Origin of the sequence: Janibacter hoylei PVAS-1, assembly GCF_004025845.1 — a bacterium.
Classification (GTDB): Bacteria; Actinomycetota; Actinomycetes; order Actinomycetales; family Dermatophilaceae; genus Janibacter; species Janibacter hoylei.
Map to the genome: position 1 here is coordinate 277,929 of NZ_PIPF01000007.1, position 57,671 is coordinate 335,599.

The window sequence follows — 57,671 nt, forward strand, 5'->3', positions numbered from 1 at the left end:
GCGGCGGCTGCTGCGAGGGCGCACCGAGCGGTCGTCGGACACCGGCACCTTCGCGTCGCTCGCGGGGGGCGTGCAGCGCGCGCCGTGGCTCGTCGTCGGGCTCGTCCTCGCCGCGCTCGTCGCTATGGCGCTGCCCGCCACCCGCATGGAGGTCACCTCCTCGGGGATCGAGCTGCTCCCTGCGGACAACGAGCAGCGCACCTTCTTCGAGGACCTCGGGCGCGACTACCCCCTCCTCGCGTCGTCAGACCTGCGCGTGGTGACGACGGCGGACGCGGACGAAGTCCGGGCCTGGGCGAAGGGCGGTGCCCGAGACCTCCCCGGCGTCGAGTCAGCGGAGGTGGTCACCGTGGGCAAGATCGACGGTCAGACCGTCCGCAGCATCGACCTGCGGACGCAAGACGGTCCGCTCGGGCCGGGGACGCGCGACCTCGTGACCCACCTACAGCAGGAGCGTCCCCCCTTCGACGCCCGGGTCGGTGGGCAGGCGGCCGACCTCGCCGACTTCACCGGCACGATCGCCGACTCGGCGCCCTTGGCCATCGGCACCGTCGTGCTGGCGACCTTCGTCCTGCTCTTCCTCATGACCGGGTCGGTCGTCGTCCCGATCAAGGCCCTCCTGATGAACATCGTCTCGCTCGGGGCCTCGCTCGGGGTGCTCGTCTGGGTCTTCCAGGACGGGCACCTCGAGGGCCTGCTCGGCTTCGACTCGGTCGGGGCGGTCGAGGTCTCGATCCCCGTCCTCGTCCTTGCCTTCGGCTTCGGGCTGTCGATGGACTACGAGGTCTTCCTGCTCTCGCGCATCGTCGAGCTGCACGAGCGCGGCTACCCGACCAACGAGGCCGTCCGGCTCGGCCTGCAGCGCTCAGGGAAGATCATCACGAGCGCGGCCCTGCTCATGTGCATCGTCTTCGCCGGCTTCGTGCTCGCGCGGGTGCTGGCGGTCAAGGAGACCGGTGTCGCGCTCGTGCTGGCGATCGTCATCGACGCGACCCTCGTGCGCATGCTGCTCGTCCCGGCGACCATGTCGGTCCTCGGCGAGTGGAACTGGTGGGCGCCGCGGTGGATGAAGCGCCTGCACGCGAGGTTCGGGATCACCGAGTAGCGCGTTGCGCCGGCGGCGTCAGCCGGTCAGCGTCGGCGGGGCTCCGTGGGCGGCCACTCGCCGTCGTCGCTGCCGTCATCGGCGGCGAAGAGCAGGTTCTGCAGCTCGACCTGGACGTCCTCGACCCGCGGCACGTCGTGCAGCTCCATCCCAGCCTTGTCGGTCGCATCGGAGATGACGAGCGTGCCGCAGCCGAGGACGCGGTCGAGCGGCCCCTTCTCGATGGCCACGTCGTTGATCCGGTAGAGCGGGATGTCGCGGCCCTTCTTCATCAGCAGGCCGTAGCGGTTGCTCACCCGGCGGTTGGTGAAGACGTAGCGCGTCGAGTTCCACCGCCACGCGGGCAGCAGGACACCGGGGACGGCGAGCACGAGGGCGATCACGGCGACGGCGAGCAGGATCCACGTGCTCTGGTCGCTGTCCCGGGTGAGCACCGCGACGGCGACGACCGCGGCGACGAGGACGACCAGGAGCAGGAGCGGCCCCGCGAGGGCCTTCCAGTGGGTGCGCAGGTCGAGCCGGATCTCCTCGCCGTCGGCGAGGTGCTTGTCCTTGAGGGCCATGCCTGCATCCTGCCACCGTGGCGGGGCGGGGCCGCCCCAGCGGACCGGGCATGCTTCGGGAAAACACGAAGTCCCTGGCCGCGCCAGCGGGCAGGGACACTCGGTGGGCGATACTGGGTTTGAACCAGTGACCTCTTCCGTGTCAAGGAAGCGCGCTACCGCTGCGCCAATCGCCCGGGTGCATGCAGGTGACTGCATGGTCGAGGTGGAGACGGGATTTGAACCCGTGTAGACGGCTTTGCAGGCCGTTGCCTCGCCTCTCGGCCACTCCACCACCGAAGGTGGCTTTCAACCTTCTGAGCGGATGACCGGGCTCGAACCGGCGACCTCAACCTTGGCAAGGTTGCGCTCTACCAACTGAGCTACATCCGCACGCCCCGCCAGGTCGCGTTGTAACGCGGGGCACGAGGAGAAACATTAACCCATGGACGCCCAACTCTCCCAACCGGCTCACCCCGGCGTGCCGTGTCGCGGGTTGCCGGGCGCGAAGGGGGCGCCCGCCCGCCTCGGCGAGCGGGCAGGACACGTCCGAGGACGTGGAAGGCCCCGATCCGCTTGAGCAGATCGGGGCCTGTCCCGTGGGCGATACTGGGTTTGAACCAGTGACCTCTTCCGTGTCAAGGAAGCGCGCTACCGCTGCGCCAATCGCCCGTGGACGGCGCCACCGGGGTGGCGCTGTCAGAGCGGATGACCGGGCTCGAACCGGCGACCTCAACCTTGGCAAGGTTGCGCTCTACCAACTGAGCTACATCCGCACTCGCGGTCGGCATCGCTGCTGACCGCGCTGAGCGAGAGTAGCCCAGAGCGTGGCCAGATTCCAAACCGAAGGTGAAGGCTGCTGTCACCCCGTCCGCGGCTGGCCGTATCGTGCGGACATGCCGACGCACGAGGTCACCAACCAGGTCCCGCCCTACGGGGGTCACGACGTCTTCACGAGCGATCCGGTTGTCGCACAAGGTGTCGAGCGCTGGGTCCCCTCGGAGCACCTCGCCGGTGCCACGAGCGACCTGGCCGCGCTGGGCCGGCTCGCCGGGTCGGCGGGGGCCGCCGAACTGGCTGACCGCGCACATCGCAACACCCCCCGCCTCGTGACGCACGACCGCTGGGGCCACCGCATCGACGAGGTCGAGTTCGACCCCGCCTGGCACGACCTCATGGGGCACGCGACGTCGGCCGGCCTCACGGCCGTGCCGTGGACGCGGCCGCAGGGCAGCGGCGCGCACGTCACCCGCGCCGCGGGCTTCCTCACGTGGAGCCAGGTCGAGCCGGGGCACATCTGCCCGATCACCATGACCAACGCGGCGGTCCCCGCCCTTCGCCACTCGCCCGAGCTCGCCGAACGCTGGACCCCCAAGCTCGCCTCCCGCGACTACGACTTCGGGCTGCGCGAGGTCGGGACCAAGGCCGGGGCGATCGCCGGCATGGGGATGACGGAGAAGCAGGGCGGGTCGGACGTGCGGGCCAACTCCACGCTTGCCGTCCGCACCCCCGGCGGTCCGCTCACCGGCGACACCTACCGGCTCACCGGGCACAAGTGGTTTTGCTCCGCCCCGATGAGCGATGTCTTCCTCGTCCTGGCCAAGACCGCCGAGGACGCGCCGCCGAGCTGCTTCCTGGTCCCGCGGGTCCTCGAGGACGGGACGCGCAACCCCTTCGCCCTGCAGCGGCTCAAGGACAAGCTCGGCGATCGCTCCAATGCCTCCTCCGAGATCGAGCTCGACGGGACGTGGGGGTCGCTCGTCGGCGAGGAGGGTCGCGGGGTCCGCACGATCATCGACATGGTCTCGGCCACCCGGCTCGACTGCGTGCTCGGGTCGGCCGGCACGATGCGGGCGGCGCTGACGCGAGCGGTCCACCACACGCGCCACCGTCGTGCCTTCGGCGCGCTGCTCGTCGACCAGCCGCTCATGCGCAATGTCCTCACCGACCTGGCGCTCGAGTCGGAGGCGGCGTCCCTGCTCGGGATGCGCCTGGCCCACGCCGTCGACGAGGGCGAGACCGAGCTGACCCGCCTCGGCGTGGCCGTCGGCAAGTACTGGGTCTGCAAACGGACCTCTCCCTTCGTCGCGGAGGCGCTGGAGTGCCTCGGGGGCAATGGCTACGTCGAGGAGAACGGCATGGCCCGGCTCTACCGGCAGGCGCCGCTCAACTCGATCTGGGAGGGCTCGGGCAATGTCAACGCGCTCGACGTGCTCCGCGCGATCGGTCGCGAGCCGGCGTCGCTCATGGCGCTGCTCAAGGAGGCCTCCGTCGCCCGCGGCCGGCTGACGACCCTCGACACGGCGCTCGACGAGGTGGAGCGCGACTGCGCCGGGCTCGGCGCACTCGACGGCGTCGAGGTCGCCACCGGCGCCCGCCGGCTCGTCGAGCGACTGGCCCTGACCCTCCAGGGCAGCCTCATGGTGCTGCACTCCCCCGCCGACCTGGCCGAGGCCTTCGTCGAGTCCCGGCTCGGCCGGGCGAAGGGAGAGAGCTTCGGCACCCTCGACACCGGCCTCGTGACGCTGGCCGGCGCCACCGCCGTCGACCGGGCCACGGCCACCGCCTGACCCGCACCTGCGCATTTCCCTAGGCAAATGTCAGCTCAGGCGGTCATTTCCCTAGGGAAATACGCACCCCCTCCGTATTTCCCTAGGGAAATACGGAGGGGGGCGGTCAGGACTTCTTGAGCCGGGCCAGCTCGGCGGCGACGTCGAAGTCGGCCTTCGGCCACTGCGGGTCGAGCTGCACGAGGTGCTCCTTGAGCAGCTGCATCACGGCCAGGCGGGCAAACCACTTGCGGTCGGCCGGCACGACGTACCAGGGCGCGACATCGGTCGAGCACTTGTCGATGACGGCTTGGTAGGCCTCCTGGTAGGCGTCCCAGTGCTCGCGCTCGTCGATGTCACCGGGGTTGAACTTCCAGTGCTTGTCGGGGCGCTCGAGCCGCTCGGTGAGCCGCTCCTTCTGCTCGTCCTTGCTGATGTGCAGCATGACCTTGATGATCGTCGTCTCCTTGTCGGCGACGCTCTCCTCGAAGGTGTTGATCTGCCCGTAGCGGCGGCTCCACTGGGCGCGTGGGACGAGGTCGTGGACGCGCACGATGAGCACGTCCTCGTAGTGGCTGCGGTCGAAGACGCCGATCATCCCCGGCTCGGGCAGCGCCTTGCGGATGCGCCAGAGGAAGGGGTGCTTCTTTTCCTCAGCCGTCGGCGCCTTGAAGCTCGTGATGTCGACACCCTGAGGGTCGACCGCGCCCACGACATGGCGCATGATGCCGCCCTTGCCCGCCGTGTCCATGCCCTGCACGACGAGCAGCACGCTGCGCTGACCGCCGGCGCGCGACTCGGCGAAGAGTCGCTCCTGCAGGTCCGACACCTCGCCGGCCAGGGCCGAGAGGGCCTCCTGACTGGCGGCCTTGTCCCCGTTGAAGCCCGGGGTGCTCCGCGTGTCGATCGACGCCAGGTCCGTCCCCGGCCCGGCGCGCAGCGCGTCGCCGAAAGGGGTCGCCGACCCCGAGGTCGCCTTCTTGCCCGACTTCTTGTCCTTGGCCATGCTGCGCATCATGTCAGCCGGGCGGGTCGTGCGGCAGACTCGAGCGCATGCGGGTTCTCATGGCCGACGACGCCCCCTTCGACGTGGTGCCGGGTGAGGAGCTCGACGAGTCGGGTACCGATCGGCTCTACGCCACGAGCGACCCGGTGCTCCGGCTCAACTTCGTGGCCACGCTCGATGGTGCGGCGACGGGCGCCGACGGCCTCTCCGGGTCGATCAACTCGGCCGCCGACCACCGTGGCTTCGCGGCCATGCGCCGGGCGGCCGATGTCCTGCTCGTCGGCGCGGGCACGGTCCGCGCGGAGGAGTACGGGCCGGCACGCACGCCGATGGTCGTCGTCTCCAGGAGCGGCCGTCGGCCGGAGACCGTCCGTGGCACGGACTCCGTGGTCCTCGCGACGACCCGGTCGTCGGGGGCCACCGAGGACGAGACCACCTGGGTCTGCGGCGACGCGGAGGTCGACCTGGGTGCGGTCGTCGAGCGGGCTCGCACCGCCTTCGGTCCGCACGTGCTCTGCGAAGGGGGACCCTCTCTCGCCGCAGACCTGGTCACGGCGGGCCTCGTCGACGAGCTCGCCCTGTCGTGGACGCCGCACCTCGTCGGTGGGCTCCGCACCGACCACCCGCGCATCCTCGACGGTGCCGCCGTCGACCGCACCCTGCGGTGCCGCCACCTGCTCGAGGAGGACGGCACCCTGCTCGGGCTGTGGCGCCTGGTCTGAGCGGCAGCTACCGGACGAAGTCCGCGACAGCCGCGTCCCACCGCCTCGGGTCGACATTCCACTCCTTGCAGTGGCGCGCCAACGACCAGGGCTCGAAGGTCACGAGGTCGGGCCGGGCCGCGGCCAGGGCCTCGCTCGGGCCAACGGGGACGAACTCGTCGTCGCGCGAGTGGATGAGCAGCATCGGGTGGGAGAGCTCGTCGGCCCGCTTGACCCAGTTGGTCCGGGCGACGTCGACGCTCTCGGAAACCCCGACGAGGCGCTTGGCCCAGTGCTGTCCCATGAGGGCGCTCCCCAGGTGGCCGACGGGCGCGGGGACGCGGTGCAGGGCCGCGTGGTGGCGCAGCACGTCGCCCCAGTCGACGACCGGCCCGTCGAGCACCGCGCGGGAGACCTCGGCGGCAAGCGGTGACCGGTCGAGGAACTGCAGGACGATCGCCCCACCCATCGACCAGCCGACGAGGACGATCTCCTGGGCGCCGCGGGCCAGCGCGAGGGCGATCGCGTCCTCGATGTCGCGCCACTCCGACAGACCGAGGTTGTAGCGGCCGTCGGGGCCGCGCGGGGCGTCTCCGTCGTTGCGATAGCTCGGGACGAGGCAGGTCAGGCCGGCGGCGTGCAGCGCCGGGATGGCACGCAGCGTCTCGTGCCGGCGCGCACCGCGCCCGTGGACGAGGACGGCCCAGCGCTCGCCGCTGCCACCGGGCACGACCCACGCGGGCATCGGCCCGAGCTCCGCGGGCACGACGACGTCCTGGGTCTCGAGGCCGAGGTCGGCCTGAGGGTCGCGGCCGTAGTAGTAGCCGTTGAAGCGGGCCGTCCCGGGTTGCAGCACGCCTTCGTCGACGCCGAGGAGCTCGCGACGCACCCGCTGCCGGCGGTGGTCGACCTCGAGGACCCCACCGATGCGGGCGTGGCCGCGACCGCCGTCCAGCCACAGTCCGTAGCGGCCGGGGACGAGCAGGTCGGGGGTGCCGGAGAGGGTCACGCTGTCGGAGTGGATGACGTGGATCCGGGTGTCGTCGGGGCGGACGAGGTCCGGGGTGAGCACCTTGCGCGCGAAGTACGTGCCCGCCCCGACCCACACGGAACCGGCGCCCATGAGGGCGGATCCCGCGGCGACCGCGCCGTAGGTCAGGGCCCGCTCGGCCACCGTCCGTTGAGTCACGGCGTCATCGTCTCAAATGTCGTGGCTCGCGGGCAGAATGTGGTGAGTGACACCACTTCCCGCTGACCTCGTGCTCGACCCGATGCTCGCCAAGGCCGTCACGGATGTGCCTGCGCCGGATGCCGTGGAGGGTGGCTACTCCTACGAGCCCAAGTGGGACGGCTTCCGGTGCATCGTGCGCAAGGAGGGCGACGACGTCGAGCTCGTCAGCCGCGGCAAGAAGCCGCTGACCCGCTACTTCCCAGAGCTCGTGGCAGCGATCGTCGAGCATCTGCCGGGCAGCGCCGTCGTCGACGGCGAGGTGGTCGTGCGCAGTGGCGAGCCGGGCGCCCAGCGCCTCGACTGGGAGGCCCTCGGGCAGCGCATCCATCCCGCCGAGTCGCGGATCACCAAGCTCTCGCAGGAGACGCCGGCCGAGTTCATCGCCTTCGACCTGCTCGCCGTCGGCGACGAGGACGTGACGGGCGCTCCCTTCGTCGAGCGGAGGGAGCGGCTCGAGACGCTCTTCGAGGGCATGGCGAAGGGAGCACCGCTGCACCTCACGCGGGTGACCCGCGACGCCGCCGAGGCGACCGACTGGTTCACCCGCTTCGAGGGGGCCGGGCTCGACGGGGTCGTCGCGAAGGCCCTCGCCTCGCCCTACTCCCCCGGCAAGCGCACGATGCTCAAGATCAAGCACAAGCGAACCGCCGAGGCCGTCGTCACCGGATATCGCGTGCACAAGTCCGGTCAGGGTGTCGGCTCGCTCCTGCTCGGGCTGTACCAGGACGGGCAACTCTTCAACGTCGGGGGCATCGCCGCCTTCACCGCGAAGCGTCGCCTCGAGCTCGTCGACGAGCTCGAGCCGCTCGTGCGTCGCGACGCCGACGGCAACGTCGAGCACGCCGAGACCGACCGGTCGCGCTTCAGCTCGAGCAAGGACGTGAGCTTCGTGCCCCTGCGGCCGGAGCGGGTCGTCGAGGTCGCCTTCGACCAGCTCGAGGGCTGGCGCTTCCGGCACACGGTGCAGTTCCTGCGCTGGCGCCCCGACCGTGACCCGGAGTCGTGCACGCTCGACCAGATCGACCGCGCCGCGGCCTACGACCTCGGTGAGGTGCTCGACTAGCCGTCGACGCGGTTGCCCTCCTCGTCCCAGTGCTCGGCGACCTTCTTGCTCGGCTGCACGCGGGGCGGCTCGCCCGGCATCTTCGGGTAGTCGGGCGGGAAGTTCAGCTCGCCGCCGGGCAGGGTCTCCCACAGCTCCAGGAGCGGCTCGAGGGAGTGGGCCGTCTCGTCCATGTCGGCCCACGGGTCGCCGTCGGCGAGGTGGTCGGTCACCGTCGTGAGGTTGTACTCGGCCGGGTCGGTGACCTGCGCGAGCTGCTCCCACGTCATCGGCGTGCTCACCGGTGCACCCGGGCGGGCGCGCAGGCTCCACGCACCGGCGATGGTGCGGTCGCGGTTGTTCTGGTTGAAGTCGACGAAGATCCGCTCGCCGCGCTCCTCCTTCCACCAGGCCGTCGTCACCCCGTCGTCACGCCGCTCGAGCTCGCGACCGAAGCCGATCGCCGCGTGCCGCAGTTCCTCGAAGGACCAGCGCGGCTCGATGCGCACGTAGACGTGGATGCCGCGGTTGCCGCTCGTCTTCGGGTAGCCCCGCATGCCGAGGTCCTCGAGGAGCTCGCGCGCGACTCCGGCGACGCGCTGCGCGTCGGCGAAGCTCGTGCCCGGCTGCGGGTCGAGGTCGATGCGCAGCTCGTCGGGGTGGTCGACGTCCGGTCGGCGCACCGGCCACGGGTGGAAGGTCAGCGTGCCCATCTGCGCCGCCCAGACCAGGGCCGCCGGCTCGGTCGGGCACAGCTCCTCGGCACCGCGCCCGCTCGGGAAGGTGATGCCCACGGTCTCGACCCAGTCGGGTGCGCCCCGGGGCAGCCGCTTCTGGTAGAAGCCGTCGGCGTCCTTGTCACGCGGGCCGACCGCCAGCCGCATCCCCTCGCGCCAGCCGTCGGGCCAGCGCTCCATCGCCGTGGGCCGCCCGCCGATCTGCCGCATCATCGCCTCGCCGACCGCGGCGTAGTACTCGCACACCTGCAGCTTGGTGATCACCGGGGCGCGCTCGGTCGCCTCGTAGATGACCCGGTCGGGGCTGGAGACGCGGACCTCGCGGTCACCGGCGGGCACCATCACGGCGGGGGTCTTGGCCATGCGGTCAGCGTATGGGCTGCCATCGACGAAGGGGGGCGGCTCGGCTCCCTTCGTCCCGTCGGGTGATCGTCACGCGACGTTCACCGGCTCGCGCTGCGCGCGGTGCCGAGGCGACCTAGGTTGCTGGGAGCCACGCCCGTCCCTCCCAGGAGCCACCCATGCCCTCTCGTGCCCGCCGCGCCCTCGCGGCACTGACCGCCGCGCCTCTCGCCGTCGCCGGCCTCGCCGTCACCGCCCCGAGCGCCTCCGCCGCATCGCCAGACCTCGTCATCGCCGAGGCCTACGGAGGCGGCGGCAACTCCCGCGCCGTCTACCGCAGCGACTTCGTCGAGCTCGCCAACCGCGCGCAGGAGGACGTCGACCTCACCGGCTGGACCCTGCGCTACTACTCGGCGAGCGGCACCACGCCGCAGACGACTCCCCTGTCGGGCACGGTCGTCGCCGGCGGGCGCTACCTCGTCCAGCAGGCCGACGGCGCCAACTCCTCCCTGCCCGCGCTGCCGGCGCCCGACGCGACGGGCAGGGTCCCGATGTCCTCCTCCGGCGCCCGCGTCGAGGTCGTGCGCCCCGATGGTCAGGTCGCCGACCGGCTCGGCTGGGGCTCCGCCACGACGGCCGAAGGGGGCCCCGCCGACGCCACCGACAACGCCACCTCGGTGGCCCGCACGGACGTGTGCGTAGACACCGACAACAACGCCGCGGACTTCACGGTGGGCGCCCCGACCCCGCAGAACTCGTCGACCACCCCGGTCGTCTGCGACCCCGACGACGGCGAGGAGCCGCCCGTCGACGAGCCCGAGACCATCGCCCAGATCCAGGGGCGCCACCACCTCTCCCCCTTCGACGGGTCCAAGGTCAACGACGTCGAGGGCGTCGTCACGGCCGTCTCGTCCTCCGGCTTCTGGCTGCAGAGCACGACGCCGGACGACGACGACGCGACCTCCGAGGCGGTCCTCGTCTACACGCGCTCGACGCCGACCGTCGCCGTCGGTGACACCGTGAGCGTCGACGGGGTCGTCGACGAGTTCCGCCCGGGCGGCTCCGGCGGGTGGGACAACCTCACGACGACCGAGATCGTCTCCCCCGTGGTCACCCAGACCGGCACCGGCGCTGTGCCGGAGGCGGTCGTCCTCGGTGAGGACCGCACCGCTCCCCAGCAGACGGTCGACGCCGAGGACCCCAAGAGCGTCGAGTACGCCGACGCGGCCTTCCGCCCCGACAGGGACGCCATCGACTTCTACGAGTCGATGGAGGGCATGCGGGTCGGCGTGCGCGACGCCCAGGTCGTCGGACCGACCGGCTACGAGATCCCCGTCGTCCCCGGGACCGGCGTCGAGGCGACCCGGTCGTCCGCCGGTGGTGTCGTCTACGGCGGCTACGACCAGCCCAATGCGATGCGAGTCCTCGTCGACGACGTGCTCCTGCCGAGCGGCTCGCTCCCCGACGCCGACGTCCGCGACCGGCTGCCGGGGCTCGTCGCCGGGCCGCTCGACTACTCCTTCGCCAACTTCAAGCTGCTCGCGACGCATGTCCCGACCGTCGAGGACGGCGGTCTCGAGCGCGAGGTGACGGGACGGCAGCACCCGCGCGAGCTGTCCGTGGCCTCCTTCAACGTCGAAAACCTGTCGCCGAGCAATGAGCAGAGCAAGTTCGACCGGCTCGCCGGCCAGATCGTCACCAACCTGCGCAGCCCCGACGTCATCGCCGTCGAGGAGGTCCAGGACAACAGCGGCCCGACCGACGACGGCACCGTCGACTCCTCGGCGACGACCGACCGGCTCATCGCCGCCATCGAGGCGCAGGGCGGCCCCCGCTACGAGGCCAACTGGGTCGACCCGCAGGACAAGGCCGACGGTGGTCAGCCGGGCGGCAACATCCGCAACGTGCTGCTCCACCGCACGGATCGCGACATCGACTTCATCGAGCGCAGCAGCGGCGCGGCCGACCGGGCGACCGCGGTCGTCAAGGACAGGAAGGGCGCCCACCTCACCGAGTCGCCCGGCCGGATCGCGCCCGCTTCGCAGGCCTTCACCGACTCGCGCAAGCCTCTCATCGGTGAGTACCGCTTCCGCGGCGAGCGGGTCTTCGTCGCCGCGGTCCACTTCAGCTCGAAGGGGGGCGACGACCCGCTCTTCGGCCGCTGGCAGCAGCCGGTCCGCTCGAGCGAGGACGCCCGCCACGCCCAGGCACGAGAGGTTCGCGACCTGGCCGACGACCTGCTGGCCGCTGACCCCGAGGCCAAGCTCGTCGTCGCCGGTGACGTCAACGACTTCGAGTTCAGCCAGACGACGGACGTCCTCACCGACATCCTCGAGGGGTCCGGCACCCAGGCCCTCACCGACCTGCCGCGCACCCTGCCGGAGTCGGAGCGCTGGACCTACGTCTACGACGGCAACAGCCAGGTGCTCGACCACATCCTGCTCTCGCCCTCGCTCGCCACCCTCGAGGGCAAGGTCAACGGGCCGTGGCGCCCCGGGCACCCCGGCAAGGGCAGGCGGCCGGCCTTCACCTACGACATCGTCCACACCAACTCCCCCTTCGCCGACCAGGACAGCGACCACGACCCGCAGGTCGTCCACCTCGACCTGAAGAAGTGAGCTGACCTCCCTTCGCCCACCGCGGCGTGCGACGGCCCCCGGATGATCTCCGGGGGCCGTTGCGTTGCATGATGAGCACACCGATCGACGAGGAGCCTGACGATGATGGAGTCCACCGGCCGCGACTACGCGGTGACCAAGAGCGACGAGCAGTGGCGCGAGGAGCTCTCGCCCGACGAGTTCTCCGTGCTGCGGGCCGCCGGGACCGAGCGGCCCTTCACCGGCGAGTACACCGACACCACGACCGAGGGCGTCTACGCCTGCCGCGCCTGCGGGTCCGAGCTCTTCACCTCCGAGACGAAGTTCGAGAGCCACTGCGGCTGGCCGAGCTTCTACACCCCGCTCGCCGAGGACCGGGTCGAGTACGTGCAGGACGACTCCCTGCCCGGCCGCCCGCGCGTCGAGGTCCGCTGCGCCAACTGCGGCAGCCACATGGGTCACGTCTTCGAGGGCGAGGGCTACGAGACCCCGACCGACCAGCGCTACTGCATCAACTCGATCTCGATGACCCTGCGTCCCGCCCAGGGCTGAGGGGTTGGTACCTCACCCGCCCCACGATTTCCGGGTCACCCGATAATCCCCGGCTTCGCAAGAGTCTCGAACCCTTGCGAAGCCGGGGTTTGTCTTGCTCAGTGGTCACGCAGCGTTCGCGAGGGCCTCCGTGACGGCTCGCACGATTCGCTCGGGGTGGAAGAGATCCGCCCACACGACCCTGATGACGACATAGCCGCGTCGTCGGATCCGGTCCTCGCGCTTCTTTTCTCGGAAGAGCGCTTCCGGCCCGCCGTCGGTGTACTTCACCTTGCCGTCGAACTCGAGCAGGACGTTGGTGCCCTCGATGCCGAGGTCGGCCCTGGCGATGAAGTCTCCGTCGGCTTCCTCGATCCGCACTTGCGAGGTCACCGCGAACCCTGCGCCCAGCAAGATCACGCGAGTCACGCTCTCGCCCAACGACTCGGCGTCTTCGTCCGCCCACGCCAGGGCGCACCGCGCTCGCGAGCTGTGTGGCCACCGGGCGACGCGGGCAAAGGCCCGGTCGAGGTCGGCCCGCGTCACGGACTCTGCGTGCAGCGCGGCGTCGATGGAGGCAACTCCTGCGACGACTCCATGGTCCATGGTCAGCTGCACGAGCGCGTCGGGTAGTGGCTGTCCCGGCCCCCACGGGGTCTTGACCGGGGGGACGTGGGTAGGACGGAACCGCAGATGCCGTGTGCCGGCCTCTCGCTTGATCGGACGGGCCCCGTCCACCGGTAGGAGCGGGACCTCGAACAACGAGATCCCGTGCGCGGCGACCGCCGTCGCCCCGCAGAGCATGGCGTCCGGGTAGAGGCGCAGTGCCGCCCTCGCGATGAGGCGGCGGTCCTCCCCCTTCGTCCGTGGGCCAGGGACCGTGTAGGCGCCTCGGCACAGTCTCGCGATGACGCCTCGGCGAACTGCGGCGGTCAGGACCTCGTCCGTCACCCCGTGGCGCAACGCGTCCTGTCGCGTGAAGATGCCGTCGGGCATGGCGACGAGCTGCGCGAAGGGAGCGCCGCTGACTTCTCTCATGCCACCAGCGTTGGCCGGCAGCCGCCGTAGCCCCGGCGGACGCTCGAACTTGTGGACCCCACCCCTCCAGGGAGCGAGGTTGTGGACGGAGCCACTCGACAAGACAAACCCCGGCTTCGCAAGGGTTTGGGACTCTTGCGAAGCCGGGGATTATCGGGTGACCCGGAAATCGTGGGGCAGGTGGGACCTCGCCCCGCGCCCAGGTCAGCGCAGGCCGGCGACGAGCGCCTCGACGCTCACCCGCGGGCCGGTGAAGAAGGGGATCTCCTCGCGCACGTGCAGGCGGGCCTTGGAGGCGCGCAGCTCACGCATGAGGTCGACGATGCGGTGCAGCTCGTCGGCCTCGAAGGCGAGGATCCACTCGTAGTCGCCGAGAGCGAAGGCCGGGATGGTGTTGGCCCGCACGTCCGGGTAGTCCTTGGCCATGGCGCCGTGCTCGGCGAGCATGAAGCGGCGGTCCTTGTCATCGAGGACGTACCAGTCGTAGGACCGCACGAAGGGGTAGACGCACACGTAGTCGCGCGGTTCCTCCCCCGCCATGAAGGCCGGCACGTGGCTCCGGTTGAACTCCGCCTGCCGGTGCACCGCCGCGTTGGACCACACCGGCTCGAGGTGGGCGCCGAGCTCGGTGCGCAGCAGTCGCTTGTAGGCGTCCTGGAGCAGCTCGATGTCGTCGGCGTGCCACCACACGAGGATGTCGGCGTCGGCGCGCAAGCCGGCGACGTCGTAGACGCCGCGGATGCGCACGCCGCCCTCGGTGAGCTCGGCGAAGAGCGCCTCGACCTCCTGCGCGATCGCGTCGCGGTCGTCGTCGCCCACGGGCGTCACGAGCGCAAAGGCGGAAAACATCGCGTAGTGGACGCTGCTGTTGATCGCCTCGAGCTGCTCGCGCGTGGGCTTGACGGGGGCGGGCCGGGTGGTCATCGGGGCTCCATTTCAGTGGTGGACGAAGGGGGCAGTGCGTCGAGGATCGTCGTGGCGGTCGTGGCCGCGCCGGTGAGCACCGCGCCGATGCCCACACCGTCGTAGGCGGCGCCGGTCACCTCGAGACCGGGCAGCTGCGCGACCGCGGAGCGCACCGCGGCGACCCGCCCAGTGTGCCCGAGGTCGTACTGCGGCAGACCGCCGCCCCACCGCTGCACGTGCTGGTCAACGGGTGCGGGCAGCGGCGCGCCGACGGCGCTCGAGATCTCGGCGAGGGCGCCCCGGACGAGGTCGTCGTCGTCACGCTGGAGCGAGGCGACCTCGCCGGCACGGCCAGCCGAGGCCCGCAGCAGCACGACATCGGTGCTCGCCTCCCGGACCCAGGCCCACTTCGACGCCGAAAAGGTGCTCGCCTTGATCGGTCGCCCGTCGACCGCCGGCACGAGGAAGCCGCTGCCCGGCAGGTCGGGCGTCTGGTCTGCCGGCAGCGCGACCGTCATCACCGCCATGGAGGCGTAGTCGATGCCGGCGAGCGCTGTGGCAGCCGTCGAGGCGTGCCCGGCCAGCAGGCGGGAGGTCGGCGTGGCCGGGGTCGCGAGCACGACGACGTCGGCCTCGTGTGCGACCTCGGCGTTCGTCGCCCCGGCGATGACCCGCCACCCGGTCGGCGTGCGCTCCAGGCGCCGCACCATCGTCGAGTCGAGCAGCCGCGCCCCCGCGCCGGCGAGCGCGTGGCGCAGTGCCTCGACGAGCGTGCCGATGCCCCCGACCAGCCCCATGACCCGCGGCCGCGGGGCCGTCGTGGGCGGCGGCAGCAGCCCCGCCACGGCACGGTCCGCGGGCCCGCCCGCGGCCAGGGCCGCCCACAGCGCCGGCATCGTCGAGCGCAGCGAGAGCCGCTCCACCCGACCGGCGTAGACGCCACCGAGCAGCGGCTCGACGACCCGGTCGACGACAGCGCGGCCCCACACCCGGCCGACCGCGTCGGCGACCGTCAGGTCCCCCTCGTCGAGGACGAAGGGGGCCGGCTGCGCGGCTCGGGCGGCCTCCCCTTCGTCGAGCAGGCCGGTGAGGTCGCTGCCCGGGCCTGGCACCCCCATGAAGGTGCGGCCGGGGACCGGCCAGCGCCGGCCGCGGGACCAGATGGCGGCGGGGACCGGCTCGGGGTGCACCACCTGCTCTGCCAGCCCGAGGTCGGTGAAGAGGTCACGGGCGGCGACGCTGCTGGCGACGACGGACTCCGCGCCGACGTCGACCCTCACCCCACCGACGTCGTGCTGGCGCACCTTGCCGCCGAAGCGGTCGCCCCCGTCGAGCACGGTGATCTCGAGCCCGGGGTGACCCTGCAGCAGGTGGTGGGCGGTGGCGAGGCCGGCGAGCCCTCCCCCGACGACGACGACCCGGTGACCCATGGACCCAATTCTCCCACGAGGGAACCGATCGCCTCCCGCCGCCGTCAGACCCTTCGACGACGCCGGGAGGGGCCCGGCGCAGAGCAGGGAGTAAGGACCATGACCAGGACGCACATGAGGTGGGCGGCACTGCTCGCGGCCAGCGGGGTGGCCCTCGCCGGGTGCAGCGGCGGGGACCGCACGAGCAGCGACCACGCGCCGCAGACGCAGTCGACGACCGCTGCCTCCGAGCAGTCCGCCGGGGGCAGCGCCGAGCCGGGCTCGGCCCGGCAGGACTCCGACGACAGCAGCACGGACTCGAGCGGCAGCCAGGCGCCCACCGATGCCAAGGTCGCCCGGACCGTCAACCTCTCCATCACCGTCGACGACATCGACAAGGCCTCCGCCCAGGTGCGCTCGGCGGCACGCACGGCCGACGGCTACGTCTCCTCCGAGGACTCCCGCACCGCCACCTACCCCGGCGGTCGCGCGTGGGCCGAGATCACCGTGACGGTCCCCGTGACGAAGCTGGACTCCACGACCACCGACCTGTCGGAGATCGGGGAGGTCACCAAGCGCAGCAGCAGCGCCGAGGACCTCACGGCCCAGTACACCGACACCGCCGCGCGGGTGAAGACCAAGACCAAGGCCGTCGAGCGCCTGCGCAAGCTCATCGACAGCACCGAGGACCTCGACCAGATCGTCACCCTCGAGGACGAGCTCGCGACCCGCGAGGCCGATCTGGAGTCGATGACGAGTCAGCAGAAGGCCCTCGAGAAGCGCACGGCCACCGCCCCCATCACGGTCAGCCTGTCGACCGAGCGCCCCGAGGCCGACGACGAGCCCGAGGACGCGACCGGTTTCGTGGCCGGGCTCAAGGCGGGCTGGGGTGCCTTCACCGACTCGATGACGGTGGCGCTGACGGTGCTGGGCGCGGTCACTCCCTTCGCCGTCGTGCTCGCCGTGGTGCTGGCACCGCTCGGCTGGTGGCTGCGCCGCCGGCGCCGGACCGCGAGGGCGGCTACCGGGAGCTGACCTCGTGGACCAGCTCGACGACGCGGGTCAGGACGACCGGGTCCGTGTCGGGCAGGACCCCGTGGCCGAGGTTGAAGATGTGGCCGGGTGCGGCGCGTCCCTCGTCGAGGATGCGCCGCACCTCGCGCTCGACGACCTCCCACGGGGCGAAGAGCAACGCCGGGTCGAGGTTGCCCTGGACGGGCTGGTCGCCACCGACACGGGCGATGGCGTCACCGAGGTTGACGCGGTAGTCGACGCCGATGACCTCGGTGCCCGCACCGGCCATGTCGGTGAGCAGCTCGCCCGTACCGACCCCGAAGTGGATGCGCGGGACCCCGGCGTCGGCGAGCGCGCCGAGCGTCGCGCGGCTGTGCGGCAGGACGTACTCGCGGTAGTCGGCGCGCGAGAGGAAGCCGGCCCAGCTGTCGAAGAGCTGGATCGCGCTCGCCCCCGCCTCCACCTGCACCTTGAGGAAGGCCGCGGAGATCTGCGACAGGCGGGTGCACAGGTCGTGCCACAGCTCGGGGTCGCCGTGCATGAGCGACTTGGTGAGCTCGTGGTTGCGGCTGGGACCCCCTTCGATGAGGTAGGACGCGAGGGTGAAGGGGGCACCGGCGAAGCCGATGAGGGGCGTGCCCCCGAGCTCGAGGACGATCCGCCGGACCGACTCGGCGATGTCGGGGATCATGTCTGGCGTCAGCACGGGGATGCGCTCGAGGTCCTCGCGGGAGGCGAAGGACTCGTCGAGCACCGGGCCCACCCCAGGCTCGATGTCGATGTCGACCCCGGCCGCCTGGAGCGGCACGACGATGTCGGAGAAGAAGATGGCGCCGTCGACGCGGTGACGACGCACCGGCTGCAGGGTGATCTCGGTGACGAGGTCCGGCGTGCGACAGGCCTCGAGCATGTCCGTGCCACGACGGATCTCGCGGTACTCAGGGAGGGAGCGGCCGGCCTGCCGCATGAACCACACGGGGGTGTGCGGCACGGACTCACCGCGCGCGGCGCGGACGAGAGGACTGTGGGAGGGGTCGGCGGAGTTCGTCACGGCCGCATCCTCCCACGGGAGCATCGGCCGGCTTCGGCGTGCCCTCCCGCGCATATCACCCGCACGCACCTACTCTCGCTGGGTGGCCACCCGAGAGTTCTCCGAGGCGCAGTCTGCGGACTTCGCGCACGCCCTGCGCAGCCTGCACGAGGCGCGCCTGCGCCCCGAGGTGCGGCTGACCGAGGTCCCCGCTCCCTCCCGACTCGCCCCGCACTCCGTCGCGATGACGGCCGACATCGTCGACCCGAGCGACGACGAGGACATCGCCACGGGTCGCTTCGTCCTGCTGCACGACCCCTCGGAGCCCGAGCCGTGGTCCGGCGCCTGGCGGGTCGTGACCTTCGCCCGCGCCGAGCTCGAGGCCGAGGTGGCGAGCGACCCGATGCTCGGTGCCGTCGGCTGGTCGTGGCTGACCGATGCGCTCGAGTCGCACGGCATCGAGCCGATCAACCTCGCCGGGACGGTCACGCGCGTGGTGTCGGAGTCCTTCGGCGACCTCGACGACCGTGAGCCGGACGTCGACATGGAGATCCGCGCGTCGTGGACGCCCGCCGGCCCGGCCGTCGGGGTCCACCTCGAGGCCTGGGTCGACATGCTCGGCACCGTGGGTGGTCTGCCGCCCCTCCCCTCGGGGGTCGTGGCCCTGCCGGGGCGGCGCCGTTGAGCAGCACACCACCGGACGACACCGAGAGCGCACCGACCGCGGAGGAGCCCGCTCCCCTGCCCGTCCTGCGCGAGCCCGCGGACGGCGTGCCCGCCGTCATCACCGAGGAGTCCGAGCTCGACGCCTGCGCGGCAGCCATCGCCGAGGGGTACGGCCCGGTGGCGCTCGACGCCGAACGGGCCTCGGGCTACCGCTACGGCCAGGCCGCCTACCTCGTGCAGGTGCGCCGCGAGGGCGCGGGCACGTGGCTCATCGACCCCGTGGGCCTGCCCGACCTCACCCCCCTCGACCGGGCCATCGGCACCGGCGAGTGGATCCTCCACGCCGCGACGCAGGACCTGCCCTGCCTCGGCGACCTCGGGCTGCGACCCCGGCAGATCTTCGACACCGAGCTCGCGGCACGGCTGCTCGGCCTGCCTCGCGTCGGCCTCGCCGCCGTGATCGAGCACTACCTCGGCATCAGCCTGGCCAAGGAGCACTCGGCCGTCGACTGGTCCACCCGGCCGCTGCCCGAGCCGTGGCTGCGCTACGCCGCGCTCGACGTGGAGGTGCTCACCGAGGTGCGCAACCTCATGGGCATCGACCTGGCCGCGCAGGACAAGAGCGAGTGGGCTCGGCAGGAGTTCGAGGCGCTGCTGTCGTGGCGCCCCGCGGTCAAGGAGGACCCGTGGCGACGCACCTCCGGCCTGCACAAGATCCGCCAGCCGCGGGTCCTCGCGACGGTGCGTGAGCTCTGGTACGAGCGGGACCGGATCGCTCGCGACCGCGACACCTCGCCCGGCCGGGTCATCCCCGACACCGCACTCGTCGAGATCGCCCAGGCCAACCCGAGCGGACCGGGTGACCTGCCCCGCGGCCACCGGGCGATCCAGCGCAACCAGCGCGCCTGGCTCGACGCGGTCGCCCGCGCCCGCACGCTCCCCGACGCGGAGCTGCCGCCTGCGTCGGTCCGCTCGGACGGTCCCCCGCCCCAGCGGTCCTGGGCCAACCGTGACCCCCTCGCGGCCGAGCGGCTGACGCAGACCCGGGAGGCCCTCGGCGACTTCGCCGCCGAGCACACCATCCCCATCGAAAACGTCTGCTCCCCCGACCCCCTGCGCCGGGCCGTGTGGTCCCCGCCCGCCGAGCGCACCCCCGAGGCCTTCGCCGCGGCCCTCGCCGAGCACGGCGTGCGCCCCTGGCAGCGCGAGATCGTCGCCCCGATGCTCGCCGACGCCTTCGCCGCCCACCCCGACGCCTGACCTCCCTTCGAGACGGCCGCAGGCGGCCTCCTCAGAGAGCGGATGGGCGAGACGGCCGCAGGCGGCCTCCTCAGGGAGCGGGCCGGACGGGGAACGTGGGCGGGGTCACGCGAGGCGCATCTGTCGCAGGTGAGCAAGCGCTTAGTAGCCTCAGAGGTGTCGGGTGGAACCACCCGGCTGCTCCTGCACCACGACAGAGAGGCCCACCGTGCCCCGCACTTCACGTGAGGTCGTCTTCGTCGACGGCGTTCGCACGCCGTTCGGCAAGGCCGGGGAGAAGGGCATGTACGCCCAGACCCGCGCCGACGACCTGGTCATCAACTGCATCCGCGAGCTCATGCGCCGCCACCCCGAGCTGCCGCCGGAGCGGGTCGAAGAGGTCGCCATCGCCGCGACGACCCAGATCGGCGACCAGGGACTGACCCTGGGCCGCATGGCCTCGCTCCTCTCGGGCCTGCCCAACACCACCCCCGGCTACTCCGTCGACCGCATGTGCGCCGGCGCGATGACCGCGGTCACCAACATCGCCGGCGCCATCTCCTTCGGCTCCATCGACGTCGCCGTCGCCGGTGGCGTCGAGCACATGGGCCGTCACCCCATGGGTGAGGGCGTCGACCCCAACCCGCGCGTCGTCGCCGAAAAGCTCGTCGACCCCTCCGCGCTCGTCATGGGCAAGACGGCCGAAAACCTGCACGACCGCTACCCGACGCTCACCAAGGAGCGCTCGGACGAGTTCGCGGTCAACAGCCAGCGCAAGCTCGCCCAGGCCTACGAGGACGGCAAGATCCAGCCCGACCTCGTCCCGACCGCCACCCGTCACGCCGACAAGGGCTGGGGGCTGGCCACCGCCGACGAGCCGCCGCGCCCGCAGACGACGCTCGAGTCCCTCAAGGGCCTGAAGACCCCCTTCCGCCCGCACGGCAACGTCACCGCCGGCAATGCGGCCGGCCTCAACGACGGCGCGACGGCCTGCATCCTCGCGGCCGAGGAGACCGCGCACGAGCTCGGTCTGCCCGTCGGCATGCGCCTGGTCGAGTTCGCCTTCGTCGGCGTCGAGCCGGAGGTCATGGGTTACGGCCCGGTCCCCGCCGCCGAGAAGGCCCTGGCCAAGGCCGGCCTGACCATCGACGACATCGACCTCTTCGAGCTCAACGAGGCCTTCGCCGTGCAGGTGCTCGCCTTCCTCGAGCACTTCGGCATCGCCGACGACTCCGACAAGGTCAACCGCTACGGCGGTGCCATCGCGACCGGCCACCCGCTGGCCTCCTCCGGCGTGCGTCTGATGACCCAGCTGGCCCGCCAGTTCGCCGAGGACCCGAGCGTCCGCTACGGCATGACCGCCATGTGCATCGGCATCGGCATGGGTGGCGCCGTCATCTGGGAAAACCCGCACCACGCCGACTACGGCAAGGAGAACTGAGCATGAGCGAGCCCAAGCCCGAGGTCGTCACCCGCGCCCTCGTCCAGGACGTCCAGCTCCCCGCCGACGGCGGCACGCTGGCCCTCATCACGCTGGACAACGGCCACGACCACACCAAGCCCAACACCTTCGGCCTCGAGGGCATGGCCGGTCTGAGCGCCGCCGTCGAGACGCTGCAGCAGCGCGCGGAGGCCGGCGAGATCGTCGCCGTCGCCGTCACGGGCAAGCCCTTCATCTTCGCCGTCGGCGCCGACCTCTCCGGCGTCCCGGGCGTCGCCTCCCGTGAGCAGGCCCTCGAGATCGCCCGCGCCGGCCACGCCGCCTACGCGGCGGTCATGGACCTGCCGGTGCCGACCTTCGCCTTCGTCAACGGCGCGGCGATGGGCGGCGGCGTCGAGCTGTCGCTGGCCTGCGACTACCGCACGATGAGCAAGGCCGTGCCGGCCATCGCGCTGCCCGAGGTCTTCCTCGGTCTCGTGCCCGGCTGGGGCGGCTGCTACCTGCTCCCCCGCCTCGTCGGCCCGGAGAAGGCCCTCAAGGTCATCGTCGAGAACCCGCTCAACACCAACCGGATGCTGAACGGCCCGGCCGCGGCGAAGCTCGGCCTCGCCGACGCGCTCCTCGACGGGGCCGACTTCCTCGAGCAGTCGATCATCTGGGCGGCTGGAGTCCTCACCGGCGAGACGAAGGTCGAGCGCGAGCCGGTGAGCGACGACGCCGCCGTCTGGGAGGCCGCCGCCGCGGCCGCCACGCAGCTGGCCGACGCGAAGACCGCGGGGAAGTCCCCTTCGCCCTACCGGGCCATCGAGCTCGTCACGGCCGCGCGCACCGCTGAGCGCGACGCCGCCTTCGCCGCCGAGGACGAGGCCTTGGCTGACCTCCTCATGGGTGACGAGCTGCGCGCCGGCCTGTACTCCTTCGACCTCGTGCAGAAGCGCGCGAAGCGACCGGCGGGTGCCCCCGACAAGTCGCTGGCCCGCCCGGTCGGCAAGGTCGGCATCGTCGGCGCCGGTCTCATGGCCAGCCAGCTGGCGATGCTCTTCATCCGCTCGCTCAAGGTGCCGGTCATCATGACCGACCTCGACCAGGAGCGCGTGGACAAGGGCGTCGCCTACGTCCACGGCGAGATCGACAAGTCCCTCGCCAAGGGCAAGATCACGCAGGACAAGGCCAACCAGCTCAAGGCCCTCATCACCGGCTCCACGAGCAAGGAGGGCTTCGCCGACGCGGACTTCGTCATCGAGGCCGTCTTCGAGGAGCTGGGCGTCAAGAAGAAGGTCTGGGCCGAGGTCGAGCAGGTCGTCACGCCCGAGTGCGTGCTCGCCTCCAACACCTCGTCGCTGTCGATCACCGAGATGGCGTCAGACCTGGAGCACCCGGAGCGGGTCGTGGGCTTCCACTTCTTCAACCCGGTGGCCGTCATGCCGCTGCTCGAGATCATCCCGGGCGAGCGGACGGACGACGCGGCGCTCGCGACGGCCTTCGCCACCGGCAAGGGCCTGAAGAAGACCTGCATCCTCGTCAAGGACAGCCCCTCCTTCATCGCCAACCGACTGCTCGGCCGCTTCATGGGCGAGTTCTCCAAGATCGTCGACGAGGGCACTCCGGTCGAGGTCGCAAACGAGGGCATCGCGGGCCTGGCCCCGATGCCGCCGCTGGTCCTCGTCGGGCTCGTCGGCCCGGCGATCGCGCTGCACAACAGCGAGACGCTGCACCGTGAGCTCGGCGAGCGCTTCTACGTCTCGCCCAACCTCAAGGCGCTCGTCGAGGCCGGCAAGCGCTCCTACGACGACGAGGGTGTGGCCGAACTGCTCACCGCCCCCGAGTCGCCGGTCGAGCTCACCGCCCAGCAGGTCCGCGAGCGGGTCCTCGGCGTCCTCGCCGAGGAGGTGCGCACGATGCTCGACGACGGTGTCGCACAAGCCCCGATGGACATCGACCTCGCGATGATCACCGGCGCCGGCTTCCAGTTCTGGAACGGTGGCCTCACGCCGCTCCTGGACCGTGAGGGCGTCTCGGAGAAGGTCACCGGGCAGCGCTTCCTGCCGAAGGGTGTGGCCAGCGTCCCGGCCTGATGCGTTGGCAGCATGACGAGGCCTGACCGGCTTCCGGCATGTCGAAGGGGAGGTCCCGACGACGACCTTCGCTTCTCGTGGTCCTCGCAACTCCTGCGTCTAAGGAGTTGCGAGGACCACGGTCGTTCGACGTGACGAAGGGCCGAGGGGCCTGACGGTGACCAGCGACGCCGCGCCGTCCGGGTCGAGGGGTTGCTGCACGCGGTGAACGACCAGGCCGACCCCCGACGCGGTCCAGGCACAGTTCAAGCCGTGCGATGCTTACGCTGTCATGGGATGTGGTGATGAGGTCCAGATGGGCATCTCGACCTAGACGCTGTCACGAGGGGACGTCATGAGATGAGTGCGGATCCGGGTATGTCGAGCGTCGTCCCCCTCTCCCGCATCCCGAAGATCGTCGGGGTCGTCCAGGCGGGCGGTCAGGGCTCCCGGATGGACGTCCTCACGCGTGAGCGCGCCAAGCCCGCCCTCCCCTTCGCCGGCAGCTACCAGCTCGTCGACTTCGCACTGAGCAACTTCGGCAACAGCGGCATCCCTGACGTGTGGGTCTCGGTGCAGTACGAGGCGTCCTCGCTCGACCGCCACCTCGCCGGTGGGCGGCCCTGGGACCTCGACCGCACCCGCGGCGGCTACCGGCGGCTCGTGCCGGAGGAAGGGCAGGCCAGCGGGTCCGAGGGCTTCAGCACCGGCAACGCCGACGACCTGCTGAAGATCGGTGCCCAGCTGCGTGAGGCGGGCGCCGAGGTCGTCGTCGTGACGAGCGCCGACCAGGTCTACCGCCTCGACATGCGGGCCGTCGTCGCCCAGCACCTCGAGCGCGGGTCCGAGGCCACGATCGTCACCGTGGAGGTGCCGCTCGCGCAGGCCAAGCACAAGACGGTCGTCGACGTCGGCCGGGACGGCGTCGTGCAGGGGCTGACCGACAAGCCCACGGCCCCGCCACACGGGACGATCGCCGCCGAGATCTTCGTCTACGACGTCCAGGTGTTGCTGCGCACGCTCGACGCGATCCGGCACGAACGGGCGCAGGCCGACCCCGGGCTCACGGAGGGGATCGGCGACTTCCCCGACCGCCTGCTCCCGCGGCTTGTGGAGGGAGGGAAGACCCACGCGTACGCGCTCACGGGCTACTGGCGCGACCTCGGCCGCCCCTCCGCCTACCTCGCCGCGCACCGCGAGCTGCTGCGCGCACGAGTCGACGTCTTCGACGACCCGGCGTGGCCGATCCTCACCCGGTCGCCGGAGATGCCGCCGCCGATGATCCACGCGGGCAGCGTCGTCGAGGACTCGATGATCAGCCCCGGGTCGCACGTGCACGGCACCGTGCGCCGCAGCGTCGTCGGACCGGGCTGCGTCGTCGAGGCGGGTGCGGTCGTCGAGGACTCGGTGCTCATGCACCGGGTGCGGGTCGCGTCCGGTGCACAGGTCTTCGCCTCGGTCGTCGACGACTCGTGCCGGGTCGGCGAGGACGCGCAGGTCGGGGCCCAGCCGAAGCGCTGGCCGCCCTCGGACTCCGCCGTCGTGCTCGTCGGTCGTGAGTCGCACGTGGCGAAGGGGGTCGTCCTCGAGCCTGGAGCCCGCCTCGAGCCCGGCACCACTGCGAGCTGAACGAGCCCCCACTCCTTCGGCGTTCCTGAGTCGTGGACTCAGCCGTAGGGCAGGTGTCGTCACTGGCCCGTGCGCGGACCCTGGGACTCTTCGTGAAGCCTGTGCTCACGCGAGCAGTGAAGGGTTCACGGGGCGGCTCTAGGTAGACTCCCCGGATGCAAAAACCGGCAGCAGGTCGCCTAGGTCCCGGTCACATTGCACGCACTTTACGGACGGAGTCCGGATCGGCGATGTTTCTGGCGCTCGTGACCGTCATGGCGCTCGTCTGGGCGAACTCGCCGTTGTCTGAAAGCTATTTCGAACTGTGGCATCAGGAAGTCGGTTTCGATGTCGGTCCCGCCGGCATGCATATGAATCTGCACCATTGGATCAACGACGGCCTGATGGTGATCTTCTTTTTTGTTGTCGGATTGGAGGTTCGACAGGAGTTCGCGCACGGGTCTTTACGGGATCGCAGCCGTGCTGAACTCGCTGTGATGGCTGGAGTTGCAGGTGTCGCTCTTCCGGCTCTGGTCTACGTGCTTGTCGTCAGCGTGTCCGGCGGTAGCGGACTTGGCGGATGGGGTGCTGTCGTCGGCACCGATACAGCATTCATGCTGGGCGCACTCGCCATAGTGGGTCCACGGCTGTCTGGCCAGTTGCGTGTTTTTCTCCTCACCCTGACAGTGGTCGATGACTTCCTAGCGGTATCGATCATTGGAATTGTCTATAGCGATCAGATCAAGCTTGTCCCCTTGTCGATCGCTCTCGCCTGCCTCATAGGCTTGTGGGGACTCGGCCGCTCACGGCAGTGGAATGCCGCACCTTATGTGATCCTTGTGATTGTCATGTGGTTCGCCACCGTCTCTTCTGGGGTGCACGCCTCACTCGCCGGCATGCTCGCCGGTCTACTGATCCCCGCTTACCCCACGCGGCGCCACGAGGTAGTTGCCGCCCGCCAGTTCTTCCGTGACTTCTGGCAGTCGCCCAGCGCCGCGTCGGCGCGCAGTGTCAGCCGTGGCCTGGCGCGGGGGATCTCGGTGAACGAGAGAATGCATGAAGTCCTTCGCCGCCCCACTGCACTGCTTGTCGTGCCGATCTTCGCTCTCGCCAATGCCGGCGTCGACCTCAGGGGTGGACTCCTGGCAGATTCCTTCGGATCATCCGTGACCTGGGGGTCATTGCTGGCCTCGTAATCGGCAAGCTTGTCGGAATTGGCGTTGCCACTCTCCTCGCGGTCAGGATGGGCCTTGGTCGACTCCCGGAAGGAGTGGGTATGGGCAGCGTCTTCGGCGGTGCAGCACTTTCAGGCATCGGGTTCACCGTCTCTCTGCTCATCATCGGACTTGCTTTCGGCTCGACAACCGACCTCGGGCGACAGGCGACGCTTGGGGTGCTGGTGTCCCTGGTGCTCGCCGTCGCCCTGGGCTGGTTGATATTCAAGATCGCCGCTCAGCGGTGGGGCGAGGAAAGTGCAGATCTCCCCATGGTGCTCGACCCCGCAGTCGACCCCGAAGTTGACCACATCCGCGGCCCGGAGGACGCCAAGCTGACGCTGGTCGAATACATCGACTTCGAGTGCGAGTACTGTGCACACGCCACTGGCTCCTGGGAAGATCTGAGGGGGCAGTTCGGTGACGATCTTCGTTACGTCGTGCGGCATCTTCCCCACCACCCACATGGGCCGCTGGCTGCAAAAGCATCTGAAGCAGCCGCGAACCAGGGCGAGTTCTGGCGGTGGCTCGACTTCGTATTCACCCATCAGGACGCGCTCGAGCGAGAGCACCTTATTGGTTACGCGGACGAACTCGGACTGGACGTCGATCGCTTCGTACAGGACATGGACAGCGAGGCTGTCGCAGAACGAGTCAACCGCGATCTCGTGAGCGCCCAGGACAGCGGAGCCCACGCCACTCCAACCTTCTTCGTCGAAGGTCGCCGCTTGCTGGGCGACTATGACGCCCGGACGTTGACTGCGGCACTCGAGTCCAGCAGGCGCGGCACACGAACCCAGGTGGCCTCTGTCTGAGATGGATCGGGACGACACCGCTGACTCGCTCTCTCGCGACCTCGGCGGCCGCGACGTGGTTGCCAGAGGTCAGTCGGAAGGCGTCGCAGGTACGACGCTGGCCCGGCTGCCAGTCTGCGGTTTCCGGTCGTGACGTGCCTGCAGTCGGGATAGCGTTGGTTCATGACCCCGCCCTCCACGCAGACTGATGAAAACTCAGCCTTCATTCAACCGGACGTTCGAGTGCGCGGCGCCCGCGAGCACAACCTCAAAAACATCGACCTGTCAATACCGCGTGACGCCATGGTGGTGTTCACTGGCGTCTCTGGCTCGGGCAAGTCCTCGCTGGCTTTCGGCACGCTATATGCGGAGTCCCAGCGACGTTATCTGGAATCGGTTGCACCGTATGCCAGGCGCCTCATCGACCAGGCGGGAGTCCCCGAGGTGGACTCCATCACCGGAATGCCGCCCGCCGTGGCATTGCAGCAACAACACGGCGGGCGCAGCACCCGGTCAACGGTCGGAAGCATCACGACACTCTCCAGCCTGGTTCGCATGCTGTACTCCCGCGCGGGTACATATCCGGATGGGCAGCCGATGCTCTATGCAGAGGACTTTTCGACCAATACTGTCGAGGGTGCTTGCCCGGAATGCCACGGAATCGGTCGGGTCTACGACGTGCCAGAGGACACGATGGTCCCCGATCCGACCCTGACGATCCGAGAGCGCGCCATCGCCTCGTACCCCACGGCGTGGCATGGGCACCAACTGAGAGACGTCCTCGTCGGGCTTGGTTACGACGTCGACGTGCCATGGAAGGACCTCCCGAAGAAAGACCGCGACTGGATCCTCTACACGGATGAAACGCCTTACGTTCCCGTCCACTCACGACTCACCCTTGCTGAAGCGCGTGAAGCCATGGACGCCGGAATCGAGCCCAGCTATTCCGGAACCTTCGTAGGAGCGCGTCGCTATGTGCTTGACACATTCGCGAATACGAAGAGCACGTCGATGAAACGCCGTGTTGCTCAGTTCCTCACATCGGTCCCGTGCCCCGCATGCCATGGCAAACGTTTGAAGCCGGAAGCGCTATCGGTGACATTTGAGCAGCTCGACATCGCCCAGTTCTCACAGCTGCCCTTGCATGAACTCTTGTCTGTCATCGAAGCCGCAGTCGTCGCGGCAGAAAGCGCAACTGACGGTGCCGGTGACGAGTCTCGCTCGTCGGGTGGGGCGGTCGAAAAACTGGCCGCAACCGTCCGCTTGGGGACCGGACTCGTCGATCGGATCCTTCCGATCATTGATCTCGGCCTGGGCTACCTGTCGTTGGATCGCACGTCCCCGACCCTCTCAGGCGGAGAACTTCAGCGTCTGCGACTGGCAACCCAGCTGACTTCCGAACTTTTCGGCGTCGTCTACGTGTTGGACGAACCTTCCGCCGGGCTCCATCCGCAAGATGTCAGTGCGCTGTTGGACGTCCTTCAGGGGCTCAAGAAGCGCGGTAACAGCCTCTTCATCGTCGAGCACTCCGTCGACGTGATGCGGCGTGCGGATTGGCTTGTGGACATCGGGCCCGCCGCAGGTGAACGAGGAGGGCGTGTCATCTACAGCGGCCCGACCGAAGGACTGGCTGACGTCGAGGAATCCGCCACCCGAGACTACCTCTTCGGCGGCAACGGGCTCCCCCTGCATGAGCCAAGGAAGCCACACGGGTGGTTGCGTCTCGAGAAGATCTCGCGCAACAACCTGCGGAGCATCTCCGTCAAGATCCCGTTGGGTGCACTCACAGCAGTCACAGGTGTGTCGGGGTCAGGCAAATCCAGTCTCGTCAGCCAAGTTCTCCCGACCCTGGTCAGCGAGCATCTCGGACGCCCCGTCACAACTGATGAGCCAGTGCCCGACGGCGATGACATGCTGCTTTCCGATGGCCCCCAGGAGCTCGAGGGTTCTGTCGCGGGTGACCTCACTGGAGTGCGCCGGGTGGTAACCATCGACCAGAAACCGATCGGGCGCACACCTCGGTCGAACGTCGCAACCTACACCGGCCTGTTTGACCACGTACGACGCCGATTCGCCGAGACCCCGGAATCTCGTGCACGCGGCTACAAACCCGGGAGATTCTCATTCAACGTCGCCGGCGGCCGTTGCCCCACCTGCGAGGGAGAGGGATCAGTCATGGTTGAGTTGCTCTTTCTCCCTTCCGTGTACACGGAATGCCCGGAATGTCATGGCACCCGCTACCAGTCGAGCACTCTCGAGATCCTCTGGCGCGGACGAAACATCGCGGAGATCCTCGCTTTGAGCGTTGAGGATGCCCACGAATTCTTCGAGGGAGAAGTCGACATCATGCGCTCCCTGACCGCGCTCCTCGATGTCGGACTCGGATACCTACGTCTCGGCCAATCCGCAACCGAGCTCTCTGGTGGCGAGGCCCAGCGAGTCAAGCTGGGCAGCGAGCTGCAGCGGGCTCAAAGCGGCGACACTCTCTACGTCCTCGATGAACCAACTTCCGGATTGCACTGCGCCGATACCGACCGGCTCGTAGCTCACCTGCAATCACTCGTGGACGCCGGGAACACCGTGGTCATGGTCGAGCTCGACATGCGAGTCATCGCACAGTCCGATCACGTCATCGATCTCGGGCCCGGTGCTGGGGGCGACGGCGGACAGGTCGTCGCGGCCGGCACTCCAGCGGAGGTCGCCGGTTCGTCCACGAGCGCTTCAGCACGTTATCTGGCCACTGCGCTCGAAGAGGCTGCGGCCGTCTCGAGGGTGGACACCGTCGTTGCCTGAGGCAGCTGCGCGTGTGATGACATCTCCCTCCGGTCTGTCGTGACGTCGGTGGCGACGAAGTGGTGGTGTGAGGTGAGTCGGGAAGGACCCCAACGATCCCGGCATCCCATGCCAGGACGACGGGATCCGCAGCAGGCGAAGGCGGCGATCGCGCTGACCGGCGACACGCGAGGACGACGACGGACGGCACCTATCTCATATATGGGTTACGGTGGTTGGTATGTCTGATGACTACCTCGCCCGAATCGGCACGACGATCAAGGAGGCGCGTCACCGCGCAGGCCTGTCCCAAGCCGACCTCGCCACCAAACTCGAGACGAGCCAGAGCGCCGTCGCGCGCATCGAGGCCGGGGGGCAGAACCTCACCCTCGACAACCTCGCGCGCATCAGCGAGGCGCTCGACACCGAGCTCGTCGCGCTCACCCGCACCTCGAGCAGCGGCGCTGTCCACCTGAAGATCGAGGGCGGTCGCACGCTCTCCGGCGCCATCGACGTCAAGACGAGCAAGAACGCCGCCGTCGCGCTGCTGTGCGCCTCGCTGCTCAACAAGGGCACGACCACCCTGCGCAACCTCGCGCGCATCGAGGAGGTCAACCGGATCCTCGAGGTGCTCGACTCCATCGGCGTCAAGACCCGCTGGCTGCCCGGCAGCGCCGACCTGGAGATCGTGCCCCCGGAGCGGATCAACCTCGACGGCATGGATGAGGAGGCCGCCCGCCGCACGCGCACGGTCATCATGTTCCTCGGCCCGCTGCTCCACGAGTTCGACAGCTTCCGGCTGCCCTACGCCGGTGGCTGCGATCTCGGCACGCGCACCGTCGAGCCGCACATGACCTCGTTGACCCACTTCGGTCTCGACGTCACCGCGACGCAGGGTTGGTACGAGGCCAAGGTCACCGACCAGGACTCGTCCGACCGCTCGATCATCCTCACCGAGCGCGGCGACACCGTCACCGAAAACGCGCTCATGGCCGCAGCCCGCCACCCGGGCCGGACCATCATCCGCAATGCCTCCCCCAACTACATGGTCCAGGACCTGTGCTTCTTCCTCGAAAAGCTCGGGGTCCAGGTCAAGGGCATCGGCACGACGACCCTCGAGGTCACCGGCCTGACCGAGATCGACGTCGACGTCGAGTACTCGCCGAGCGAGGACCCGATCGAGGCGATGAGTCTCATCGCGGCTGCCGTCGTCACCAAGTCGGAGATCACCATCCGCCGCTCCCCCATCGAATTCCTCGAGATCGAGCTGGCCACCCTCGCCGGCATGGGTATGCGGTACTCGTTGTCCCAGGAGTACCTCGCGGACAACGGCCGCACCCGTCTGGTCGACATCACGACCCACCCCGGGCCGCTCAAGGCGCCGATCGACAAGATCCACCCGATGCCCTTCCCCGGGCTCAACATCGACAACCTGCCCTTCTTCGCGCTCATCGCCGCCTGCGCCGAGGGCACGACGACGATCCACGACTGGGTCTACGACAACCGCGCCATCTACCTGACCGAGCTCAACAAGATCGGCGGCAAGGTGACGCTCATGGACCCGCACCGCGTGCTCGTCGAGGGCCCCAACCGGTGGCGGGCAAACGAGGTCACCTGCCCGCCGGCGCTGCGCCCTGGCGTCGTCGTGCTGCTCGCGATGCTCGCCGCGCCGGGCACCTCGTACCTGCGCAACGTCTACGTCATCCACCGCGGCTACGAGGACCTCGCCGAGCGCCTCAACGCGCTGGGCGCGAGCGTGCAGCCCTTCCGCGACATCGGCTGACGACCCGAGCGCACGAAGGGAGGGCCCCACAGGATCACCGGTGGGGCCCTCCCTTCGTCACAACGCCCGAGGAGATCGCGGTGAGCCCGTCAGAGGTGCGCGCGCAGTCGCTCGACGATCGGCTCGGGAGTCAGCCCGACGCTCTCGAGCACCTGGGCCCGCGAGGCGTGGGCGAGGAACTCCTTGGGCAGGCCGAAGCGGTGCACCGGGGCGGTGACCCCGGTCTCGTCGAGGACACGGGCGACTTCCGCACCGACGCCGCCGGAGACGTTGTTGTCCTCGATGACGGCGACCCGGCCGCTGCGACCGGCGAGCTCGACGAGGGCCGCGGGCACCGGCAGCACCCAGCGGGGGTCGACGACCAGAGTCGAGTGGCCTTCTGCCGCAAGCTTTTCGGCGACCGTCGTCGCCGTGCCGGCCATCGAGCCGACCGAGACGACGAGCACCTCGGGATCGACCGCCGGGTCGCCGGCGAGGACGTCGAGCCCGCCGACCGTCGCGACGGCTTCGAGCGGGTCGGCGACGCTGCCCTTAGGGAACCGGATGACCGTCGGGCCGTCCTCGACGTCGACGGCCTCGCGCAGGGCGACCCTGATCTGCTGCCCGTCGCGGGGTGCGGCCAGGCGCAGGCCGGGCACGATGCTCGCGAGCGACATGTCCCACATGCCGTGGTGGCTGGCGCCGTCGGGGCCGGTCACGCCGGAGCGGTCGAGGACGAAGGTCACGCCTGCCTTGTGCATGGCGCAGTCCATGAGCAGCTGGTCGAAGGCACGGTTGAGGAAGGTCGCGTAGATCGCCACGACCGGGTGCATGCCGGCGAAGGCGAGCCCGGCGGCCATCGTCGTCGCGTGCTGCTCGGCGATGCCGACGTCGAAGATCCGCTCGGGGTGCGCGTCGGCGAAGGGCTGCAGGCCCACGGGCATCATCATCGCCGCGGTGATCGCGACGACCTCGGGCCGCTCCCGGCCGAGCGCGAGCATCTCGTCGCCGAACTCGTCGGTCCAGGAGCGCCCGGAGATCTCCAGGGGCAGGCCGGTCTCGGGGTTGATCTTGCCGACGGCGTGGAACTGGTCGGCCACGTCGTTGCTCGCGTGGTCGTAGCCTCGCCCCTTCTGGGTGATGACGTGCACGAGCACGGGTCCGCCGAAGGCCTTGGCCCGGCGCAGCGCCTGCTCGACGCTCGCCTCGTCGTGCCCGTCGACCGGTCCGAGGTACTTGATGCCGAGGTCCTCGAACATCCCCTGCGGGGCCCAGAAGTCCTTGGCGCCCTTCTTCATCGAGTGGAAGGCCTGGTAGGCGGCCCGACCGACGACGGGCGTGCGGTTGAGCTTGTCCTTGCCCCAGTCGAGCACCTGCTCGTACTGACGGTTGGTGCGCAGCATCGCGAGGTGGTCGGCGAGCCCGCCGATCGTCGGCGCGTAGGAGCGCTCGTTGTCGTTGACGATGATGACGAGAGGCAGGTCCTTGTCGGCGGCGATGTTGTTGAGCGCCTCCCAGGCCATGCCGCCGGTCAGGGCGCCGTCGCCGATGACGGCGACCGCGTGCCGCTCCTCGCCGCGCAGGCGGTAGCCCTTGGCGATGCCCTCGGCCCACGACAGGGAGGTTGACGCGTGGCTGTTTTCGACGACGTCGTGCTCGGACTCGGCGCGGCTCGGGTACCCGGAGAGGCCGCCTCGGGTGCGCAGCGCGCTGAAGTCATGTCGCCCGGTGAGCAGCTTGTGCACGTAGGACTGGTGGCCGGTGTCGAAGACGACCGTGTCACTCGGGCTGTCGAAGACGCGGTGCAGCGCGATCGTCAGCTCGACGACCCCGAGGTTGGGCCCGAGGTGTCCGCCGCTGCGGGAGACCTCGGCGACGAGGAAGGCTCGGATCTCCTCCGCGAGGGTCTCGAGCTGCTCTGCGGGCAGGCGCTTGAGGTCGGCGGGTGAGGTGATCGTCTCGAGGACTGCCACGCTGGGCTTCCTTCCAAGGGTCGGGGACCGCACGAGTCTACGTCCGCAGCACTGGGAAGTGGCTGTGACCTGCCCAGCCTGTCACCACGTCGGACGAAGGGGGTCACAGCCGGTCGACGAAGACGCTCCCGTCGAGCGCCTCCCGGATGAGCAGGATGCTCCGCTGCGCGGACCGCAGCCGCAGGCCCTCGTGCTCGAGCGCCACGAGCAGGGCGTCGATCGTACCGTCGGGCAGCGACTCCGCCAGGTCGACGCGCACCGTCCGGTATGCCTGCCGCATCGCGTCGACCTGCGCCGCGACGTGCAGGTCGGCGAGCCAGGCCAGCGCGGCCGGGTGCCGACGCAGCACCGCATGCCCGCGGTAGTCGGGCGGGCACAGGTCGAGCAGCCACGAGACCGCCGCTGGCTGCCACCCCCGCACCGCGGGTGGTGGCACGCGGTCCGGCCACCCAGGGGGTCCCCCCTTCGCCCCCGCCGCAGCGGTCCGCGCCCCCGGCGACCCGGGCAGCGCCGTCCGCACCGGCGGACGCGAGGTCTGGTCGAACATGTGTTCGAGTGTACGTCGCAGCGGCGACGGCCCACCACCTCCCGTATTTCCCTAGGGAAATACGGGAGAGATGGGGACGACACGACGAAGGGGGCCGTCCACCGGATGGTGGAGGGCCCCCTTCCTCGACGGCTCCGGTCAGCCGACGAGCGACCGCAGCACGTACTGCAGGATGCCGCCGTTGCGGTAGTAGTCCGCCTCGCCGGGGGTGTCGATGCGCACGACCGCGTCGAACTCAACGGCCTCCCCGCCGTCCTTGGTCGCCGTGACCTTGACCGTCTTGGGCGTCGAGCCGTTGTTGAGCTCGGTGATGCCCGCGATGTCGAAGGTCTCGGTGCCGTCCAGGCCGAGCGAGTCGGCGCTCTGCCCCTCGGGGAACTGGAGCGGGATGACGCCCATGCCGATGAGGTTGGAGCGGTGGATGCGCTCGTAGGACTGCGCGATGACGGCGCGGACGCCGAGCAGGCGCGTGCCCTTGGCCGCCCAGTCACGCGACGAGCCGGAGCCGTACTCCTTGCCCGCGAGGACGACGAGCGGGACGCCGGCCTCGATGTACTTCTCCGAGGCCTCGAAGATCGTCGTCTGGCTGCCGTCGCCGAGGAAGTCGCGGGTGAAGCCACCCTCGACGCCGTCGAGCAGCTGGTTCTTCAGCCGGATGTTGGCGAAGGTGCCGCGGATCATCACCTCGTGGTTGCCACGGCGCGAGCCGTACGAGTTGAAGTCCTTGCGCTCGACGCCGTGCTCGGCGAGGTAGACACCCGCCGGGCTGTCGGCCTTGATCGCACCGGCCGGGCTGATGTGGTCGGTCGTGACCGAGTCGCCGAGCTTGGCCAGGACGCGCGCACCGGAGATGTCCTCGACTGCGTCGAGGTCCATCTTCATGCCCTCGAAGTACGGGGGCTTGCGCACGTAGGTCGACTCGTCGGCCCACTCGAAGGTGTTGCCCTCGGGGGTCTCGAGCGAGGTCCAGCGCTCGTCACCGGCGAAGACGTCCGCGTACTTCTCGGTGAACATCTCCTGCGTGACCGCGGTGTCGATCGTGCTCTGCACGTCGGCCGGGTTGGGCCAGATGTCCTTGAGGAAGACGTCGTTGCCGTCGGCGTCCTGGCCGAGGGCCTCGGTCTCGAAGTCGAAGTCCATCGTGCCGGCGAGCGCGTAGGCGATGACGAGCGGCGGCGACGCGAGGTAGTTCATCTTCACGTCGGGGTTGATGCGCCCCTCGAAGTTGCGGTTGCCGGACAGGACCGAGGTGACGGCGAGGTCGTTGGCGTTGACCGCCTGCGAGACCTCCTCGATGATCGGGCCGGAGTTGCCGATGCAGGTCGTGCAGCCGTAGCCGACGAGGTGGTAGCCGAGCTTCTCGAGGTAGGGCCACATGCCGGCCTTCTCGTAGTACTCGGTGACGACCTTGGAGCCGGGCGCCATCGACGTCTTGACCCACGGCTTGACCTGCAGGCCGCGCTCGACCGCGTTCTTGGCGAGCATCGCGGCGGCCATCATGACCGACGGGTTTGACGTGTTGGTGCAGCTGGTGATCGAGGCGATGACGACGTGGCCGTGGTCGATCTCGACCTCGGCGCCGTCGATGACGGCCTTCGCCGGGTTGGAGGCCCGGTCACCGTTGTTGCGCGGCTCGGAGTGCGAGGGGCGGCCGGCGCTCTCGGACGCCTCGAGCGCGTCGTGGCTCGGGGCGTCGGAGGCCGGGAAGGTGCTGGCGAGCTCGGTGTCGACCGAGGACTTCTCGATGCCGTTGCCGTCGACGACGTAGTTCTTCAGGTCGCCACGGAACTGCTCCTTGGCCTTGCTGACCTCGATGCGGTCCTGCGGGCGCTTCGGGCCGGCGATCGAGGGGACGACCGTCGACAGGTCGAGCTCGAGGTACTCGGAGAAGCGGGGCTCGACAGCCGGGTCGAGCCACATGCCCTGCGTCTTGGCGTAGGCCTCGACGAGCGAGACCTGCTGCTCGGAGCGGCCGGTGAGGCGCAGGTAGTCGAGGGTGACGTCGTCGATGGGGAACATCGCGGCGGTCGAGCCGAACTCGGGGCTCATGTTGCCGATGGTCGCGCGGTTGGCCAGCGGCACCTGGGCGACGCCCTCACCGTAGAACTCGACGAACTTGCCGACGACGCCGTGGTCGCGCAGCATCTCGGTGATCGTCAGGACGACGTCGGTCGCGGTGGCACCGGCCGGGATCGAGCCGGAGAGCTTGAAGCCGACGACGCGCGGGATGAGCATGGAGACCGGCTGGCCGAGCATGGCCGCCTCGGCCTCGATGCCGCCGACGCCCCAGCCCAGGACACCTAGGCCGTTTTCCATCGTCGTGTGCGAGTCGGTGCCGACGCAGGTGTCGGGGTAGGCGACGCCGTCGCGGGTCATCGTGACGCGGGCCAGGTGCTCGATGTTGACCTGGTGGACGATGCCGGTGCCCGGGGGGACGACCTTGAAGTCGTCGAAGGCCGTCTGGCCCCAGCGCAGGAACTGGTAGCGCTCGTTGTTGCGCTCGTACTCGAAGTCGACGTTGCGCGCGAAGGCGTCCGCGGTGCCGAAGGCGTCGATCTGGACCGAGTGGTCGATGACGAGCTCGGCCGGGGCGAGCGGGTTGATCTTCGTCGGGTCGCCGCCGAGCTCGGCGACGGCCTCACGCATCGTGGCGAGGTCGACGACGCAGGGGACGCCGGTGAAGTCCTGCATGATCACGCGGGCGGGCGTGAACTGGATCTCGGTGTCGGGCTGGGCGTTCTCGTCCCAGGAGCCGAGCGCGTTGATGTGGTCGGCGGTGACGTTTTCGCCGTCCTCGGTGCGCAGCTGGTTCTCCAGCAGGACCTTGAGGCTGTAGGGCAGGTTCTTCGAGCCCTCGACCTTGTCGATCCGGTAGATCTCGTAGGACTCGTCACCGACGGTGAGCGTGTCCTTGGCGTTGAAGGTGTTCGAGCTGGCCACAGTCGACTCCTCTGTCGTAGTTATCTTGACGTCAAGATAAAACTATCACAGCGCCCCGGGCACGGACCCACGGGCGCGCTCACCGCCACTCTTCCCCACGGCGGCGCCCTGTGTCACGAGGTCGCGGCCTCCCCCTTCGGCTCGAAGGTCGCCACGCACTCGACGTGGTGCGTCATCGGGAAGGCGTCGAAGGCTCGCAGGGCGGTCAGCTCGTAGCCGAGCTCGCCGAGGTAGGCGGTGTCCCGGGCGAGCGCCGCCGGGTCGCAGGCGACGTAGACGAGGCGGCGGGGGCGAAGGGAGGTCAGCGCGGCGACGACGCCGCGGCCGGCCCCGGTCCGGGGCGGGTCGAGGACGACGACGTGCGCGCTCGGCGGCAGCAGGTCCGAGCGCGCCGGACGACGCGGCCCGCGGCGCCGGCCCTGGCGCGGCACGCCGAGCAGGTCGTCGACGCGGCCGGGCACGACGAGTGCCCACGGGTGGGCGGCGAGGTTGTCCCGCAGGTGCTCGGTCGCCCGGCGGTCGGACTCGACGGCGATGAGCTGCCCGGTGGCACCGACGGCATCGGCGAGCGGCACCGACAGCAGGCCCACACCGCTGTAGAGGTCGAGCACGCGCTCCCCCGGCCGCACGTCGGCCGCCTCGAGCATCGCCGCGACGAAGGCGTGCGGAGCATCGCGGTGGACCTGCCAGAAGCCGCGGGCGTCGACGGTCATCGAGCGCTCCCCCGCTGGCGTGCGGACGATCTCGGTCACCTCGATCGGCGGGGTCGGCGCCTCCTGCGGCACCTCGACGACGACGGTGTCGCTCTCCCCGGACGGCACGACGACGTCGATCGCGCGGATGCCCTCGAGCTCGCCGACCGACTCGGCGCGGGTCTCGCGCAGGGCCTCGTCGACGTCGGGGACGGCGATCGGGCATCCGTCGACCTCCACGACGTCGTGGCTGCGGTGCCGGCGCAGACCGATGCGGCCCTCGACCACCGCAAACTCCACGCGAGTGCGGTAGCGCAGCCCGTCGGCGTCGTCGAGCGGCTCGACGACGACCTCGCGCTCGATGCCCGCGAGGCGCTGGAGCTGCTCGGCGACCACGGCGGCCTTGAGCTCGCGCTGGTGCGCGGTGGCGACGTGCTGGAAGTCGCAGCCGCCGCACCCGCCGGGGCCGGCCGCCGCGCAGCGAGGGGCGATCCGGTGGGGCGAGGCCTCGAGCACGCTGACGGCGTCGGCGCGCAGGAAGCGGTCTCCGGGACCCCCTTCGGTGATCCGGGCACGCACCCGCTCCCCCGGCAGACCGTGCCGCACGAAGAGGACCCGACCGTCGTAGCGGGCCACGCAGTGCCCACCGTGGGCGATCGCCCCGACCTCCACCTCGACCTCGTCGCCGGTCGTCAGGTCGTCAGCTGCCGGTGCCGTCATGATCCACCTCGTCGTACGTCGCCCGCGACCGGGCCGTCCATGCGTTCCTCGGCGCCCGCCGAGCTGGCCAGCTGCCAGGGCACCGAGGACACCATGACACCCGGCGTGAAGATCAGTCGGCTGCGCAGCCGCAGCGCCGACTGGTTGTGCAGTGCCTGCTCCCACCAGTGGCCGAGCACGTACTGCGGGATGTACACGACCACGAGATCACGCGGGTTGCCCGAGCGGATCGACTTCACGTACTCGACGACCGGGCGGGTGATCTCGCGGTAGGGCGAGTCCAGGGCCTTGAGCGGCACCGGGATCGCTCGCCGGTCCCACTCCGCCTGCAGCGCGCGGGTGGCGTCGTGGTCGACGTCGACGGTCACCGCCTCCAGGCGCGAAGGGCGGGTGGCCGATGCGTAGGCGAGCGCCCGGAGCGTCGGCCGGTGGATCGTCGAGACGAGGACGATCGCGTGGACCCGCGACGGGAGGAGCTGGTGCTGGGTGTCGCCCTCGGCGACCGACAGCTCGTCGCGCACGTGCCGGTAGTGCCGGCTGATCGCCCCCATGAGGACGAAGAGCCCCGCCATGGCGGCCATGGCGAAGCCGGCGCCGTGGGTGAACTTCGTGAGGACCACGACGACGAGCACGGTGCCCGACATCGCCGCGCCCACGGCGTTGATCGCCCGGCGCCGCATCATGGCCCGCTGCTCGCGGCGGTCCTTCTCGAGAGCCAGGTGCCTGTTCCAGTGCCGCACCATGCCGATCTGGCTCAACGTGAAGGAGACGAAGACCCCGACGATGTAGAGCTGGATGAGCTTGGTGACCTGCGCGTCGTAGATGACGATGAGCAGCCCCGCCGCGGCGGCGAGCAGGAGGATGCCGTTGCTGAAGGCGAGCCGGTCACCGCGCGTGTGCAGCTGACGCGGCAGGTAGCCATCGCGGGCGAGGATCGAGCCGAGGACCGGGAAGCCGTTGAAGGCCGTGTTGGCCGCGAGCACGAGGATCAGGCCCGTGACGATCGAGACGATGACGACCCCGGCGGGGAAGCCGTCGAAGACCGACTGGGCGACCTGCGCCATGACGGTGTGCTGGACGTATTCCTCGCCGACGGGCTGACCGTCACGCAGCAGCTGGGTCGCGGGGTCCTCGGCGACCTTGACCCCGGTCCACGAGGCCAAGGCGATCATCGACACGAGCATCGTGATGGCGATGCCACCCATGAGGAGCAGGGTCGTCGCGGCATTGGTGCTCTTGGGCTTGCGGAAGGCGGGCACGCCGTTGCTGATCGCCTCGACACCCGTGAGCGCCGCGCACCCGGACGAGAAGGCACGCAGCAGGAGGAAGGCCATCGCCAGGGTGCCGAGCTGCTCCATCCCCGGCTCGGGGGCCAGCTGCAGCGGTCCGCTCTCCGCCTGTGGCAACGTGCCGGTCGTGCGCCGCACGACCCCGACGAGCCCCATGGCGATCACCGACAGCATGAAGAGGTAGGTCGGGATGGCGAAGGCCTTGCCCGACTCCCGGACACCCCGCAGGTTGATCCCGGTGAGGGCGGCGATGAGCACGAGGGCCGCGAACACCTCGTGGCCGCGGATCCACGGCAGCGCCGCGGCGGCGTTCTGCACTCCCGACGAGATGGAGACCGCCACGGTGAGCACGTAGTCGACGAGCAGCGCGCTCGCGACGGTCAGGCCCGCCTTGCGCCCGAGGTTGGTGCTCGCGACCTCGTAGTCGCCTCCGCCAGAGGGGTAGGCGTGGACGTTTTGTCGATAGCTCGCGACGACGACGGCCATGACGGCGACGACCCCGAGGGCCACGGGCCACGAGTGGGTCATCGCCAGGGCGCCACCGGCGAGGCCGAGGGTCAGCAGGATCTCGTCGGGCGCGTAGGCGACGGAGCTGAGCGCGTCGCTGGCAAAGACGGGGAGAGCGAGCTTCTTGGGGAGCAGGGTCTCGCCGAGATGATCGCTGCGCATCGCGCGGCCGACGAGGACGCGCTTGATGAGTCGTCCGGAAGACACCACGCGAGTGTAGGCCCGCGCACGGAGGGGTACCGTCATGCCGTGCACTTCGTCATCATGGGCTGCGGCCGCGTCGGTGCCTCGCTCGCACGCTCGCTCGAGCGCATCGGGCACGACGTCGCCGTCGTCGACCAGGACCCGGCCGCCTTCCGCCGCCTCGGCAGCGAGTTCAGCGGCCGTCGCGTCGCCGGTGTCGGCTTCGACCGGGACACGCTGCTGCAGGCCGGCATCGAGGGCGCCTACGCCTTCGCCGCCGTCTCGAGCGGCGACAACTCCAACATCCTCGCGGCGCGGGTCGCCCGCGAGACCTTCGGCGTCGAGCACGTCGTCGCGCGCATCTACGACCCGGACCGCGCGCAGGTCTACCAGCGCCTCGGCATCCCCACCGTCGCCACCGTCCGCTGGACCGCCGACCAGGTGCTGCGCCGCATGCTCCCCCAGGGCCAGGCGTCGGAGATGACCGACGCCTCCGGGCGTCTGGTCGTCGCCGAGATCCAGGTCTCCCCCGCGTGGGTCGGCCGCCGGCTGTCGACGATCGAGGAGGCGACCGGTGCCCGTGTCGCCTACATCACCCGGCTCGGCGAGGGCATCCTGCCGGGGCCCGACACCGTCCACCAGGAGGGCGACCTCGTGCACCTCGTCATCCGTCGCGAGAGCGTCCACGACGTCGAGCGGATCCTCGACGGCAACCCCCCGCAGGAGGACTGAGCCGTGCGCGTCGTCATCGTCGGGGCCGGGTCCGTCGGCCGGTCCATCGCCCAGGAGCTGCTGCAGAACGAGCACTCCGTCCTGCTCATCGACAAGGACGCCAACGAGTCACGGGTGTCCAAGGTCGAGGCGGCCAGCTGGCTCTCCGGCGACGCCTGCGAGATCTCCACGCTGCAGGAGGCGGAGATCCACACGAGCGACGTCGTCGTGTGCGCCACCGGCGACGACAAGGCCAACCTCGTCGTCTCCCTCCTGGCCAAGACCGAGTTCGGCGTCCCCCGCACGGTCGCCCGGGTCAACAACCCCAAGAACGAGTGGATGTTCGACGAGTCGTGGGGTGTCGACGTCGCCGTGTCGACGCCGCGACTGATGACCGCCCTCGTCGAGGAGGCGGTGAGCGTCGGCGACCTCGTGCGGATCTTCGACTTCCAGCAGGGCAATGCCTCCATGGCCGAGATCACGCTGCCGGCGGACAACCCCAACGTCGGCCGGCGCGTCGGCGACATCACCTTCCCCGTCGACACCCTGCTCGTCGGCATCATCCGCGACGGCCGGCCCATCGGCCCGACGCCGGACGACTCCCTCGAGGCGCACGACGAGCTGCTCCTGCTGACGACGGCGGAGGCCGAGCCCGAGCTCGAGGCGATGATGCGCCCCGGCGGGCGGTCCCGCCGCCGCGCCTGAGGGAGCGAAGGGGGCGTCAGCCCCGCTGGACGTCCACCGGCTGCACGAGGTCGTCGTCCGGGTCGATCGGGGTGTGCCCCTTGAGGAGCATCGCCCCCATGACGGCGACCGCCCCCGCCCACAGCGGCCACCCGAGCACGACCTTGCTGATCGTCAGACCGGCGACGTTGTCGGTGAGGTAGAGCGGGCCCATGATGGCGACGCGGATCGCGTAGACCGCGACGAGGACGAGGGTCAACCGGCTGCACACCTTGACGGCGGCCGCATTGCGCCGCCAGCGGAAGGGGTCACCCGCGGCGACGGCCTGCTGGTCCGCGAGACCGACCATGATCCCGACGGCCGGCCAGCGCAGCACCACCGAGAGCAGGGAGCCGACGAGGTAGGCGCAGGAGGTGAGGATGCCGGGGAGGAAGGCGTCCTCCGCGTCACCGGACCTCAGGGCGAAGAAGGCCGCCAGGCCGGTCGCGAGGACCGAGCCGAGGACGAACTGCAGGGTCTGGCGCTGCACGAGCCGGACGACGGCGAAGACGACTGTCAACCCCGCGGCGGCGCCCAGCGACAGGGTGCGGTCGCGGGTGGCCGACCAGACGATGACGAAGAGGAGCATCGGCAGGGCGGCCTCGAGGGAGCCACGCAGGCCACCGAGCGCCTCACCGAGCCGGTGCCGGATGAGCGCCTCGACGGTGGGGTGGACGGGGGCGGAGATGCCCTGGGGCTCAGCCATGCTGCGGCAGCAGCTCGTAGGCCGGGTTGTAGATCGTCGGCGTGCCCGTGGGCCGGCAGATCAGCCCGGTCGCCTTGACGTAGGCACCGGGGTCGATGCCGTGGATGCTGCGCCGACCGAGCCACACGAGCTGGACCGTGCTCGAGCCGTCGTAGACCTCGGCGACGAGGGCGGGCACGGTGGCGCGCGGTCGCAGGGTCACGGCGCGGACCGTGCCAGCGACGGTGACGACCTGCCGGTCGACGTCCTCGGTGATCGGGCGGCAGCCGTGGGCGGTGGCGGCCTCGCGCAGTTCGCCTGCGGCGAGGTCGTCGTCGGAGCGACCGAGGTCGACCAGCCGGCGCAGCAGGCTGGGCATCAGCGCACCTCGGTGATCTCGGGGCCTCGCTCGAAGGGCTTGAGGTCGTCGCCGTCGGGCTCCGCGACGGCCGCCTCCGACTCGTCGCCCGCGGGGGTCGCCCCCTTCGCCGCGGTGGGCATGTGGAGCGGCAGCATCTCCCGGGGGGCGCGCGGCTCGTCGCCACGGACGACGAGGACGGTGCGCAGCACGTCGTCGAAGACCTCGCGGGCTGCCTCGTCGACGGCGGCCGAGCCGGAGTAGACGGCGCGGAGGAACCACCGCGGTCCCTCGACACCGGCGAAGACCGCCGGGGCGAAGACGGTGCGGCCCTGCGGACCGGGCTGGGCCAGCCGGCTGCGCAGCTCGTCGCCGAAGGGGCCGCTCGCGGTCTCGACCGTCCCGCCGTTGGCCGTGATCATCTCGGCGATCTCACCGCGGATGTCCTCCCAGATGCCCGCGGACCGGGGCGCGGCGAAGACCTGGAGCTGCACCGCGCCGTGGTCGTCGGCGATCTGGACGGCGTTGACCTCGTTGGTCTTCTGGTCGACCTCGAGCCGCAGGTCCGTCGACGGGCCGGGCACGAGGCGAAGGGCGCCCATGTCGAGGTGGTCCGTGGTGCTCGTGGCGAGGGAGATGTCGCGAGGTCCGGTCGCAGCGGCGGTGTCCGCGCTGTCGGTGCTCTCGGTCGCCTCGGCGTCCGACGTCGCCACGTCCTGCTCGGTGCCCCGCGCCGCGGAGTCGGTCTTCTTCTTGCGCCCGAACATCATTCACGTCCTGTCGTCGACGGGGGGCCGAAGCCCCCGCTGGATCCGTGTCCAGTCTCACCCCGCTGGCTGGGTGGAAGCGAATCGACGGGCTCGAAGCTCCCTTCGCCGACCTCCTGGAGCACGAGCTGGGCGATCCGGTCCCCCACGTGGACGGTGAAGCTGTCGGTGGGGTCGAGGTTGACGAGGTTGACGAGGACCTCCCCGCGGTAGCCCGAGTCGACCGTCCCCGGCGCGTTGACGACCGAGATGCCGTGCCGCGCAGCGAGCCCGGAGCGCGGGTGGACGAGGCCGACCCAGCCGTGCGGGATCGCCATCGCGACACCCGTCGGCACGAGGTGCCGCTCGCCGGGCGCGAGCGTCAGCTCAGCGACCGAGGCGAGGTCGGCGCCGGCGTCACCGTGCTTGGCGTACGCGGGCACCACGGCGTCCCGGTGCAGCAGCTGCACCGGGACCGCGATCTGACGTGCGTCAGCCACGGCTCACGCGGCGCACTCGGTGCAGACCGGTCCGTTCTTGCCGTCCGTCGCCAGCTGGCTGCGGTGGTGGACGAGGAAGCAGCTGGTGCAGGTGAACTCGTCGGCCTGGCGCGGGACCACGCGGACGGACATCTCCTCACCGGAGAGGTCCGCACCGGGCAGCTCGAAGCCTTCGGCCATCTCCGTCTCGTCGACGTCGACATTGGCGGAGGTCGCGTCGCCGCGACGGGACTTCAGCTCCTCGATGGAGTCCTCGGACAGGTCGTCGTCCGTCTTGCGAGGGGCGTCGTAGTCGGTCGCCATCTCTCCTGATTTCTGTGATGTGACACGGGCAGTGGGGGTGGTTCGCCGTCGTCAACGCAGCAGGTGCTGAATTTGTGCCCGGCGCGCCGGATTGTGCCCCATCCGCTGGCTGTGCGCCACCTCACCTGCTGCTAGTCGAGACCCTCGGCTCCCACGGTCCCGACGGCGCGGTCGAGGACCTCCCCGAGCGCCGCCCTGAGGCGGGGCGGCCCGGCCAGGGTCATGGTCGCCCGGGGCGCCCCGCCGGCAAGGTCGGTGACCTCCGCACCCGCCTCGGTCGCGACGAGCCAGCCGGCGGCCATGTCCCACGGGTTGAGACCCCGCTCGTAGTAGACATCGAGGCTCCCCTCGGCCACCCGGCACAGGTCGAGCGCCGCGCTGCCGAAGCGTCGGATGTCCCTCACGCGGGGCAGCACGTGGGTGAGCACCTCGGCCTGCCAGGCCCGGCGACCCGCGTCGTATCCGAAGCCCGTGCCGCACAGCGCGGTGGCCAGGTCCGTCTCGGCCACGGCCAGGCGCACCGGCGCGTCGTCGCCGACGGCGCGCCAGGCACCGCCACCGGACCATGCTGTGTACCGCTCCCCCGTCACCGGGTTGACGACCGCTCCGGCCACGGGCTGCCACGCACCATCGGTCGTCGGGTCACCGACGACGGCGGCGACGGACACCGAGTACGCGGGCACGTCGTAGAGGTAGTTGACCGTGCCGTCGATCGGGTCGACGACCCAGGTGATGCCGGACGTCCCTGCGCGACCGCCGCGCTCCTCGCCGGCGAAGGCGTCGTCCGGGCGCAGCTCGCCGAGCCGGCGCAGCAGCAGGTCCTGGCTGCGCTGGTCCATGACGGTGACGACGTCGGTCGCCGACGTCTTGGTCTCGGCGACCTCGAGGTCACGCGGGCGCTCCTGCGTGATGAGGTCGCCGGCCTCGAGGGCCACCGTCAGGGCGATGACCGCCAGGGCCGCGGGGTCGGTCGTGGGGGTCGGCACGGTCAGTCCTGCCCGCACAGCGCGGGGCGGGACTCGCGCAGGTTGGGGCAGCAGCCCGCCGGGCACACGGCCGGGTGCGAGTCGAGGTCGCGCCAGGTCGCCCGCGCGGGCTCCTCGCCGCGGGCCTGCGCGGCCCGCTCGAGCATGACGTCGACGAGTCCGCTGACGAAGGCGGGGTCGGCACCCGGCGTCGCCACGCGCGTCATCGCCAGGCCCAGCTCCGCGGCCGTCGCCGCCGCCTCGACGTCGAGGTCGTGGACGACCTCCATGTGGTCGGAGACGAAGCCGATCGGCACGACGACGACGTGGCGGACCCCCTCGTCGGCGAGCTCGCGCATCCGGTCGTTGACGTCCGGCTCGAGCCACGGGGTGCGGGGCGAGCCGGACCGGGAGCAGAAGGCCAGCCCCGCTGCCAGGTCGGTGCCGAGCACCGTGTCGACCTCGGCGGTGATCGCGGCGGCGGTCTCGGCCTGGTCGGCCGAGTAGGCCCGCCCGTCGCCGTCCCCGGGGCCCGAGGTCTCGTCCATCGCGTCGGGGATGGAGTGGGTGACGTAGAGCAGGGCCACCGCGTCGGCCCCCACTGCGGCGACCGCCTCACGTGCCGCGGCGAGGGTGTCGCGGGCGAAGGTCGCGGCGAAGCCGGGGTGCTCGCCGAAGGGCCGGACCTTGTCGACGACCAGGCCCTCCCTCCCTTCGACGGCGTCGGCCAGCCCCTCGCGGTACTGCCGGCACGAGGAGTAGCTGCGCCACGCGCTCGTCGGCACGACGAGGACCCGCCGGGCACCGCCGGCGGTGAGCTCGTCGAGGGCCTCGTCGACGAAGGGGGTCGAGTTGCGGTTGCCGAGGACGACCGGCAGCGGGCAATCGCGGGCCGTGAGCTCCGCTGCGAGGTCCGCGACGAGGCGACGGTTGAGCGCCGGCAGCGGGCTGACACCGCCGACCCGCTCGTAGTGGGCGCCGACCTCGACGAGCCGCTCGTCGGGCACCCCGCGGCCGGCGGTGACGCGACGCAGGAAGGGCAGGACCTCGTCGGGCCCTTCCGGCCCACCGAAGGACTGGACGAGCACCGCGTCGTACGGGCGAAGGGGGTGGTCGGTCATCGTCTCGGACATGGACACAAGGTATCCCCGCGGCGTGTGCGTCCACGGATCGGGCCGGGCAGGTGGCAGAGTCGTCAGGGAGCACGATGGACGAGAGGGATAGTTGATGCGCGACCTGCGACTCATCGGGGTGCACGACGACGGCGAGCACCTGCTGGTGACGGACGACTCCGGTGAGGAGTACCGGCTTCGGATCGACGAGCCCCTGCGCGCCGCCGCCCGCCGGGACCGCCCGCGCCTCGGGCAGCTGCAGATCGCCATCGACAACAACGTCCGGCCGCGCGAGGTGCAGGCGATGATCCGCGCCGGCGCGTCCGCCGACGAGGTCGCGGCCCGCACCGGCTGGGACCTCGACAAGATCGCGCGCTTCGAGGGACCGGTGCTCGCCGAGCGCGAGCACGTCGCGACCCGGGCGCAGGCCGTGCGGATGCGCGGCACGAACCAGGCCGGCTCCCCCGAGACCCTCGCCCAGCGCGCCACGATCCGGCTCACCGGCCGCGGTGTCGAGCCGTCGTCGGTCGTCTGGGACGCCTGCCGTGACGGCGAGGGCCAGTGGACGGTGTCGGCGGTCTTCACCGCCGGCGGGCGCGAGCGCACGGCGACCTGGTGGTTCGACCTCGCGGGCATGAGCGTGGTCGCCAAGAACGACGAGGCCAAGTGGCTCTCCGAGGCCGACACCCCGGCCGGTCCTGTGCCGACGACGGTGCACCGCCCCACGGCCGTCTTCGACGTCGAGGTCGAGGAGACCAAGGTCGAGCGGGCCCAGCGGGCCAACACCGACGACCTCATCAACTCCATGCGTGAGCACTCCGGCGCCAAGAGCCGCCGCCGCGGTGGTCGGCGCAAGACCCGCGCCGCCGCCGAGACCGCCCCCGCCGAGGACGCGCTGCCCATCGACGAGCTGCCCCCGCCGGCCGGGGGTACGCATCCGCGCGACGAGGAGTCGCCGGAGCGCGCCGCAGCGGCCGCTCGTGAGGAGTCGACCGCGGCCACCACCGTCGAGCAGGCAGCAGTTGCCGACGAGGCGAAGGACGGTACCCGGCCTGCCGAGGACGACGCCCCGGCGCCCAACGCTGATGCCGACACGGGGGCGGACGAGGCTCCCGAGGACGAGACCACGGTGGACGAGCCCGTGGACGAGGAGACGGCCTCGGAGCCCGACGTGTCCGATGAGGACGACTCGGGCCGGGACGACGCCGACAAGTCCTCCGAGGCGGACTCCGGCAGCAAGAGCCGTGGCCGCAAGGGCCGCGCGCGGGTCCCGAGCTGGGACGACGTGATGTTTGGGACCACCCGGGACTGACGGCAGGACGGCTGAGTCGCTTCCCTGCGGGCGGTCTCGCGCCCAGACCGGTCTCGTGACCAGCGCGGTCAGCCGCGCGGCGGCACCGGGCAGGCGTCGAGGTCGAAGGGCAGCACGTCCGCGGACTGCGCCGCGGCCCGAGCGGCCTGCGAGCTCATCCGCCGCATGTGGTGGCGTCGGCAGAGCACCTCGTACTCGACCTCGGCGACGTGGTCGGGGTCGGCGGTGTCACCGACGACGACCTGCTCCCCCTCGACGACCATGACGCCGTCGACGACGCGGGCATTGTGCGTCGCACGCCGTCCGCACCAGCACAGCGCCGACACCTGCAGCACCTGGGTGCGGTCGGCGAGCTCGATGAGCCGACGGCTACCCGGGAAGAGCTCGGTGCGGAAGTCGCTCGTGATGCCGAAGGCGAAGACCTCGATGTCGAGCTCGTCGACGATGCGCGCGAGCTGCTCCACCTGCCCGGGCGTGTAGAACTGCGCCTCGTCGCAGATCAGGTAGTCGACCCGGCCACCCGCGGTGAGGTGGGCGACGACCGCCTCCCAGATGTCGAGGTCGGTGGCGACCTCGATCGCCGGGGTCTCCAGGCCGAGACGTGAGGAGAGCACCGCCTCGCCCGAGCGGTCGAGCCGGGTGAAGATCAGCCCCGCACGCCCGCGAGCGCGGTGGTTGTGGTCCATCTGCAGGGCGAGCGTGGACTTGCCGCAGTCCATCGTCCCGGCGAAGAAGCTCAGCTCCGCCACGTCACTGCTCCTGCGGGGAGAGGACGAGCCAGGGCACCGCGACCTCGTCGGGGGTGATCGAGCCGTGCACCCCGAGCAGCGAGCGCAGCTCGGGCCGGTGGCGGCGGGAGTCGACGACGGCGACGGGCCCGGTCATCGCGGCGATGACGTCGCCGATGCGCGGGCGCACGCTCGCACTCACGGTGCCGAACCAGCCGGCCTCGATCGCCTCCTCGGTCGTGACGACGAGGGCGTCCTCCCCCAGTCGCGCGCGCCACGTGTCGACGACGTCGTCGCGGGCGCCGGGCCGCACGTGCAGCTGGACGCAGCGCGGTTCCCCCGAGACGTGACGTACACCGGCATCGAGATGGGCGTCGGTGGCGATGTCGGGTCGGGCCTCGAGCGGCACGTCGACCATGCCGTGGTCGGCGGTGATGTGCAGCGCCGTGTCGCGCGGCAGCGATGAGGCGAGCCGGGCCAGCTCGGCGTCGACGGACTCGAGCTCGGCGACCCACTCGTGGGAGTCGCAGCCGTGGACGTGGCCGACCTTGTCGATGTCGCCCCAGTAGAGGTAGACCAGCCCGCGCGGCTGGGCCCGCACGGCGCGCAGCGTCGCGTCGACCCGCTGGGCGAGGCTCGAGGCGGCGACGAAGGAGCCTCCGCGCAGCGCCGCCTCGGTCAGGCCCGACCCGTCGAAGAAGCCCGGCCCGATCCGGGTGACGCCGACGCCGGCCTCCACAGCGGCCTCGAAGACCGTCGGGGCGGGCTGCCAGCGTCGCGGCGCGGGCCCGTCCTCCCACGACAGCTCGTTGAAGACGCTGTCGGTGTCGGGGTCATAGGCCTCGTAGCCGACGAGCCCGTGGGCGCCGGCGAGCGTGCCGGTGCCGAAGGTGCCCATCGAGGTCGCCGTTGTCGACGGGAAGCCGCAGTCGATGGTGCGGGCGGCGTCGGCGTCCTGGAGGAGCTGCCGCAGGAAGGGCGCGTGCCCACCCCGACGGGCGAGCAGTTGGGCCCCGAGTCCGTCGACGAGGACGACGACGGCCCTGCGGGCGGGACGAAGGGGGCGGTCCCCTCCCTTCGTCAGGCCGGGGACGCCCAGGCTCGTCGCGACGGCCGGCAGCACGCGGTCGAGCCGCGGCGTGGCGGGCAGGAGGGGCGAGTGGTGGTGCGTCATGCGGGCGGGCGGTGCCCGATGCTCGCCGACAGGTCGCGGGCGAACTCGATGGCGCGATCGAGCGCCTCACGGCCTTCGGCCTGCGCGCTGATCCGCAGGGCGATGTCGTCGCTCGTGATGGTGCCGTCGTAGCCGTGGTCGCCGCCCTCGCAGTCCGGGTCGTTGCACTGCGCGGGCAGCAGGTCGACGCGGCTGACCGCGCCCCAGCCGACGGTGAGCGTGACCTCGCTGCCGAGGGACCCGGGCACATAGCTCGAGGGGTCACCGACGACGTGGGTCAGCATGACGCCGCGCACCGAGGGGAGCGGGATGCACTCGGTCGTGGCCGTGGCGATCTCGTGGGCCCCGGAGAAGTGGTCCGGGAAGTCGTCGGCGTGGGCGACGACGAGCCGGGTGCCGGTGCGGGCGAAGACCGTGATGTGCCGCCGCACGGCGTCCTGGTCGAAGGTCGTCTCCTGGTGCACGAGGTGACCGTGCACGTCCTCGGACCCGACCGCGGCCTTGATGACGTCGGCGACGAGGGCCGGGTAGTAGCCCGCGCGCTCGATGTCGGCCATGAGGGCGTCCGGGAGCGAGATCGCCGTGAGATCAGCAGGTGCGGGCATGTGGGCCATTGTGCCCCAGCGTCAGGTGAGGCTCCGCGCGCCGGTGTCGATCCGGCGACGGGTCACCGGCGCGATCATGACGTCGGCGCCGAGCACCGTGGCTCCCTCGGGGTGGGCGACCACGGGGTTGAGCTCGACCGACGACAGCTCGAGGAAGTCGTCGGACATGATCGACAGCCGCCCGAGGATGTCCTCGAGCGCCGCCCGGTCGACCGGCGCCGCGCCGTCGTGCCCCATGAGCAGCGGGGCGAGCTTGAGGTCCTCGACGAGCTCGCGCACGTCGACGTCGGTGAGCGGCGGGATCCGGTAGGCGATGTCGTCGAGCAGGGTCGTCGGCGCCCCCGCGATGCTGAAGGAGACGACCGGCCCGAAGAGCGGGTCCTCCAGCGTCGAGAGCACCGTCGACACCCCCGGCCGGGCCATCCGCTGCACGACGAAGTAGTTGGCATCCATCGGCGCCAGCCGCCGGTCGAGGGTCTCGAAGGCCGAGCGCACCGCGTGCGCGTCGTGCAGGTCGACGCGGATGCCCTCGAGGAGGGCCTGCCCGCGCACCAGCGGGGAGAGTGACTTCACGACGACCGGGTAGCCGATCTCCTCCGCGATGGCGACGGCCTCGTCGGCGTCGGCCACCTCAAAGCGGGGCCACACGTCGATGCCGTAGGCGGCGAGCAGCTCACGGGACTCGTCGCTCGTGAGGGCTCGGCCCTCCGGGTCCTCCTCGAGCACCCGGTCGAGGAGCGCCCGCGCAGCCCACCGGTCGATGCCATCGCGCACGACGGTCTCGCCCTTGTCCTTGTCGCGCCACTGCCCGTAGTCCGTCGCCAGGGCCAGTGCCCGGATGGCCTCCTCGGGCATCGGGTAGAGCGGCACCGCCTGGCGCGGGGTGTCGTCGGCAACCTCGCCGGTCTCGTGGAGGAAGGCGGCGTCACCCCCTTCGTCGACGCCGCGCAGACCGAGCAGCGTCGCCACGCACGGCTTGTCGGATCGGGAGGCGGCGTGCCGCAGGGCGTCGACGACCTCCTGGTCCAGGGCACCGACGGGCGGGATGAAGCAGACGATGACGGAGTCGACGTCGGGGTCACCGAAGGCGGCGTCGACCGCTCTCTGGAACTCGCGCGCCGAGGCCTCGGTCGGGATGGCGACCGGACCGTGCACGACCTCGAGGCCGCGCTCGGTGGCGTTGTCGGCGCAGAGCGCGGCCAGCTGGCTGGAGTTGCCGACGATGGCCACGCGGCGCCCCGCCGGCAGCGGCTGGTGGACGAGCAGCTGCGCGACGTCAAACATCTGGTGGACGTTTTCGCAGTGGATGACCCCGGCCTGCTGCAGCATCGAGCCGAAGACGTGCGGCTTGACCTTGGGCTTGCGGACCTTGTGCCCGGGGGGCGCGCCGTAGGTCGCCGACGCCGGCTTGACGACGATGACCGGCTTGTTGGAGGCGAGGTGACGTGCCACGCGGGAAAACTTGCGCGGGTTGCCCATCGACTCGAGATAGAGCCCCACCGCGTGGGTGCGCTCGTCGTCGACCCAGTACTGCATGAGGTCGTTGCCGGAGACGTCGACCCGGTTGCCCGCGGAGGCGAAGACCGAGATGCCGAGGTTGCGTCGCGCCGCCGAGTCGAGGTTGGCGATCGCGAGCGCGCCACTCTGCGAAAACAGGCCGAGGTGGCCCGGGCGCGGGATGACCGGGGTCAGGGTCGCGTTGAGACTCACCGCGGGGTCGTTGTTGATCAGGCCGAAGGAGTTGGGTCCGAGCACCCGCATGCCGTGGGTCCGGGCGAGCCGGAGCACCTCCTGCTGCCGCGCGGCCCCGGCCTCGTCGACCTCGGCGAAGCCCGAGGAGATGATGAGCAGGGTCTTGACCCCCACCGCGGCGCACTCGAGGACGACCTGGGTCACCCGCTCGGCGGGCACCGCGATGACGGCGAGCTCCACTCCCCCCTCGATCTCCCCGACCGTGCGCACGGCCGTCAGGCCGAGGATCTCCCCCGCGTCCGGGTTGACCGCGTGGATCTGACCGGTGAAGCCGCCGTCGAGGACCTGCTTGAGCACCTGGTGGCCGATGGCCCGCTCACGCCGGCTGGCGCCGATGACCGCCACCGAGGTCGGGTGGAGCATGGCCCGCACGCTCTGCGACTCGGCGCGGTGCTCGCGGGCGAAGCGCACCGACAACGACTCGGCAGTGGGCTCGATGGCGAAGTGGAGGGTGACGACCCCGTCCTCGAGGCGGCGGCTCACCTGGTAGCCGGCCTCGGAGAAGACGGAGAGCATCTTGCGGTTGTGCGGCAGCACCTCCGCCTCGAACTCGGTGATGTCGCCGGCGTGGGCGATGGCCGCGAGGTGCTCGAGCAGCACCGACCCGATGCCCTTGCCGTGGTAGTGGTCGGAGATGTTGAAGGCGACCTCGGCACTGTGCGGGCTCACCCGGTCGTAGCGCCCGATGCCGATGATGTCGTCGCCGATCGTCGCGACCAAGGCCATCCGGTCGTGGTAGTCGACCTCGGTGAAGCGCTTGATGTCGCGGTCGCTCAGGGTCCGCATCGGCGCGAAGAAGCGCAGGTAGATCGACTCGTCGGACTGGCGCGAGTGGAATTGCCGGATGCCGTCGGCATCGGACGGCTTGATCGGCCGCAGTCTGCAGACCGAGCCGTCCCGCAGGACGACGTCGGCCTCCGCCAGCACCGGGTATCCCGGTGGGAGCTCCGTCATGTCCCCAATCCTGCCACGGGCCCCTCGTGCCGCCCCCGCGGCAGGTCACGTGTGTCGGTCCCGGCCCGACAGCGGCGAAGGGGGAAGATGGGTGGGCTCATCAGCACCAGCCCACGAGGAGTCACCGCCCGCATGGCCCGCCGTCCTGCCGCCTCCCCACCCGTCGACGCGCCCGAGCGGATCGTCGACATCGACGTCGCGGACGAGATGCGCAATGCCTTCCTCGAGTACAGCTACTCGGTGATCCACGCCCGGGCCCTGCCCGATGCGCGCGACGGCCTCAAGCCCGTCCACCGCCGCATCCTCTACTCGATGAGCGAGATGGGCCTGCGCCCCGAGCGCGGCCACGTGAAGTCCTCGCGCGTCGTCGGCGAGGTCATGGGCAAGTACCACCCGCACGGCGACTCGGCGATCTACGACGCCCTCGTGCGCCTGGCCCAGCCCTTCTCCATGCGGCTGCCGCTCGTCGACGGCCACGGCAACTTCGGCTCGCTCGACGACGGGCCGGCGGCGAGCCGGTACACCGAGGCACGGATGGCGCCCGCCGCACTGCTCATGGTCACGGGCCTGGACGAGGACACCGTCCCCTTCGTGCCCAACTACGACGACCAGCTCACGCAGCCGGACGTCCTCCCTTCGGCCTACCCCAACCTCCTCGTCAACGGCACGACGGGCATCGCGGTCGGCATGGCCACCAACATGCCGCCGCACAACCTCGTCGAGGTCATCGGCGCCGCCCGCCACCTGCTGACCCACCCGGACGCCAGCCTCGACGACCTGATGAAGTTCGTCCCCGGCCCCGACCTGCCCGGCGGCGGGCGGATCGTCGGGCTCGACGGGATCCGCGACGCCTACCTCACCGGGCGCGGCAGCTTCCGCACGCGGGCGACCACGCGGATCGACAAGGTCTCGCCGCGCCGGCAGGGCATCATCGTCACCGAGCTGCCCTACCTCGTCGGCCCCGAAAAGGTCATCGAGAAGATCAAGGACGCGGTGCAGTCGAAGAAGCTGCAGGGCATCGCCGACGTCAAGGACCTCACCGACCGCGAGTCCGGCATGCAGCTGGTCATCGAGATCAAGAACGGCTTCAACCCCGAGGCCGTCCTCGACAAGCTGTACAAGCTGACCCCGATGGAGGACTCCTTCTCCATCAACAACGTCGCGCTCGTCGACGGCCGACCGCGGACCATGGGGCTCAAGGAGCTGCTCACGGTCTACGTCGACTTCCGGCGCGACGTCGTGCGGCGGCGCAGCGAGTACCGCCTCGCCAAGCGGCGCGAGCGGCTGCACCTCGTCGAGGGCCTGCTCATCGCGATCCTCGACATCGACGAGGTCATCCAGGTCATCCGCAGCAGCGACGACGCGGCGATCGCCCGCACCCGCCTGCAGGAGGTCTTCGACCTCTCGGAGGTCCAGGCGACCTTCATCCTCGACCTGCAGCTGCGCCGGCTCACGAAGTTTTCCCGGATCGAGCTCGAAAAGGAGCAGAGCGAGCTGCTCGAGCAGATCGCGGCCCTCGAGGAGATCCTCGGCGACGACAAGGTCCTGACCAAGCTCATCTCGAGCGAGCTGGCCGAGGTCGCCAAGAAGCACGGCGACCCCCGGCGCACGGTCCTGCTCGAGTCCGCTGGCCAGCCGGCTGCGGCCTCCACGCCGCTCGAGGTCGCCGACGACCCCTGCTGGGTGCTGCTCTCGAGCACCGGGCTGCTGGCCCGCACGAGTGATGCCGAGCCGCTCTCGCGCGACGGGGGTCGAGCCAAGCACGACGCGATCGTCGCCGCCGTGCGCACGACCGCACGCGGCGAGCTGGCCGTCGTCACCTCCGCGGGGCGCGTGGTGCGTCTGGGCGCACTCGAGCTGCCGACGCTGCCGCCGTCCAACGGCGCGCCCACGCTGTCGGGCGGGGCTCCTCTCGCGGCCTATGTCGACCTGGTCGCCGACGAGGTGCCCCTGACCCTGATGAGCCTGTCCCCCGACTCACCCGGCCTGGCCCTCGGCACGGCTCGGGGCGTCGTCAAGCGGGTGACGACCGACTACCCCAAGGGCAGCTCGTGGGAGGCGATCTCGCTCAAGGACGGCGACCGGGTCGTCGGGGCCGTCGAGCTGACGACCGGCGAGGAGCAGCTCGTCTTCGTCACCGACCAGGCAAGCTTGCTGCACTTCTCTGCCGGTGACGTGCGCCCGCAGGGCCGCAGCGGTGGTGGCATCGCCGGCATCCGTCTCGGCGACGACGCCAAGGTCGTCTTCTTCGGTGCCGTCGACCTCAACCGCGACAACATCGTCGTCACCGTCTCGGGCTCCTCCGACGCGCTGCCGGGCACTGATGCCGGGTCGTGGAAGGTCACCAGCTTCGACGAGTACCCCGGCAAGGGCCGCGCCACTGCCGGCGTGCGCGCGCACCGCTTCCTCAAGGGTGAGGACGGCCTGCTGCTCGCCTGGGTGGGCCGGGCCGGCGCCCGCGCCGCCCAGCCCAACGGGGTGGCGATCACGCTGCCCGAGGCCGACGGCCGCCGTGACGGCTCCGGCTCCCCCGCCCCCGCGGTGATCGGCGGCATCGGCTCGCTCTGACCACCCCACCCGCGCGTTTCCCTAGGGAAATCACCACCCTCACCCACATTTCCCTAGGGAAATCACCACCCTCACCCACATTTCCCTAGGGAAATACGCACCCCCGCCGTATTTCCCTAGGGAAATGTGCACCCCCGCCGTATTTCCCTAGGGAAATGCGCATGACGAAGGGGGCGGCACCGGTGATCCGGTGCCGCCCCCTTCGCGCTGCGGAGCTCAGTCGTGGTCGATGTGCTCCGGGTCGCGCATGTAGGTCTTCTTGGCGTAGACCGCGCGGTTGATGAACCAGGTGATCGCCCAGAGGACGACGCCGAGGGCCAGCAGGCCACCGGCGATCTCGTACTGCTGCTGCTGCTCCTCGTTGCGGGCCCACGGGCCGACGAGGAAGGCGCAGGTCAGTGCGGCGACGATCGGCAGGAAGGTCGGGGTCTTGAAGTGCTCCCGCCCGACGTCGTCGCGGCGCAGCACGAGGACCGCGATGTTGACGATCGTGAAGACGGCCAGCAGCAGCAGCGAGGTCGTACCACCGAGGAGCGAGACGACGGTCGACCCGCTGCCCAGGACGACGTAGCTGATCAGGCCGTAGGAGATCAGGGTCGTGAAGAGGATCGCGACCCACGGCGTCTGGCGCGTCTTGTGCACGATGCCCAGTCCGGGGGGCAGGACCTCCTGGCGCGACATGCCGTAGACGAGACGCGAGGCCATGAGCATGTTGATCAGTGCCGAGTTGGCCACGGCGAACATGCCGATGAAGGGGAAGATCTTGTCGAAGGGCAGGCCCGGCGCGCCGGTCGCGACGACCTGGGTCAGCGCCGACTGCTCCCCGCTGACGAGCTCACCGACGGGCACGAGGGCGACCGCGGTGATCGAGACGAGGACGTAGATGACACCGGTGATCGCCAAGCCGCTGAGCATGACCTTGGGGAAGATCTTCGCCGGCTCGTGGGTCTCCTCGGCCATGTTGACCGAGTCCTCGAAGCCGACCATGGCGAAGAAGGCGAGCGCCGTCGCCATGGAGATGGCAATGAAGGTGCTCTTGTCGCTCGGGCTCTCGAAGACCATCGCGCGGGAGAAGTCCGCCTTGCCCTGCGTCACCGCGTAGAGGCCGACGAAGATGATGAGCAGCAGGCCGGAGAGCTCGACGAGCGTGAGCACGACATTGGCCTTGACCGACTCGCCGACACCGCGCAGGTTGATGAGCGCGATGACGGTCATGAAGGCGAGGGCGACGAAGAGCAGCGGCGTCGAGCCGGCCTCCCACTCCAGGCCGAGCCCGTCACGCAGGAAGCCTGCGAAGGCGTTGGAGGCCGTCGACGCAGACGTGATGCCGGAGCACATGACGGCGAAGGCCACGATGAAGGTGAGGAAGTGAACGCCAAAGGCCTTGTGGATGAAGGTCGCGGCGCCGCCGGCCTTGGGGTACTTCGTCACGAGCTCGAGGTAGGAGAAGGCCGTCATCGTCGCGACGATGAAGGCCGCGAGGAAGGGCGCCCAGGCCGCTCCGCCCACCTCGGCCGCCACGTCACCCGTCAGCGCGTAGACCCCCGTGCCGAGGATGTCTCCCACGATGAAGAGCAGCAGGAGCTTGGGCCCCATGACCCGCTTGAGCTCGGTCTGCTCCTCCCCTGCGGCATGGTCCGAGGTGGCGACGTCGGACATGTGTCCTCCCTGGGTCGGGGCGCGCTGGTGCGCACCAATCCCCTTACCGTGACCCACGCCACGCACCGGCGCAACAACTGACGCGCCGACGCGCCGAACTTTCGTCGCAATCGTGACGTGCCGTCACAGGTCAGGCGTCGATGCGCTCCCGGTCGAGCTGATCGGCCGACGAGACGATGAAGTCGCGACGGGGGTCGACGTCCTTGCCCATGAGCAGTTCGAAGACCTGCTCGGCGATCTCAAGGTCCTCGGTCGTCACCCGGCGCAGCATCCGGTGGCGTGGGTCCATCGTCGTCTCGGCGAGCTGGTCGGCATCCATCTCACCCAGACCCTTGTACCGCTGGATCGGCTGCTTGATGTTCTTGCCCCGTGAGGTCAGCGACGCGAGCTTCTTGCGCATCTCCGCCTCGGAGTAGGTGTAGATCAGCTCGTTCTTCTTCGACCCCGGGTTGACGACCTCGATGCGGTGCAGCGGCGGCACGGCCGCGAAGACCTTGCCCGCCTCGACGAGGGGACGCATGTACCGGAAGAAGAGGGTGAGCAGCAGCGTGCGGATGTGGGCGCCGTCGACATCGGCGTCGGTCATGATGATGACCTTGCCGTACCGCGCGGCGTCGACGTCGAAGCTGCGGCCG

General features: G+C 70.5%; 45 protein-coding genes, 5 tRNA genes and 1 pseudogene (2 of these 51 cut by a window edge). 20 read left to right on the plus strand and 31 right to left on the minus strand.

All coding sequences use genetic code 11. The annotated features are described in order from the left end of the window. On the plus strand, positions 1-1,105 hold the 3' portion of the coding sequence (locus CWN80_RS08225; RefSeq protein ID WP_007925061.1) for an MMPL family transporter. The gene continues 1,109 nt to the left of window position 1, outside the view; the window shows 1,105 of its 2,214 coding nt (coding positions 1,110-2,214); the start codon falls outside the window, past its left edge; its stop codon occupies positions 1,103-1,105. A gap of 26 nt (positions 1,106-1,131) precedes the next feature. Here the strand turns inward: CWN80_RS08225 and CWN80_RS08230 are convergent, their stop codons facing one another. From CWN80_RS08230 to CWN80_RS08255, 6 genes are all read right to left on the minus strand, one after another. Then, positions 1,132-1,668: a PH domain-containing protein gene (locus CWN80_RS08230; protein WP_007925062.1), complete on the minus strand. Its 537-nt coding sequence runs from the start codon at positions 1,666-1,668 to the stop codon at positions 1,132-1,134. Positions 1,669-1,772: 104 nt separating this feature from the next. Further along, positions 1,773-1,844, minus strand: a tRNA-Val gene (locus CWN80_RS08235). A gap of 27 nt (positions 1,845-1,871) precedes the next feature. Beyond that, a tRNA-Cys gene (locus CWN80_RS08240) sits at positions 1,872-1,942 on the minus strand. Positions 1,943-1,967: 25 nt separating this feature from the next. Beyond that, a tRNA-Gly gene (locus tag CWN80_RS08245) sits at positions 1,968-2,040 on the minus strand. Positions 2,041-2,247: 207 nt separating this feature from the next. Next, positions 2,248-2,319, minus strand: a tRNA-Val gene (locus CWN80_RS08250). Between the two features lie 31 nt (positions 2,320-2,350). Next, a tRNA-Gly gene (locus CWN80_RS08255) sits at positions 2,351-2,423 on the minus strand. Between the two features lie 120 nt (positions 2,424-2,543). Between CWN80_RS08255 and CWN80_RS08260 the strand changes: the two genes are divergently transcribed. Next, on the plus strand, positions 2,544-4,217 hold the full coding sequence (locus CWN80_RS08260) for an acyl-CoA dehydrogenase family protein (RefSeq protein WP_007925063.1): 1,674 nt from the start codon (positions 2,544-2,546) through the stop codon (positions 4,215-4,217). A 106-nt stretch (positions 4,218-4,323) separates the two neighbouring features. On the opposite strand, the gene CWN80_RS08265 is transcribed toward CWN80_RS08260, so the two are convergent. After that, the gene (locus CWN80_RS08265; RefSeq protein ID WP_238148131.1) at positions 4,324-5,202 is read right to left on the minus strand and encodes a polyphosphate kinase 2 family protein; all 879 of its coding nucleotides are present in this window, start codon (positions 5,200-5,202) and stop codon (positions 4,324-4,326) included. Positions 5,203-5,249: 47 nt separating this feature from the next. Between CWN80_RS08265 and CWN80_RS08270 the strand changes: the two genes are divergently transcribed. Next, entirely contained in the window at positions 5,250-5,924 is a 675-nt protein-coding gene (locus tag CWN80_RS08270) for a dihydrofolate reductase family protein (RefSeq protein ID WP_040880680.1), read from the plus strand. 7 nt (positions 5,925-5,931) lie between these two features. On the opposite strand, the gene CWN80_RS08275 is transcribed toward CWN80_RS08270, so the two are convergent. Continuing rightward, positions 5,932-7,077 carry an alpha/beta hydrolase family protein gene (locus CWN80_RS08275; protein WP_007925066.1) on the minus strand — a complete coding sequence of 382 codons (1,146 nt, stop codon included), beginning with the start codon at positions 7,075-7,077 and terminating at the stop codon, positions 5,932-5,934. A gap of 61 nt (positions 7,078-7,138) precedes the next feature. On the opposite strand from CWN80_RS08275, the gene CWN80_RS08280 reads away from it, so the two are divergent. After that, positions 7,139-8,197, plus strand: coding sequence for an ATP-dependent DNA ligase (locus CWN80_RS08280; RefSeq protein ID WP_083853613.1), 1,059 nt, complete (start codon positions 7,139-7,141; stop codon positions 8,195-8,197). On the opposite strand, the gene CWN80_RS08285 is transcribed toward CWN80_RS08280, so the two are convergent. Beyond that, a complete protein-coding gene (locus CWN80_RS08285) occupies positions 8,194-9,276 on the minus strand; it encodes a DNA polymerase domain-containing protein (protein WP_007925068.1) in 1,083 nt (360 codons plus the stop codon). The two genes, CWN80_RS08280 and CWN80_RS08285, sit on opposite strands and share 4 nt — an antisense overlap. Positions 9,277-9,434: 158 nt before the next feature. Here CWN80_RS08285 and CWN80_RS08290 point away from each other — a divergent pair, with 158 nt between their 5' ends. Continuing rightward, entirely contained in the window at positions 9,435-11,873 is a 2,439-nt protein-coding gene (locus tag CWN80_RS08290) for a lamin tail domain-containing protein (RefSeq protein WP_128277117.1), read from the plus strand. A gap of 105 nt (positions 11,874-11,978) precedes the next feature. After that, positions 11,979-12,404: a peptide-methionine (R)-S-oxide reductase MsrB gene (gene msrB / locus CWN80_RS08295; RefSeq protein WP_128277176.1), complete on the plus strand. Its 426-nt coding sequence runs from the start codon at positions 11,979-11,981 to the stop codon at positions 12,402-12,404. Positions 12,405-12,509: 105 nt separating this feature from the next. Here msrB and CWN80_RS08300 read toward each other — a convergent pair whose 3' ends face one another. From CWN80_RS08300 to hemG, 3 genes are all read right to left on the minus strand, one after another. After that, positions 12,510-13,421, minus strand: a complete 912-nt coding sequence (locus CWN80_RS08300; protein WP_007929329.1) for a type IV toxin-antitoxin system AbiEi family antitoxin domain-containing protein — start codon at positions 13,419-13,421, stop codon at positions 12,510-12,512. Positions 13,422-13,625: 204 nt separating this feature from the next. Further along, positions 13,626-14,345 (minus strand): hydrogen peroxide-dependent heme synthase, encoded by a 720-nt coding sequence (gene hemQ, locus CWN80_RS08305; RefSeq protein ID WP_007929327.1) that lies wholly within the window; start codon positions 14,343-14,345, stop codon positions 13,626-13,628. Further along, a complete protein-coding gene (gene hemG, locus CWN80_RS08310; protein ID WP_128277118.1) occupies positions 14,342-15,757 on the minus strand; it encodes a protoporphyrinogen oxidase in 1,416 nt (471 codons plus the stop codon). Before hemG ends, hemQ begins: the two co-directional genes overlap by 4 nt. A gap of 99 nt (positions 15,758-15,856) precedes the next feature. On the opposite strand from hemG, the gene CWN80_RS08315 reads away from it, so the two are divergent. Further along, entirely contained in the window at positions 15,857-16,771 is a 915-nt protein-coding gene (locus CWN80_RS08315; RefSeq protein ID WP_083853631.1) for a DUF4349 domain-containing protein, read from the plus strand. Here CWN80_RS08315 and hemE read toward each other — a convergent pair. Then, a complete protein-coding gene (hemE, locus tag CWN80_RS08320; RefSeq protein ID WP_007925431.1) occupies positions 16,758-17,825 on the minus strand; it encodes a uroporphyrinogen decarboxylase in 1,068 nt (355 codons plus the stop codon). The genes CWN80_RS08315 and hemE overlap by 14 nt on opposite strands. A 58-nt stretch (positions 17,826-17,883) precedes the next feature. On the opposite strand from hemE, the gene CWN80_RS08325 reads away from it, so the two are divergent. From CWN80_RS08325 to CWN80_RS08360, 9 genes and pseudogenes are all read left to right on the plus strand, one after another. Then, on the plus strand, positions 17,884-18,465 hold the full coding sequence (locus tag CWN80_RS08325) for a DUF3000 domain-containing protein (protein ID WP_007925433.1): 582 nt from the start codon (positions 17,884-17,886) through the stop codon (positions 18,463-18,465). After that, positions 18,462-19,706 carry an HRDC domain-containing protein gene (locus CWN80_RS08330; RefSeq protein ID WP_128277120.1) on the plus strand — a complete coding sequence of 415 codons (1,245 nt, stop codon included), beginning with the start codon at positions 18,462-18,464 and terminating at the stop codon, positions 19,704-19,706. Before CWN80_RS08325 ends, CWN80_RS08330 begins: the two co-directional genes overlap by 4 nt. 208 nt (positions 19,707-19,914) lie before the next feature. Then, positions 19,915-21,126: a thiolase family protein gene (locus tag CWN80_RS08335; RefSeq protein ID WP_040880764.1), complete on the plus strand. Its 1,212-nt coding sequence runs from the start codon at positions 19,915-19,917 to the stop codon at positions 21,124-21,126. 2 nt (positions 21,127-21,128) lie between these two features. Beyond that, positions 21,129-23,201 (plus strand): 3-hydroxyacyl-CoA dehydrogenase NAD-binding domain-containing protein, encoded by a 2,073-nt coding sequence (locus CWN80_RS08340; RefSeq protein WP_007925446.1) that lies wholly within the window; start codon positions 21,129-21,131, stop codon positions 23,199-23,201. 339 nt (positions 23,202-23,540) lie between these two features. Continuing rightward, positions 23,541-24,809, plus strand: coding sequence for a glucose-1-phosphate adenylyltransferase family protein (locus CWN80_RS08345; RefSeq protein WP_083853632.1), 1,269 nt, complete (start codon positions 23,541-23,543; stop codon positions 24,807-24,809). 254 nt (positions 24,810-25,063) lie between these two features. Beyond that, positions 25,064-26,166: pseudogene (gene nhaA, locus CWN80_RS16145) on the plus strand (Na+/H+ antiporter NhaA); the annotation flags it as partial. Positions 26,167-26,274: 108 nt separating this feature from the next. After that, positions 26,275-26,817 (plus strand): DsbA family protein, encoded by a 543-nt coding sequence (locus CWN80_RS16150; RefSeq protein WP_238148151.1) that lies wholly within the window; start codon positions 26,275-26,277, stop codon positions 26,815-26,817. A gap of 162 nt (positions 26,818-26,979) precedes the next feature. Beyond that, complete coding sequence (locus CWN80_RS08355; RefSeq protein ID WP_040880765.1) at positions 26,980-29,589, plus strand: excinuclease ABC subunit UvrA; 2,610 nt, start codon at positions 26,980-26,982, stop codon at positions 29,587-29,589. 220 nt (positions 29,590-29,809) lie between these two features. Further along, on the plus strand, positions 29,810-31,351 hold the full coding sequence (locus tag CWN80_RS08360; protein ID WP_007925452.1) for a helix-turn-helix domain-containing protein: 1,542 nt from the start codon (positions 29,810-29,812) through the stop codon (positions 31,349-31,351). An 89-nt stretch (positions 31,352-31,440) separates the two neighbouring features. On the opposite strand, the gene dxs is transcribed toward CWN80_RS08360, so the two are convergent. The 5 genes from dxs to CWN80_RS08385 form a co-directional block, all read right to left on the minus strand. Further along, positions 31,441-33,303, minus strand: coding sequence for a 1-deoxy-D-xylulose-5-phosphate synthase (gene dxs, locus CWN80_RS08365; RefSeq protein ID WP_007925453.1), 1,863 nt, complete (start codon positions 33,301-33,303; stop codon positions 31,441-31,443). A gap of 103 nt (positions 33,304-33,406) precedes the next feature. Beyond that, positions 33,407-33,850, minus strand: a complete 444-nt coding sequence (locus CWN80_RS08370; RefSeq protein WP_238148138.1) for a hypothetical protein — start codon at positions 33,848-33,850, stop codon at positions 33,407-33,409. Between the two features lie 138 nt (positions 33,851-33,988). Further along, positions 33,989-36,790: an aconitate hydratase gene (locus CWN80_RS08375; protein ID WP_007925456.1), complete on the minus strand. Its 2,802-nt coding sequence runs from the start codon at positions 36,788-36,790 to the stop codon at positions 33,989-33,991. Between the two features lie 113 nt (positions 36,791-36,903). Beyond that, positions 36,904-38,202: a class I SAM-dependent RNA methyltransferase gene (locus CWN80_RS08380; protein WP_007925458.1), complete on the minus strand. Its 1,299-nt coding sequence runs from the start codon at positions 38,200-38,202 to the stop codon at positions 36,904-36,906. Next, positions 38,199-40,244 carry an APC family permease gene (locus tag CWN80_RS08385; protein ID WP_051987857.1) on the minus strand — a complete coding sequence of 682 codons (2,046 nt, stop codon included), beginning with the start codon at positions 40,242-40,244 and terminating at the stop codon, positions 38,199-38,201. Before CWN80_RS08385 ends, CWN80_RS08380 begins: the two co-directional genes overlap by 4 nt. Before the next feature lie 3 nt (positions 40,245-40,247). Here CWN80_RS08385 and CWN80_RS08390 point away from each other — a divergent pair, with 3 nt between their 5' ends. Both CWN80_RS08390 and CWN80_RS08395 read left to right on the plus strand, forming a co-directional pair. Next, positions 40,248-40,913, plus strand: coding sequence for a potassium channel family protein (locus tag CWN80_RS08390; protein ID WP_007925465.1), 666 nt, complete (start codon positions 40,248-40,250; stop codon positions 40,911-40,913). Positions 40,914-40,916: 3 nt separating this feature from the next. Beyond that, positions 40,917-41,597: a potassium channel family protein gene (locus CWN80_RS08395; protein ID WP_007925466.1), complete on the plus strand. Its 681-nt coding sequence runs from the start codon at positions 40,917-40,919 to the stop codon at positions 41,595-41,597. A gap of 16 nt (positions 41,598-41,613) precedes the next feature. Here the strand turns inward: CWN80_RS08395 and CWN80_RS08400 are convergent, their stop codons facing one another. The 7 genes from CWN80_RS08400 to CWN80_RS08430 all read right to left on the minus strand — a co-directional run bounded on the left by CWN80_RS08400 (position 41,614) and on the right by CWN80_RS08430 (position 46,305). Further along, positions 41,614-42,321: a DUF3159 domain-containing protein gene (locus CWN80_RS08400; protein ID WP_007925468.1), complete on the minus strand. Its 708-nt coding sequence runs from the start codon at positions 42,319-42,321 to the stop codon at positions 41,614-41,616. Then, positions 42,314-42,679 (minus strand): OB-fold nucleic acid binding domain-containing protein, encoded by a 366-nt coding sequence (locus CWN80_RS08405; protein WP_128277121.1) that lies wholly within the window; start codon positions 42,677-42,679, stop codon positions 42,314-42,316. Before CWN80_RS08405 ends, CWN80_RS08400 begins: the two co-directional genes overlap by 8 nt. Continuing rightward, positions 42,679-43,428: a DUF3710 domain-containing protein gene (locus CWN80_RS08410; RefSeq protein WP_128277122.1), complete on the minus strand. Its 750-nt coding sequence runs from the start codon at positions 43,426-43,428 to the stop codon at positions 42,679-42,681. The genes CWN80_RS08405 and CWN80_RS08410 overlap by 1 nt, the downstream gene beginning before the upstream one ends. Beyond that, on the minus strand, positions 43,425-43,904 hold the full coding sequence (dut, locus tag CWN80_RS08415) for a dUTP diphosphatase (RefSeq protein ID WP_007925472.1): 480 nt from the start codon (positions 43,902-43,904) through the stop codon (positions 43,425-43,427). The genes CWN80_RS08410 and dut overlap by 4 nt, the downstream gene beginning before the upstream one ends. A gap of 3 nt (positions 43,905-43,907) precedes the next feature. Continuing rightward, positions 43,908-44,207: a DUF4193 domain-containing protein gene (locus CWN80_RS08420; protein ID WP_007925474.1), complete on the minus strand. Its 300-nt coding sequence runs from the start codon at positions 44,205-44,207 to the stop codon at positions 43,908-43,910. Between the two features lie 131 nt (positions 44,208-44,338). Next, positions 44,339-45,193 carry an inositol monophosphatase family protein gene (locus CWN80_RS08425; RefSeq protein WP_007925477.1) on the minus strand — a complete coding sequence of 285 codons (855 nt, stop codon included), beginning with the start codon at positions 45,191-45,193 and terminating at the stop codon, positions 44,339-44,341. Positions 45,194-45,195: 2 nt separating this feature from the next. Beyond that, on the minus strand, positions 45,196-46,305 hold the full coding sequence (locus CWN80_RS08430; protein ID WP_007925479.1) for a ferrochelatase: 1,110 nt from the start codon (positions 46,303-46,305) through the stop codon (positions 45,196-45,198). 94 nt (positions 46,306-46,399) lie between these two features. Here CWN80_RS08430 and sepH point away from each other — a divergent pair, with 94 nt between their 5' ends. Next, on the plus strand, positions 46,400-47,596 hold the full coding sequence (gene sepH, locus CWN80_RS08435; RefSeq protein ID WP_007925482.1) for a septation protein SepH: 1,197 nt from the start codon (positions 46,400-46,402) through the stop codon (positions 47,594-47,596). Positions 47,597-47,664: 68 nt separating this feature from the next. Here sepH and CWN80_RS08440 read toward each other — a convergent pair whose 3' ends face one another. The 4 genes from CWN80_RS08440 to CWN80_RS08455 are packed head-to-tail and all read right to left on the minus strand — an operon-like array spanning position 47,665 to position 52,809. Continuing rightward, positions 47,665-48,345, minus strand: coding sequence for a thymidine kinase (locus CWN80_RS08440; RefSeq protein ID WP_007925484.1), 681 nt, complete (start codon positions 48,343-48,345; stop codon positions 47,665-47,667). 1 nt (position 48,346) lies between these two features. Then, entirely contained in the window at positions 48,347-49,498 is a 1,152-nt protein-coding gene (locus CWN80_RS08445; protein ID WP_007925485.1) for an alkaline phosphatase family protein, read from the minus strand. Beyond that, entirely contained in the window at positions 49,495-50,112 is a 618-nt protein-coding gene (locus CWN80_RS08450; protein WP_007925487.1) for a DUF5998 family protein, read from the minus strand. The genes CWN80_RS08445 and CWN80_RS08450 overlap by 4 nt, the downstream gene beginning before the upstream one ends. Positions 50,113-50,124: 12 nt before the next feature. Next, positions 50,125-52,809 carry a bifunctional acetate--CoA ligase family protein/GNAT family N-acetyltransferase gene (locus CWN80_RS08455; protein WP_128277124.1) on the minus strand — a complete coding sequence of 895 codons (2,685 nt, stop codon included), beginning with the start codon at positions 52,807-52,809 and terminating at the stop codon, positions 50,125-50,127. A 132-nt stretch (positions 52,810-52,941) separates the two neighbouring features. Between CWN80_RS08455 and CWN80_RS08460 the strand changes: the two genes are divergently transcribed. Next, entirely contained in the window at positions 52,942-55,377 is a 2,436-nt protein-coding gene (locus tag CWN80_RS08460) for a DNA gyrase/topoisomerase IV subunit A (protein WP_007925494.1), read from the plus strand. A 216-nt stretch (positions 55,378-55,593) separates the two neighbouring features. Here the strand turns inward: CWN80_RS08460 and CWN80_RS08465 are convergent, their stop codons facing one another. Next, complete coding sequence (locus CWN80_RS08465; RefSeq protein ID WP_007928915.1) at positions 55,594-57,036, minus strand: APC family permease; 1,443 nt, start codon at positions 57,034-57,036, stop codon at positions 55,594-55,596. Positions 57,037-57,166: 130 nt separating this feature from the next. Further along, positions 57,167-57,671 carry the 3' portion of a DNA gyrase/topoisomerase IV subunit B gene (locus tag CWN80_RS08470; protein WP_007928914.1) on the minus strand. 1,631 nt of this gene lie beyond the right edge of the window, so the window shows 505 of its 2,136 coding nt (coding positions 1,632-2,136); the start codon falls outside the window, past its right edge — the gene reads right to left on this strand; the stop codon is at positions 57,167-57,169.

What these genes read in the sequence shown, in the direction of transcription:
- CWN80_RS08230 (WP_007925062.1), bottom strand. Translation starts at nt 1,668, where the DNA reads ATGGCCCTCAAGGACAAGCACCTCGCCGACGGCGAGGAGATCCGGCTC.
- CWN80_RS08260 (WP_007925063.1), top strand. Translation starts at nt 2,544, where the DNA reads ATGCCGACGCACGAGGTCACCAACCAGGTCCCGCCCTACGGGGGTCAC.
- CWN80_RS08265 (WP_238148131.1), bottom strand. Translation starts at nt 5,202, where the DNA reads ATGGCCAAGGACAAGAAGTCGGGCAAGAAGGCGACCTCGGGGTCGGCG.
- CWN80_RS08270 (WP_040880680.1), top strand. Translation starts at nt 5,250, where the DNA reads ATGCGGGTTCTCATGGCCGACGACGCCCCCTTCGACGTGGTGCCGGGT.
- CWN80_RS08285 (WP_007925068.1), bottom strand. Translation starts at nt 9,276, where the DNA reads ATGGCCAAGACCCCCGCCGTGATGGTGCCCGCCGGTGACCGCGAGGTC.
- CWN80_RS08290 (WP_128277117.1), top strand. Translation starts at nt 9,435, where the DNA reads ATGCCCTCTCGTGCCCGCCGCGCCCTCGCGGCACTGACCGCCGCGCCT.
- msrB (WP_128277176.1), top strand. Translation starts at nt 11,979, where the DNA reads ATGGAGTCCACCGGCCGCGACTACGCGGTGACCAAGAGCGACGAGCAG.
- CWN80_RS08300 (WP_007929329.1), bottom strand. Translation starts at nt 13,421, where the DNA reads ATGAGAGAAGTCAGCGGCGCTCCCTTCGCGCAGCTCGTCGCCATGCCC.
- hemQ (WP_007929327.1), bottom strand. Translation starts at nt 14,345, where the DNA reads ATGACCACCCGGCCCGCCCCCGTCAAGCCCACGCGCGAGCAGCTCGAG.
- hemG (WP_128277118.1), bottom strand. Translation starts at nt 15,757, where the DNA reads ATGGGTCACCGGGTCGTCGTCGTCGGGGGAGGGCTCGCCGGCCTCGCC.
- CWN80_RS08315 (WP_083853631.1), top strand. Translation starts at nt 15,857, where the DNA reads ATGACCAGGACGCACATGAGGTGGGCGGCACTGCTCGCGGCCAGCGGG.
- hemE (WP_007925431.1), bottom strand. Translation starts at nt 17,825, where the DNA reads ATGCTCCCGTGGGAGGATGCGGCCGTGACGAACTCCGCCGACCCCTCC.
- CWN80_RS08340 (WP_007925446.1), top strand. Translation starts at nt 21,129, where the DNA reads ATGAGCGAGCCCAAGCCCGAGGTCGTCACCCGCGCCCTCGTCCAGGAC.
- CWN80_RS08345 (WP_083853632.1), top strand. Translation starts at nt 23,541, where the DNA reads ATGAGTGCGGATCCGGGTATGTCGAGCGTCGTCCCCCTCTCCCGCATC.
- CWN80_RS16150 (WP_238148151.1), top strand. Translation starts at nt 26,275, where the DNA reads ATGGTGCTCGACCCCGCAGTCGACCCCGAAGTTGACCACATCCGCGGC.
- CWN80_RS08355 (WP_040880765.1), top strand. Translation starts at nt 26,980, where the DNA reads ATGACCCCGCCCTCCACGCAGACTGATGAAAACTCAGCCTTCATTCAA.
- CWN80_RS08360 (WP_007925452.1), top strand. Translation starts at nt 29,810, where the DNA reads ATGTCTGATGACTACCTCGCCCGAATCGGCACGACGATCAAGGAGGCG.
- CWN80_RS08370 (WP_238148138.1), bottom strand. Translation starts at nt 33,850, where the DNA reads ATGTTCGACCAGACCTCGCGTCCGCCGGTGCGGACGGCGCTGCCCGGG.
- CWN80_RS08380 (WP_007925458.1), bottom strand. Translation starts at nt 38,202, where the DNA reads ATGACGGCACCGGCAGCTGACGACCTGACGACCGGCGACGAGGTCGAG.
- CWN80_RS08385 (WP_051987857.1), bottom strand. Translation starts at nt 40,244, where the DNA reads ATGACGGTACCCCTCCGTGCGCGGGCCTACACTCGCGTGGTGTCTTCC.
- CWN80_RS08400 (WP_007925468.1), bottom strand. Translation starts at nt 42,321, where the DNA reads ATGGCTGAGCCCCAGGGCATCTCCGCCCCCGTCCACCCCACCGTCGAG.
- CWN80_RS08405 (WP_128277121.1), bottom strand. Translation starts at nt 42,679, where the DNA reads ATGCCCAGCCTGCTGCGCCGGCTGGTCGACCTCGGTCGCTCCGACGAC.
- CWN80_RS08410 (WP_128277122.1), bottom strand. Translation starts at nt 43,428, where the DNA reads ATGATGTTCGGGCGCAAGAAGAAGACCGACTCCGCGGCGCGGGGCACC.
- CWN80_RS08420 (WP_007925474.1), bottom strand. Translation starts at nt 44,207, where the DNA reads ATGGCGACCGACTACGACGCCCCTCGCAAGACGGACGACGACCTGTCC.
- CWN80_RS08430 (WP_007925479.1), bottom strand. Translation starts at nt 46,305, where the DNA reads ATGTCCGAGACGATGACCGACCACCCCCTTCGCCCGTACGACGCGGTG.
- sepH (WP_007925482.1), top strand. Translation starts at nt 46,400, where the DNA reads ATGCGCGACCTGCGACTCATCGGGGTGCACGACGACGGCGAGCACCTG.
- CWN80_RS08445 (WP_007925485.1), bottom strand. Translation starts at nt 49,498, where the DNA reads ATGACGCACCACCACTCGCCCCTCCTGCCCGCCACGCCGCGGCTCGAC.
- CWN80_RS08450 (WP_007925487.1), bottom strand. Translation starts at nt 50,112, where the DNA reads ATGGCCCACATGCCCGCACCTGCTGATCTCACGGCGATCTCGCTCCCG.
- CWN80_RS08455 (WP_128277124.1), bottom strand. Translation starts at nt 52,809, where the DNA reads ATGACGGAGCTCCCACCGGGATACCCGGTGCTGGCGGAGGCCGACGTC.
- CWN80_RS08460 (WP_007925494.1), top strand. Translation starts at nt 52,942, where the DNA reads ATGGCCCGCCGTCCTGCCGCCTCCCCACCCGTCGACGCGCCCGAGCGG.
- CWN80_RS08465 (WP_007928915.1), bottom strand. Translation starts at nt 57,036, where the DNA reads ATGTCCGACGTCGCCACCTCGGACCATGCCGCAGGGGAGGAGCAGACC.